This window comes from Hoylesella timonensis S9-PR14 (assembly GCF_000762405.1).
Lineage (GTDB): Bacteria > Bacteroidota > Bacteroidia > Bacteroidales > Bacteroidaceae > Prevotella > Prevotella timonensis_A.
Map to the genome: position 1 here is coordinate 1 of NZ_JRPQ01000062.1, position 42,368 is coordinate 42,368.

45 protein-coding genes are annotated in these 42,368 nt (G+C 44.0%); 15 read left to right on the forward strand and 30 right to left on the reverse strand.

Features of this window, described 5'->3' with window-relative positions:
• The 5 genes from traN to HMPREF9304_RS02930 form a co-directional block, all read left to right on the forward strand.
• A partial coding sequence (traN, locus tag HMPREF9304_RS02910) for a conjugative transposon protein TraN (protein WP_052045866.1) occupies window positions 1-629 on the forward strand: 629 nt, incomplete at its 5' end.
• A 2-nt stretch (window positions 630-631) separates the two neighbouring features.
• Window positions 632-1,207, forward strand: a complete 576-nt coding sequence (locus tag HMPREF9304_RS02915; protein ID WP_004371731.1) for a conjugal transfer protein TraO — start codon at window positions 632-634, stop codon at window positions 1,205-1,207.
• 7 nt (window positions 1,208-1,214) lie between these two features.
• Complete coding sequence (locus tag HMPREF9304_RS02920) at window positions 1,215-2,117, forward strand: DUF8464 domain-containing protein (RefSeq protein ID WP_004371733.1); 903 nt, start codon at window positions 1,215-1,217, stop codon at window positions 2,115-2,117.
• A complete protein-coding gene (locus tag HMPREF9304_RS02925) occupies window positions 2,114-2,617 on the forward strand; it encodes a DUF3872 domain-containing protein (RefSeq protein WP_004371735.1) in 504 nt (167 codons plus the stop codon). The genes HMPREF9304_RS02920 and HMPREF9304_RS02925 overlap by 4 nt, the downstream gene beginning before the upstream one ends.
• Window positions 2,614-3,141 (forward strand): glycoside hydrolase family protein, encoded by a 528-nt coding sequence (locus HMPREF9304_RS02930; RefSeq protein ID WP_004371737.1) that lies wholly within the window; start codon window positions 2,614-2,616, stop codon window positions 3,139-3,141. The genes HMPREF9304_RS02925 and HMPREF9304_RS02930 overlap by 4 nt, the downstream gene beginning before the upstream one ends.
• Before the next feature lie 51 nt (window positions 3,142-3,192).
• On the opposite strand, the gene HMPREF9304_RS02935 is transcribed toward HMPREF9304_RS02930, so the two are convergent.
• The 13 genes from HMPREF9304_RS02935 to HMPREF9304_RS02995 all read right to left on the reverse strand — a co-directional run bounded on the left by HMPREF9304_RS02935 (window position 3,193) and on the right by HMPREF9304_RS02995 (window position 12,293).
• Window positions 3,193-3,414: a DUF7688 family protein gene (locus HMPREF9304_RS02935; RefSeq protein ID WP_004371739.1), complete on the reverse strand. Its 222-nt coding sequence runs from the start codon at window positions 3,412-3,414 to the stop codon at window positions 3,193-3,195.
• 117 nt (window positions 3,415-3,531) lie between these two features.
• Window positions 3,532-3,840: a hypothetical protein gene (locus tag HMPREF9304_RS02940; protein WP_004371741.1), complete on the reverse strand. Its 309-nt coding sequence runs from the start codon at window positions 3,838-3,840 to the stop codon at window positions 3,532-3,534.
• A gap of 54 nt (window positions 3,841-3,894) precedes the next feature.
• Window positions 3,895-4,140, reverse strand: a complete 246-nt coding sequence (locus HMPREF9304_RS02945; protein ID WP_008126028.1) for a DUF6956 domain-containing protein — start codon at window positions 4,138-4,140, stop codon at window positions 3,895-3,897.
• Window positions 4,137-4,367, reverse strand: a complete 231-nt coding sequence (locus HMPREF9304_RS02950) for a DUF3873 domain-containing protein (RefSeq protein ID WP_004293898.1) — start codon at window positions 4,365-4,367, stop codon at window positions 4,137-4,139. Before HMPREF9304_RS02950 ends, HMPREF9304_RS02945 begins: the two co-directional genes overlap by 4 nt.
• Window positions 4,368-4,386: 19 nt before the next feature.
• Window positions 4,387-4,644, reverse strand: coding sequence for a DUF8466 domain-containing protein (locus HMPREF9304_RS02955; protein WP_004371745.1), 258 nt, complete (start codon window positions 4,642-4,644; stop codon window positions 4,387-4,389).
• A gap of 24 nt (window positions 4,645-4,668) precedes the next feature.
• Entirely contained in the window at window positions 4,669-6,000 is a 1,332-nt protein-coding gene (locus HMPREF9304_RS02960; protein WP_028900990.1) for a PcfJ domain-containing protein, read from the reverse strand.
• Window positions 5,997-6,413 carry a PcfK-like family protein gene (locus HMPREF9304_RS02965; RefSeq protein WP_004371748.1) on the reverse strand — a complete coding sequence of 139 codons (417 nt, stop codon included), beginning with the start codon at window positions 6,411-6,413 and terminating at the stop codon, window positions 5,997-5,999. The genes HMPREF9304_RS02960 and HMPREF9304_RS02965 overlap by 4 nt, the downstream gene beginning before the upstream one ends.
• A gap of 13 nt (window positions 6,414-6,426) precedes the next feature.
• Complete coding sequence (locus HMPREF9304_RS02970) at window positions 6,427-6,648, reverse strand: hypothetical protein (protein ID WP_004371749.1); 222 nt, start codon at window positions 6,646-6,648, stop codon at window positions 6,427-6,429.
• Between the two features lie 11 nt (window positions 6,649-6,659).
• Window positions 6,660-6,875, reverse strand: a complete 216-nt coding sequence (locus HMPREF9304_RS13945; protein WP_008126037.1) for a hypothetical protein — start codon at window positions 6,873-6,875, stop codon at window positions 6,660-6,662.
• A 1,020-nt stretch (window positions 6,876-7,895) separates the two neighbouring features.
• A complete protein-coding gene (locus tag HMPREF9304_RS02980) occupies window positions 7,896-8,678 on the reverse strand; it encodes a prephenate dehydrogenase/arogenate dehydrogenase family protein (protein ID WP_008123073.1) in 783 nt (260 codons plus the stop codon).
• Between the two features lie 154 nt (window positions 8,679-8,832).
• Window positions 8,833-9,897: a bifunctional 3-deoxy-7-phosphoheptulonate synthase/chorismate mutase type II gene (locus HMPREF9304_RS02985; protein ID WP_036926308.1), complete on the reverse strand. Its 1,065-nt coding sequence runs from the start codon at window positions 9,895-9,897 to the stop codon at window positions 8,833-8,835.
• Window positions 9,898-10,029: 132 nt separating this feature from the next.
• A complete protein-coding gene (locus HMPREF9304_RS02990) occupies window positions 10,030-11,199 on the reverse strand; it encodes a pyridoxal phosphate-dependent aminotransferase (RefSeq protein ID WP_036926309.1) in 1,170 nt (389 codons plus the stop codon).
• Window positions 11,200-11,702: 503 nt separating this feature from the next.
• Window positions 11,703-12,293 (reverse strand): hypothetical protein, encoded by a 591-nt coding sequence (locus tag HMPREF9304_RS02995; RefSeq protein ID WP_036926354.1) that lies wholly within the window; start codon window positions 12,291-12,293, stop codon window positions 11,703-11,705.
• A gap of 132 nt (window positions 12,294-12,425) precedes the next feature.
• Between HMPREF9304_RS02995 and HMPREF9304_RS03000 the strand changes: the two genes are divergently transcribed.
• Window positions 12,426-13,157 (forward strand): hypothetical protein, encoded by a 732-nt coding sequence (locus tag HMPREF9304_RS03000; RefSeq protein ID WP_036926310.1) that lies wholly within the window; start codon window positions 12,426-12,428, stop codon window positions 13,155-13,157.
• A 23-nt stretch (window positions 13,158-13,180) separates the two neighbouring features.
• Here HMPREF9304_RS03000 and HMPREF9304_RS03005 read toward each other — a convergent pair whose 3' ends face one another.
• From HMPREF9304_RS03005 to HMPREF9304_RS03040, 8 genes are all read right to left on the reverse strand, one after another.
• Window positions 13,181-15,106, reverse strand: coding sequence for a heavy metal translocating P-type ATPase (locus HMPREF9304_RS03005; protein ID WP_036926311.1), 1,926 nt, complete (start codon window positions 15,104-15,106; stop codon window positions 13,181-13,183).
• A gap of 73 nt (window positions 15,107-15,179) precedes the next feature.
• Window positions 15,180-15,389 carry a heavy-metal-associated domain-containing protein gene (locus HMPREF9304_RS03010; protein WP_036926312.1) on the reverse strand — a complete coding sequence of 70 codons (210 nt, stop codon included), beginning with the start codon at window positions 15,387-15,389 and terminating at the stop codon, window positions 15,180-15,182.
• 186 nt (window positions 15,390-15,575) lie between these two features.
• Window positions 15,576-16,946 carry an MATE family efflux transporter gene (locus tag HMPREF9304_RS03015; RefSeq protein ID WP_036926314.1) on the reverse strand — a complete coding sequence of 457 codons (1,371 nt, stop codon included), beginning with the start codon at window positions 16,944-16,946 and terminating at the stop codon, window positions 15,576-15,578.
• 129 nt (window positions 16,947-17,075) lie between these two features.
• Window positions 17,076-17,855 (reverse strand): SDR family oxidoreductase, encoded by a 780-nt coding sequence (locus tag HMPREF9304_RS03020; protein ID WP_374187977.1) that lies wholly within the window; start codon window positions 17,853-17,855, stop codon window positions 17,076-17,078.
• A 71-nt stretch (window positions 17,856-17,926) separates the two neighbouring features.
• Window positions 17,927-19,018, reverse strand: coding sequence for a non-hydrolyzing UDP-N-acetylglucosamine 2-epimerase (gene wecB, locus HMPREF9304_RS03025; protein ID WP_036926316.1), 1,092 nt, complete (start codon window positions 19,016-19,018; stop codon window positions 17,927-17,929).
• A 679-nt stretch (window positions 19,019-19,697) separates the two neighbouring features.
• Complete coding sequence (locus HMPREF9304_RS03030) at window positions 19,698-20,648, reverse strand: SPFH domain-containing protein (protein ID WP_025071628.1); 951 nt, start codon at window positions 20,646-20,648, stop codon at window positions 19,698-19,700.
• Between the two features lie 32 nt (window positions 20,649-20,680).
• Window positions 20,681-21,133 carry an NfeD family protein gene (locus HMPREF9304_RS03035; RefSeq protein WP_036926317.1) on the reverse strand — a complete coding sequence of 151 codons (453 nt, stop codon included), beginning with the start codon at window positions 21,131-21,133 and terminating at the stop codon, window positions 20,681-20,683.
• 423 nt (window positions 21,134-21,556) lie between these two features.
• Window positions 21,557-22,477, reverse strand: coding sequence for a M48 family metallopeptidase (locus tag HMPREF9304_RS03040; protein WP_036926319.1), 921 nt, complete (start codon window positions 22,475-22,477; stop codon window positions 21,557-21,559).
• A gap of 469 nt (window positions 22,478-22,946) precedes the next feature.
• On the opposite strand from HMPREF9304_RS03040, the gene HMPREF9304_RS14330 reads away from it, so the two are divergent.
• From HMPREF9304_RS14330 to HMPREF9304_RS03055, 3 genes are all read left to right on the forward strand, one after another.
• Entirely contained in the window at window positions 22,947-23,096 is a 150-nt protein-coding gene (locus HMPREF9304_RS14330; RefSeq protein WP_156104750.1) for a hypothetical protein, read from the forward strand.
• Between the two features lie 224 nt (window positions 23,097-23,320).
• Window positions 23,321-23,947 (forward strand): hypothetical protein, encoded by a 627-nt coding sequence (locus tag HMPREF9304_RS03050; protein ID WP_008123098.1) that lies wholly within the window; start codon window positions 23,321-23,323, stop codon window positions 23,945-23,947.
• Window positions 23,944-24,231, forward strand: coding sequence for a winged helix-turn-helix domain-containing protein (locus HMPREF9304_RS03055; RefSeq protein WP_036926323.1), 288 nt, complete (start codon window positions 23,944-23,946; stop codon window positions 24,229-24,231). Before HMPREF9304_RS03050 ends, HMPREF9304_RS03055 begins: the two co-directional genes overlap by 4 nt.
• 143 nt (window positions 24,232-24,374) lie before the next feature.
• Here HMPREF9304_RS03055 and HMPREF9304_RS03060 read toward each other — a convergent pair whose 3' ends face one another.
• From HMPREF9304_RS03060 to holA, 5 genes are all read right to left on the reverse strand, one after another.
• Complete coding sequence (locus HMPREF9304_RS03060; protein ID WP_036926326.1) at window positions 24,375-24,701, reverse strand: hypothetical protein; 327 nt, start codon at window positions 24,699-24,701, stop codon at window positions 24,375-24,377.
• 65 nt (window positions 24,702-24,766) lie between these two features.
• Window positions 24,767-25,678 (reverse strand): dihydroorotate dehydrogenase, encoded by a 912-nt coding sequence (locus HMPREF9304_RS03065; RefSeq protein ID WP_008123102.1) that lies wholly within the window; start codon window positions 25,676-25,678, stop codon window positions 24,767-24,769.
• Entirely contained in the window at window positions 25,666-26,442 is a 777-nt protein-coding gene (locus HMPREF9304_RS03070) for a dihydroorotate dehydrogenase electron transfer subunit (protein WP_036926329.1), read from the reverse strand. Before HMPREF9304_RS03070 ends, HMPREF9304_RS03065 begins: the two co-directional genes overlap by 13 nt.
• 261 nt (window positions 26,443-26,703) lie before the next feature.
• A complete protein-coding gene (locus HMPREF9304_RS03075) occupies window positions 26,704-27,171 on the reverse strand; it encodes a helix-turn-helix domain-containing protein (protein WP_036926355.1) in 468 nt (155 codons plus the stop codon).
• A gap of 771 nt (window positions 27,172-27,942) precedes the next feature.
• Window positions 27,943-28,971 carry a DNA polymerase III subunit delta gene (gene holA, locus HMPREF9304_RS03080; RefSeq protein WP_036926330.1) on the reverse strand — a complete coding sequence of 343 codons (1,029 nt, stop codon included), beginning with the start codon at window positions 28,969-28,971 and terminating at the stop codon, window positions 27,943-27,945.
• 149 nt (window positions 28,972-29,120) lie between these two features.
• On the opposite strand from holA, the gene HMPREF9304_RS03085 reads away from it, so the two are divergent.
• The 6 genes from HMPREF9304_RS03085 to HMPREF9304_RS03110 all read left to right on the forward strand — a co-directional run bounded on the left by HMPREF9304_RS03085 (window position 29,121) and on the right by HMPREF9304_RS03110 (window position 38,565).
• The gene (locus tag HMPREF9304_RS03085; RefSeq protein ID WP_036926356.1) at window positions 29,121-29,570 is read left to right on the forward strand and encodes a type I restriction enzyme HsdR N-terminal domain-containing protein; all 450 of its coding nucleotides are present in this window, start codon (window positions 29,121-29,123) and stop codon (window positions 29,568-29,570) included.
• Window positions 29,571-29,683: 113 nt separating this feature from the next.
• Window positions 29,684-30,922, forward strand: coding sequence for a sialidase family protein (locus tag HMPREF9304_RS03090; protein WP_052045869.1), 1,239 nt, complete (start codon window positions 29,684-29,686; stop codon window positions 30,920-30,922).
• Window positions 30,923-30,990: 68 nt separating this feature from the next.
• Window positions 30,991-31,806 carry a DnaJ domain-containing protein gene (locus tag HMPREF9304_RS03095; RefSeq protein WP_036926332.1) on the forward strand — a complete coding sequence of 272 codons (816 nt, stop codon included), beginning with the start codon at window positions 30,991-30,993 and terminating at the stop codon, window positions 31,804-31,806.
• Window positions 31,807-32,119: 313 nt separating this feature from the next.
• Complete coding sequence (locus HMPREF9304_RS03100) at window positions 32,120-35,233, forward strand: SusC/RagA family TonB-linked outer membrane protein (RefSeq protein ID WP_036926335.1); 3,114 nt, start codon at window positions 32,120-32,122, stop codon at window positions 35,231-35,233.
• Window positions 35,234-35,284: 51 nt separating this feature from the next.
• The gene (locus tag HMPREF9304_RS03105) at window positions 35,285-37,252 is read left to right on the forward strand and encodes a RagB/SusD family nutrient uptake outer membrane protein (RefSeq protein ID WP_036926338.1); all 1,968 of its coding nucleotides are present in this window, start codon (window positions 35,285-35,287) and stop codon (window positions 37,250-37,252) included.
• A 29-nt stretch (window positions 37,253-37,281) separates the two neighbouring features.
• On the forward strand, window positions 37,282-38,565 hold the full coding sequence (locus HMPREF9304_RS03110; protein ID WP_036926340.1) for a BT_3987 domain-containing protein: 1,284 nt from the start codon (window positions 37,282-37,284) through the stop codon (window positions 38,563-38,565).
• Between the two features lie 256 nt (window positions 38,566-38,821).
• Here the strand turns inward: HMPREF9304_RS03110 and HMPREF9304_RS03115 are convergent, their stop codons facing one another.
• The 4 genes from HMPREF9304_RS03115 to HMPREF9304_RS03130 form a co-directional block, all read right to left on the reverse strand.
• Window positions 38,822-39,655 (reverse strand): zinc ribbon domain-containing protein, encoded by an 834-nt coding sequence (locus HMPREF9304_RS03115; RefSeq protein WP_036926342.1) that lies wholly within the window; start codon window positions 39,653-39,655, stop codon window positions 38,822-38,824.
• An 84-nt stretch (window positions 39,656-39,739) separates the two neighbouring features.
• Window positions 39,740-40,528, reverse strand: a complete 789-nt coding sequence (locus HMPREF9304_RS03120) for a Nif3-like dinuclear metal center hexameric protein (RefSeq protein WP_036926345.1) — start codon at window positions 40,526-40,528, stop codon at window positions 39,740-39,742.
• Window positions 40,529-40,769: 241 nt separating this feature from the next.
• Complete coding sequence (locus HMPREF9304_RS03125) at window positions 40,770-41,558, reverse strand: ABC transporter permease (RefSeq protein WP_036926347.1); 789 nt, start codon at window positions 41,556-41,558, stop codon at window positions 40,770-40,772.
• 4 nt (window positions 41,559-41,562) lie between these two features.
• Window positions 41,563-42,186 carry an ATP-binding cassette domain-containing protein gene (locus HMPREF9304_RS03130; protein ID WP_036926349.1) on the reverse strand — a complete coding sequence of 208 codons (624 nt, stop codon included), beginning with the start codon at window positions 42,184-42,186 and terminating at the stop codon, window positions 41,563-41,565.
• Window positions 42,187-42,368 lie beyond the last annotated feature (182 nt).

Here is a 42,368-nt window from a genome sequence, read left to right on the forward strand (position 1 = left end):
AAACCTACCACCGAAAGGTGGTAAGGCGCCCATCGCCGAGCCTACACGTGAAGTACGCCGCCGAACCGCTGTTGCTCAATGTGGAGATGTGCGACTTCATCCATGACGGCAGCACGGTGAACCGCCCGAATAACGCACAGGAAATCTATCTGAAAGAGCTGGGCAGCGAAAGCCCGATGCTGGTGCGACTTATCATGAAGTCCATCCACAAACAGAACAAGCGCGAGGTGAAGCATATCGGCTGCAAGCGTTTCGGCATCCAGTATCTTCTCAAAGGCATCTACACGCACAACGGATTGCTCTATTTCCACACGGAGATAAAGAACCAGAGCAACGTGCCTTTCGATGTGGACTACATCACTTGGAAAATCGTGGACAAGAAGGTGGCGAAGCGTACCGCCGTGCAGGAGCAGATCATCCTGCCGCTCCGCGCGCAGAACTACGCCACCCTCGTGCCGGGCAAAAAGAGCGAGCGCACGGTCTTCACGATGGCGAAGTTCACCATCCCCGATGACAAGTGCCTCGTGGTGGAGCTGAACGAGAAGAACGGCGGCCGTCACCAGTCCTTCGTGATTGAGAACGAGGATTTGGTACGTGCGGGTACCATCAACGAACTTCAAGTGCGCTGACCATGAGAAAGTACATCGCAATAATCATCGCGTCGCTTGCCCTTTTTACAGGGCAGGCGCACGCCCAGCGGTGTCTGCCGAAGATGCAGGGCATCGAGGTGAGGGCGGACATGGCGGACGGCTTCAATCCCGGCGGCAAGGACGGCGGGTACAGTTTCGGGGCGGCTCTCTCCACTTACACGAAGAGGGGGAACAAGTGGGTGTTCGGTGGCGAATACCTCCTGAAAAACAATCCCTACAAGGATACCAAGATACCCGTGGCGCAGTTCACGGCGGAGGGCGGATATTACTTCAAGATACTGTCGGACGCCCGAAAAATCGTGTTCGTCTATGCCGGGGCTTCGGCTCTCGCCGGATATGAATCGGTGAATTGGGGGAATAAGGTGCTGCATGACGGCTCCACGCTGCACGACCGGGACGCCTTCATCTACGGCGGTGCGCTGACGCTCGATGTGGAGTGCTACGTGACAGACCGTATCGCCCTGCTTGCCAACCTGCGTGAGCGTTGCCTGTGGGGTGGCGACACGCGGAAGTTCCACACGCAGTTCGGGGTCGGCGTCAAGTTCATCATCAACTGACACGGGCATGGAACGGACGGAAATAGATGCTATCAGAAGGATGCCGCTTGCGGATTTTCTCGCACGGTTGGGGCATGAGCCTGTCAGAAGGAGCGGTAACGAGCTGTGGTATATCGCCCCGTACAGGGGCGAGCGCACCCCCTCTTTCCGTGTGAACGTGGCGAAACAGCTTTGGTACGACTTCGGTTTGGGCAAGGGCGGTGACATCTTCACGCTTGCCGGGGAGTTTCTGCAAAGCGATGACTTCATGAAGCAAGCGAAGTTCATAGCGGAAGCCGCCAATATGACGGTTGCCGGATGGGAAAAGCCCGCCTATCTCCCGAAGCCGACCGAACCTGTCTTTGAGGATGTGGAGGTCGCTCCGCTGTTTCGTTCACCGCTGACGGAGTATTTAGAGGAACGAGGCATACCAATCGGAGTAGCATCCCGCCACTGTTGCCGCCTGAACTACAGTGTGCGTGGAAAACGGTATTTCGCTGTCGGTTTCCTGAATATGGCAGGTGGATATGAAGTCCGAAGCCGATATTTCAAGGGGTGCATCCCGCCAAAAGATGTGTCTTTGGCAAGGACGAAGGAAATCCCGGCTGACGAGTGCCTCGTGTTTGAGGGCTTCATGGACTTTCTCTCCGCCGTGACGCTTGGCGTAACCGGTAACGCTGACTGCCTTGTACTGAACTCTGTCGCCAACGTGGAGAAGGCGGCGGGATTGCTGGACGGCTACGGGCGCATCGGATGCTTCCTTGACCGTGACGAAGCCGGACGGCGGACGCTTGACGCTCTTGCCAAACGGTATGGGGCGCATGTCGCCGACCGTTCCTCCCTCTATGGCGGTTGCAAGGACTTGAACGAGTATCTGCAACAGACAACGAAAAAACAGAAAAACAACCATCTAAAAATCGAAGAAAAATGAACATACTGAACAACAGAAACAAGAGAACAAATATCTTTAAGGTGGTGGCGTTATGCCTGATAGCCGCTGTGTCATTCACCATCGTGTCGTGCGATGACGACATGGACATCCAGCAGTCCTATCCCTTCACGGTGGAGGTCATGCCCGTGCCGAACAAGGTGACGAAGGGGCAGACGGTGGAAATCCGCTGTGAGCTGAAAAAGGAGGGCGACTTCGCTAACACGCTTTACACCATCCGCTATTTTCAGTTTGAGGGAGAAGGAAAGTTGAAAATGGATAACGGCATCACCTTCCTGCCTAACGACCGCTACCTGCTGGAGAACGAAAAGTTCCGCCTGTACTACACGGCGGAGGGCGAAGAGGCGCACAACTTTATTGTGGTGGTGGAGGACAACTTCGGCAACTCTTTCGAGTTGGAATTTGACTTCAACAACCGGAATGCAAAGGATGACGGTTTGACCATCGTTCCCATCGGCAACTTCAGCCCCTTGCTAAAATGATGCGTGTATTCATGACAATGCTCTGTTCGCTTCTGACGGTCTGTTTTGTGTCCGCACAGATCAGCCGCCAAGAGGGAACGGACGGGCAGGCGGCAATCTACCGGCTGTCTCTATTCGAGAGGGCGGTACGATGCACGAAGTATTTTGAGGGATGGCACTCGGAAAAGCACCACCCATACGTGGGTTGGGGTCACAAGATTTTGCCGGGCGAAAGGTACTCGGCACGAACCATGACGAAGCGGCAGGCGGACGCGCTCCTGCGGAAAGACCTGCGGAAGTTCTGCGCGATGTTCCGGCAGTTCGGGAAGGATAGTCTTTTACTTGCCACGCTTGCTTACAACGTGGGTCCATACCGGCTTTTGGGTAGCAAGACAATCCCTAAAAGCACCTTGATAAAGAAGCTGGAGGCTGGCGACAGGAACATCTACCGGGAGTATGTAGCCTTCTGCAACTACAAAGGAAAACGCCACGCCATGCTGCTCAAACGGAGAAAGGCGGAGTTTGCACTGCTGTATATCCCGTGACTGTAAATGAAAATCCGATGAAGCCGCCAACTTCATCGGATTTTCCGCTTTTCATACATTCGGGATTGTACCCGTATCTATCACGTCACCATCCCTGCAAAATTCGATGCTTCCGGGTGTAAATCCCATGCTCCCGATTGCGATGTGACGGATATAGTCCGCATACTCCCTACCTTGAAAATTCTTTCCCGTAAGGTTTTTGAAAATCATCTTTATGCTTATGCCGTCGTTGCCGTGCAAGATGATTTTTCCGTCCTGCCTGATTGTTTCCATAATAAAAACTTGTTTTTGTGAATAATATCGCAGATTGGCACAGAGGTTTCTTTGCTACTTTCTTTGTCCGCCATCATGCTCACCGAAAGAAAGTAGGGCGGCTCTCGCCGCCGCAACTCAAAAGCGTGTGTAAAGTCCCGTCACCATCGTGAATATTTCTTCCAGCATATCAAAATAGATGCCCTCGTGTACGGCAATGTACTTTTCCTTGCACTCGAAAGTCTTTTTGCTGAATGTCCTGCGGTAGAACCGCATATTGTAGAGGTCTGCCCCCGCATCATAGATGATGTCAAGGCGGTTGGCACTTGTCTTGTTCCGTGTAAGGCTCATCCGTAAGCCGTTGCCCATGTCGATGAAATCACGGCTACCCGTCATGGCGGTAAATCTTCTTCCGCCTATCTGCTGTAATATCGTCTGTGCTATCATTAACCGTTGTTTTTAGGGTTTTAAGTGTTGGCGGTGTCCGCACCGCCAACTTGTTCAAAATTCTCGCATCTCGGCAATGGGTGTCTGCCGTTGCAGCCACTCTTTCACACATTCCATATTATACTCGCTCGTGATGACTGCCGTATGGCTGTCGGTGGCGGTGAAACGTGTGCTTTCGTAATCATCTATCCACCCTTTGAGGGTGTCAGTTCCCCACGCTTGGGCATCGTCAAAGATACCGTCCAATGCCGTGATAGGTTCGCTGAATTTGACTATCAGCGTTTGATAGGTCGTGTTCATCGGTTGCCCTCCTTTCCCTGCTTTGCGTTCAGCCACTTGTCCCTTGCGGTTCGGCACTCGTCCAATGTGGTTTTTACACAAGCGAACAATTCTCCGTCCGTGTGGCGGTAGTCGTATTGCACAAGTGTCCGCCTGCGTCTGCCGATACCCGATTGGAAACGCTCGTATTTCTCCGTACCTGCTTCCGTGCAGGTACTTACTCCGTTGATGGTCATTCGTGTTGCCATAATGTTGCTTTTTAGATGGTTAAAAATGTACTGACAGAACTCTGTTCTTCATCACCATTTCGGGGTTGCTCGTGTAGCGTTGGTGCAGGTAGAAATGGTGTGAGCCGAAGCCGTAAAGGAAGAACTTGTCAAGTTCGTGCTTCTCGGCAAACTCCTTTACGCTCTTTCTCAATTCCCCCTCACTCGTTGTGAGAGTGAGGAGGTTTACAAATTCAAGGAACAATGCAGGGATTTTATCGTCCCACACACAAATCATGCTTTCAATTCTTACTTCCATATCAATGTTGTTTTAGGGTTGATGCTATGCCACTTTCATCCGCTCACGGATAAGGTTGGCGTTCTTATTCACAAGGTCTATGATGCGCTCGTGGTATTCGGTGTCTTGGTTGTACTTGCCGTGGCACTGCACCACCTTGAGTGTCCGCAAATCCACCTCTACGGTTTCAATTATCTCACCGCCAATCCTTGCCGAGAGTATGAGGGTGTCGGCTTTCTTGTAGTATTCACTGCCGAACACGCAGATGTTCTGTGCCTTGCCCTCGCTGTAATACTCGTCTATACTTTCAAGCACCTTGATGATTATTTCCTCGTCCGTGATTACCAATCCGAAGAATTTGGATTTGTTGGCGATGAAATCCTCCGCATCTTTTTCCCTTTGCAGTTGCCGCTGTTGCTCACGCTCACGCCTTTCAATCTCCCAGCGGCGGCGTTGCTCGGCTCGTTCCTTCTCGTGTATGGTTTCAATCTTTCGGGTTGCGTTGTCGTGTGCCGCCATGAAATCTTCGGGGCAGATGTTCTTCGGGTTGCGGAGGTCTTGACCGAGTTTGTTGAGCATACGCAGATAGTCGCACCACATGGAGAAGTTGTCTATCAGATACTTGTGACGCTTGGCAATCAGATATGATGCCCAGCATTCATCGGCAGTACGGGCATTGAAAAGAAAGTGTTTCATAACCTCAATCTCACCGCCTTTCATAAGGGTTTCAATTCTTGGGTCTGAAAGCAAGGCTTTGAAAAGACGCACGGGGGAAATGCCGTGGAAATCGCCCTTGAAGCCGTTGCGTCTGAGTTGGGGTAATACCCTCATTTTGGGATATGCACAGCTTCTTGCCACAACATCATCGTATAGGCTGTTGTGCGGTCTTATCTCCATCGCGCTGCACAATGCCCATACATCGCAGTAACAGAATGTGAAGCCACGGAGCAACGCCATGTCCGTAACCTTACCGTCGGGTGAAATCCAACGCTGCACAACCTCGTGGCAATAGAAGTGCATCGGCTCGCCTTTCCTGCTCTCGCATCTGACCTGCGCCACACGGATTACCTGATAGCCTTTGCAGGTGGTTATCACGCTGAAATACTGCGTTTCCTTGTAGATACGTTTGCGTGTGTCCTGCACTTTGAGTTCGGCATGGCATTTGGGGCAGGTGCAACCTTCAAGGGTGTCGCACAGTACGCTGTCGCTGTGCCACTCGTGACCGCAGTCGGAGCAGGTGATGTTCCCTTTCTTGGTGCGGTAGCCTATATGTTCAATGCAGTGGCGGTATGCCCATTCAATTTGTGTCGTTGATATGGGGCGGAGGTTGGCTGAAAGTCTTGCCACCTCTTTCTGTATCTTGGTCTTCGGTTTCATAAGCCTAAATCAAATAATGAGGGTTGGGGGTGGGTTTCTTTTCTCGCTGACGGTCTGTTGCGGTTCTGCAACTTGCGGAGTTCCTCCTCTTGGTATCTGCGGACTGCATTCTGACGTGCCTCCGCCTTTTCCTCTTCCGTGAGTTCCACAACATGGTTCACCACCACTTGGCAGTTCATAGGTTTGCCCACCTCTATCTCGTTTTCCTCATAGTAGTGGATGACTTGCCCGAATATCTCTCCGTCCGTGAAGCCGCTGCAACCGCTTTTCTGCACATAGTTCAGAATGTGGGTCACACACTCGTCTATGTTTTTGGCAGGGTTGCGGTACTTCTTCGCAAAGAGCGTATCTTCCTCCGCCCGCTGTTCCAGATACATTTGTATCGTTCTTTTGAAATGGTCTGTTCCTTTCATATCGCTGTCGTTTTTAGATTGTCTGTTTAAGTATCTCTCTCCAATAGGTCGGCTCTACCTCGCTGAGAAGGAAGTCCATGAAGTCCCTCCGTGCGTCCTTGTTCAGTTCGTGGTACAATCTTCGGAAAGTGCTAAAATTGCCGTTGATGTACGTTTCCACCATATACACGAAGATGTTGTCCACCTCGTAATATTTGCACTGCTGCGCTACCGTCTTGCAGTTTCTCTTTGCCATGTCGGTAAGGGTTAAAGGGTGAATAACCAAAGGATGAAGCCGAAGAAGGCAATGGTGAAAAGGATAGCCACGATTACACCTATCGCCACTCGGAACACTCCGTTTACAATCTCTCTGATGATGCCCCAAAGGATGCCGAACACCCCGAAGGCGGTGCGCATCATCAAGCCGCATATCGCCAACCCGATGTATTGCGCCACTTGTCTGAAATTTGCCGTTGCTGTCATATCTTCGCTGTTTTTGATTTTTTTGTTTTTTATGCGGATTCAAGAGCTGAGGGAGTTGAGTTTCAAACTATCTTATCTGCCTCTCGTTTATCCGACATTTTTTTTTATGCGTCTTTCTGTCGCATCGGTCGTTTTCGTTTCGGGTGCTTGAAAAGGTAGGGATTAGGGAATGCAAGGTTTTTCGGTCAAAATACTACCCGCAGGGCTGGAGATTTTTACCGAAAACAGGAGGCTTGACCTTGCTTTCCCGTCCAATCCCGGAATTACCTTTGCGCCCAGAACGGAAATGACTGCCTGATGCGGCTCACTGAAAGGCGCAAAAATGGAGGTAAACGAAAACAGAGGCTGATTGGGTAGAAAAAACTTCAGGGAAAAATCCGTAAAAAAGGAATCACCAAAAGGAAAAAGACATCACCGGAAGCGTGAAAAGGGCAAACCACTACAAAGGAAGTATGATTGTTTTCCGATCCGACAGGACTTGTCCAGCCGGGCGACAACAATCATTCTTCCCGGATTGCCCGCTGTGTGTGGCTACCTGTTTCATTCATGGGGCAGGCGGACACACTCTGCATTCACTTTCCGCTTCCGGCAAAAGGGACAGCGAAAAAAAAAATCATCTGAAAACCCGTAAAAGCACCTCTTGGCATAGGCGCAAAAGAAAGGGGCATTGCTTCATCTGTCTAAACATCGTTTAGGCGTGAGGCAATGCCCTTTTCTCCGGCTATGCGGTAGTTGGCACACGTTTGTTCCAAACTCGTTTTGGGCAATGGTGTGCCGACGGATAATACCGCTTTTACGGAAAAATCTTATGAATGAGGGGATAAAAATCTGGGAGTTTATATCAAAATCTCGGATTAAATAGCTACTTTTGCATACGAAGAGTTCTTTGAAGGTTACGCAACGCGCAGAAGGATAATGCAGTAGATAACTAACTAAATCGTAACCTATTACTATCAAGAGCGATTAACCAACGCTCATTTCCAATAAATTACACTCTTTTCGTAACTTCGTTCTACAAAGCTACAAATCTTCTCTCATATTTTGCCTTATTTTAGTAAGATATTTTTTCATACCTTCAGCATCTTTGTCATCAATCACCTGCAAAAGTTCTTTTAATTCCTCTCGTATCTGCGACACTTGGTCGTGTGTATAGGGGTTGAAAAGTATTTCTTGTAACAAGTAATCATCTTCGTTCAAAACCCCACGAGCTATCTGCATATGTCGCTTAAAGGTTGTCCCTGGCGCATCTTGATGCTTCATCACGGCAGCAAAGACAAAGGTGCTAACAAACGGAATGCTTAACGAATAAGCCACCGTTTGATCGTGTTCGTCAAAGGTATATTCGTAGATATTTAATCCTAATCCACGGTATAGCTCCTTAAAGAAGATGCGTCCCATATAGTCACCCTCACTAATAACAATCGCATTTTCTTGACTTAACTGGTGTAAATTGGCAAATGTGGGGCCAAACATAGGGTGAGTAGACACGTAAGGATGGGGAGTTGAGTCGTAAAATGCTTTTAATCCTGTCTTCACCGAACTAATATCACTCAAGATACATCCTGTTGGCAAATACGGCATCACCTCTTGGAAAGCAGCAATCGTGTACTTCACCGTAACGGCATTGATAACTAATTCGGGTTCAAAATCACGAATCTCCGCTAAAGAAGTAAACCGCTGACAGTTGTAAGTGAACCGCATACGCTGGGCATCTTTTTCATATACTGCTACTTGGTGGTCGAAACTCAGCAGGTCAATGAAGAAACTTCCCATCTTACCTGCACCCATTACTAATATTCGCATAGCTTGTTTTAATTCATAATTCTTAATTCATAATATAGTTGACAAGTTGACGAGTTTACAAGTTCACCAGTTGATAGTCTTATAAGCAATAAGTCTATTTACTTGTCTCCTCGTCAACTCGTCAACTCGTCAACTTGTCAACTTGTCAACTATATTATGAATTAATGATTTTCAGTTGTTGCCTCACGCTCTCTTGGTGTATCTCTTCAAAGATATTTGCCACACTCTCTGCCGACAGTCCATATTGTACACCTTGCTTTCCACGCTTTTCTAAGATTTCACTGTATCTATTTGATTGCAAAACAGTTAAATTATGTTCCTTCTTATACTGCCCTATTTCACGACAAATGCGAAGTCGTTTACTCAGCAAATTCATCAGTTGGTCGTCTAACTGGTCTATTTCTGCGCGCAAATTTTGCAAATCATCAGTTGTTGTATATTCATCTCGCACCACCAGCTTAGACAAGATGGCATCTAACTCCTCTGGAAGAACCTGCTGCTTTGCATCACTCCAAGCAGAATGAGGGTTGCAATGCGACTCAACAATCAGTCCTTCGAATCCCAAATCCATAGCTTGTTGGCAAAGTGGAGCTATCAGTTCACGCTTTCCACCCATATGACTGGGGTCGCAAATGATAGGAAGCTGCGGGATACGACGATGCAACTCAATGGGAATTTGCCACATAGGGAGATTGCGATACATAGATTTTTCATAACTTGAAAAACCACGATGTATGGCTGCTATTCGCTGAACGCCTGCCCTATTGAGACGTTCCATGGCTCCCATCCATAACTCCAAATCTGGATTTACAGGGTTTTTAACAAACACAGGGATATCTACTCCTTGCAGTGCATCAGCCAAAGCCTGCATAGCAAAGGGGTTAGTTGTCGTGCGAGCCCCTACCCACAGAAAATCTAATTCATATTTCAAGCATAATTCTACATGCTGTGGCGTAGCCACCTCGGTAGACACCAGCATGCCTGTCTCCTGCCTTACACGCCTCAACCATGACAAGGCTTCCTCTCCTTTTCCTTCGAAACAACCGGGTTTGGTGCGGGGTTTCCACACACCAGCCCTAAAATTATGGCATCCTTTCCTTTTCAATTGCCATGCTGTCTCCATGACCTGTTGCTCCGTTTCGGCACTACAAGGTCCCGCAATGACAAAAGGACGCTTTACATCGCTTTGTAAATTGAGTGGTAATAAGTCTAATTCCATTTCATTTTTCTATTTTCTATCACCTTTGACACAATGGCAAAGGTAAATATTTTATCCATATAAATATTTCTAATTGCTCGTTTTGTTCAAATTCTCCTATTGATTTTGAAGACTTTGTTACATCATAAACGTTTACCATGCCATTGCCTGAAGTCGCATCAAAGCTTCGTTCATCTTTGTTTCTTTGGCACAAAGTGATATTCGGATATAACGTTTTCCGTTGCTACCAAATATAAATCCTGGGGTGATAAAAACGTTCGACTTATGCAATACACGTTCGGTGAGTTGCTCGGCATCCTCATATTTGGCAGGAATACGCCCCCATAAAAACATCCCTACCTGTGCATGATCGTATCTACAGCCCAAGACTTGCATTATCTTCTCGGCTATCTTGCGACGCTCTTTGTACACCTTCACATTATTTATATAATGCCACATTTCGTCATTGGTGTTGTATGCCTCAGCTGCAGCCAACTGAATACCGCGAAAGGTGCCACTGTCTATGTTGCTTTTTATCTTGAGAATCCACGAAATATATGTTGCATTCGATGCGCACAAGCCCACTCTCCACCCTGGCATATTAAAGCTTTTCGACATAGAGTTGAACTCTATGCAGCAATTTTTGGCTCCCTCTACTTGCATGATTGACAATGGACGGTCGTTGAGTATGAACGAATAAGGATTGTCATTGACAATCACAATATTGTGTTTTTGCGCAAATGTCACTAATTTCTCATACGTCTCCAATTGCGCATTGCCGCCCGTAGGCATGTGAGGATAATTGGTCCACATCAGTCGAACCTTTGTCAAATCCATTTGTTCTAACTCATCAAAGTCGGGCTGCCATGCGTTCTCCTCTCGCAAGTCATAATTGAGTACCTGTACTCCCAACAATTTACTCAGCGAAGTATAAGTAGGATATCCTGGATTGGGAACCAATACGGCATCACCCGGATTACAAAAAGCCAGCGTGACGTGCAAGATACCTTCCTTACTACCAATAAGCGGCTGTATTTCGGTTTGTGGGTTGAGCCTCACCCCATACCACTTTTCGTAAAATCGTGCCATGGCTTGGCGCAATTCTGGCGTACCACAGGTGGGTTGATAGCCATGTGTAGAAACGTCGTTGGCTACTTCGCAGAGCTTTTGAACCGTTTGATGAGATGGCGGCATATCAGGACTACCTATGGCAAGTGAGATAATATCGTTTCCCGAGGCTTGTAGCTGTGCCACTTCTTTCAGTTTCTTACTGAAATAATATTCTTGTATTTGGTTCACACGCTGTGCAGGTTGAATGTTCATTTTGTTGTTGATTTTATAGTTAGACCACGAACTTATCGTTCAAACTTCATCATCTTTGCCCTTTCAACCTCATGGTGACAGGAAGAATTGTGTTGTTTTCTCTTCATCTCCTTATCTGTTCTATGAGGCATTACAAGCGAAAGCCCCGCTTTCACATATCGTGAAGCGGGGCTTTCATGGGATTATTTTTTTGAATTGACTATGGCACACAAACTTCCGCTTCACAAGTATTTGTAAAGTAAAGATAGAAGTAATAGAAAGATGCGTACACGTAGTTCAACATATTTTGTTCTCTTTTTAATTGCTTGCAAATGTATAATATTATTTTGTAACTCACAAACATTTTGCTCGAAAAATAAGAAAACAACAGACAAAAAGATGCTTTTAGTGCATTCGCACTATCAAATATCAAAACTTCGTAACCTTAGTTGGCGTCTTCTTGACAATATTCTTCTGTGCTTTTTGATTGACTTCCGAGTAGTGAGCGAAAGATATTGATACCTTTATAACTTTAATAGTTGCTGATAGACGGATGTTGTTAGGACATCTGTACGTTCCCATTTTGGCCATTCAGCAACCGAGCGTACAAAGTCGTGTCCCACCTTTTTAGATTGACCATAAGTAAACTTGGCATTGATATATCCTTCATCGCCATCACGAGCAATAACGAAACAGTGCAAAGTCTTTCGATAGCCCACTATTTCATCGTCCTTCTCTATCTTTTCTAAAGTCCAATCTTTCTGTGGAATAGCAACGGACAGGATGTTTGCCTTGGGATATTTTTGTCGAAACAGTTTGGTACACTGCGTGCGAAACTCCAATGCCGAATCGCCTTTATACATATCGGTGCTGTACAAGGGCATATAGTAAGAACCATTTACCCGCAGCAAATCTGCCTTACTGTACAGACGATCATCGAACCCGATAGCATCGCCGAGTTCATGACCTGCTTGTTCCAACTCTTTTTTGGTTTGTTTCACGAACTTGGAGACCTTTTCTTCAAAGGTCTTTTTCTTTTTATTTGGTTGCTGTGCAGACATATTCAAAGTGGCTCCTAACAACAAGAAAGCCAAAAAAATGGTTGTTTTTTTCATTGTCATCTCTTCTTTTTTATGCTGACAAAAATAGTACAAAACAGCAAAGAAGCAAAAAAATAATTGATAATTAAAATAAAATTACCCTTAAAAGTTTTGTTGTATAGGCACAATCATCTATCTTTGCTCACCATGAAGAAGTGGTATATTCTCCCCTTGATAGTGCTATTTTGCATGCCTATAGGTGCGCAAGAAAACAAGAAGCAGTTACTGTCGAAAACCGAAAAGACCGACACTGTAACCTTTGTCCAACCACATACTGCTGGCGCATCAGCCCAACCGCTGATGAATGGCTATCTGCCAGCATTGCCAGCCACAGACAGCGACTCACTTCATTTGCCAACACTCAACCTACAAGGGCAGGTGATGGCCAGCTATTGGTATCCCTATTACGGTACTGGCTGGTATGGTTGGGACTTGCATCAAGGGCTAAACGTGAATTTAGGGGTTTCTGTTTTCGGGTTTATTGGTAAGAATACACCGAGCGGAGCAGGCTTTACACAAAATGTATCGGCAATGTATGCCATGCCGTTGAACAAGAATTTATCACTGGCAGTGGGTGGCTATCTCAATCGTCTCAGGTGGAGTCACCAATCATATCATGATGCAGGACTCTCTGCCGTGTTGGGTTATCGCTTCAACGAACGGTGGGAAGCCTATCTCTATGGTCAAAAGTCACTGTATCAAAACATGCCCATATTCCGCCCTCTCTACGACATGACGTCAATGGGCGACCGCTTGGGAGCGGCTGTGAAATATCATTTCAATCCTTCGTTCAGCATACAATTGTCGGTAGAACGTGGATGGATGCCCAACAATCGTCATACATACTTTGACCAATATAATTATCCTGTGCCAAAATAATTCGCAAAAGCTTAAAAATACTTCTACTTCTTGTACTTTAATCGTAAGCTATTCAGCACCACACTTACACTTGAAAATGCCATTAAAACACTTGCCCACATGGGGGTAATCTGAAAGTTAATGCCAAAGATGTACAACACTCCTGCCGCTAACGGAATGCAACTCAGGTTATAAACAAACGCCCAAAACAAGTTCTGCCATATCATCTGTACCGTTTGTTTGCTCAAACGTATGGCTTGCGGTATGCGCCTAAGATCATCACTCATCAAGGTCACTTGTGCTACATCCATTGCCACATCGGTTCCTTTACCCATTGCGATACTCACATCTGCCAATGCCAAAGCTTGCGTGTCATTGATGCCATCGCCCACCATGGCTACCTTTTTGCCCTCATTCTGCAACTGGCGCACCAAATTCTCTTTATCTTGGGGTAGCACTTTACTATAAAAATGCGATATACCTGCACGCTCTGCCCAATATTTTACAGTATCGTGACGGTCGCCACTCATCATATATACTGCTATATTCTCTTGCTTTTGCAATATTTCCATGGCTTCACGAGCATGCGGTTTCAAGGTCTCTCGTGCCTCGAAAGATAAATCATCTGCCTCTGTAAAGTCTATTTGCTGGTTGGGAATAGTGAGTGTACCTGTCTTATCCACAACCATGGCATCTACCCTTCGCAAGGCTTCTAAGGCTGTAGCATCCTTGATGAGCACATTCATTTGTGCTGCCTTGCCCATTCCCACCATCAGTGCGGTAGGTGTTGCCAAGCCCATAGCACAGGGACAAGCAATGACTAATACCGAAATGGCAGACAGTATAGCATGCGGCAACAATGCGTTGCCACCTACAACCCACCACAAAACAAACGTAAGCAAAGCCAACAACAGCACTACAGGAACAAACACCAGTGCCACCTTGTCTACAATACGCTGCACGGGGGCTTTGCTTGCCTGAGCCTGTTGCACCATTTGTATGATTTGTGCCAATGCTGTATGCTCACCCACCTGACGAGCTTTGAACTGAAACTTGCCTTGCGAGACCACTGTTCCTGCCAAGACGTCTCCGCCTTCACACTTCAATACTGGCGTTGGTTCGCCTGTTATCATACTTTCATCCACATATACACCAGTGCTGTGCATGAAACTTGTTGCCGATGTTACAATGCCATCTACTGGTATCTTCTCTCCTGCACGCACTTCTACCGTATCACCTATTTTAATGGTGGCAAGTGGAACCTCTTGTATGCTGTCTCCCTGAACCAAATGTGCCGTCTTTGGAGAGAGTCCCATCAGCTGCCGTATACTGCTTGCAGCACTGTTTCGAGCCTTTTCCTCCAACAATCTTCCTGTCAAAACAAAGGTGATAATCATCACCGAAGCATCAAAATAGGTGTGGCATTCGATGCCTCGACTGCCCCAAACCTGCTCGCCGACAAAAGTATTGAACACACTAAACAAGAATGCAATGCCCGTAGAAAGTGCCACCAACGTATCCATATTGGCAGAACGATGTACCAACTGTCGCCATGCGTTGATGAAAAAGGCTCGTCCACAACATAAGAAATTGGCAAGAGCCAAGAGCAACGCCACTTGATTAACGATATTTTTCGCCCCTAAATCAATCCACCTCATCGATACAGCCATGCACAACACGGCAAAAACCCAAGAGAGAATGACCTTTCGCCTCAACAGACTGTATTCATTCTGCTCTATTGCTTCCACAGATTGTTCTTCGTCTATCACGAGATCATAACCTATGTTATTGATGGCACGTTTCATCTCTTCGGGCGAAATCACATGCTCATCATAGTCTACCAAGGCACTTCTACCGGGCAAACTCACTGCTGCCGAGTGTACACCTTGCAAGGAATTGAGCGTTCGCTCCACATGCGCAGAACAAGCTGCACATGCCATTCCCACTACTGGAATTGTTTTCTTCACCATGTTGTGTTAAATAGTTGACGAGTTACTGAATTAAAGAGTTGACAAGTTGGCAAGCTAAATGTGTAAAGAGTTATTACACTTGGAAGTCGTAGCCTGCCTCATCTACTGCCTTCTTCATCTCCTTTGGACTTATTAACTCCTCATCATAAGCCACCTCGGCAGTGTGATGCGCCAAATCAACCTTTGCTGACTCAACTCCTATTAAACACGACAAACGCTTTTCTACCATAGACTTGCAATGCTCGCAAGCCATTCCGTTGATTGTAAATGTTTTCTTTTCCATTATTCTCTATTGTATTATCAATAAATATCATTAACGCCCAAACCCACAAAATAGGTGGTATTGTGGTGCAAAACAGACTGTATTGTACTCCAAAATAGACTGTTTTACAATGAAAAACAGACTGTTTTGCTCACACGGGGACTTATTCTTTTACCACAAACATCATGCCATACCCATGCAATGTTGTCAAGCTGTCTGATGGTTAGCATCGTTCTTCTGCGCCTGCGCCAACTCCCTAAACGTAGCATACAGCAATGGCAATGTAATGAGTAGCGAGCAAATATCGCTACAAGCCTGACTCATCATCACGCCCTGCAAACCTAAAAATTGAGGTAATATTACTACCAAAGGAATGAAGAAAAGACCACTGCGCGAGGCAGCCAGCAGGTTGGCACGGAACGTCTTACGAATGGTTTGCATCAACATATTGGACATAAGGAAAAACGCCATGGCGGGCAACGACACCAATTGCCAGCGTAAGGCTTTCGTCCCAATATTGATGACTTCAGCATCGTTCCTAAACAGCTCCACAATACCATCGGAAAACACCCATCCTAACACACTACAAGCCAACAAGAAACAGGTTCCAACCTGCACACTGAACCAAAAACCACGTCGAACACGGCTATATAGGTGTGCTCCATAGTTGAATCCGCAAAACGGTTGGAACCCATGTCCTAATCCAATGACTGATGCCATGACAATCATGGTAAATCGATTGGCAATAGACATGGCTGCAACAGCTGCATCGCCATATTGGGCAGCAGCTACGTTTAACAAGATACTGGCAACACTGGTGAGCCCTTGACGCGACAAAGAAGGTGTACCACCCGCTAAAATTTCCTTGACATAAACCCAAGAGAACGAAAAGTAACGAAAGCTGATGCGCATACTACCGCCATAACGAGTCATGTACAGCAATACCAAGAAACTGACCAACTGTCCCAGCACCGTTGCCAAAGCTGCCCCCGTGATACCCCAATCAAACAGAAAAATAAAGATAGGGTTCAGTCCTACATTGATAATAGCCCCCGAAACGATACCCCACATGGCAAACGATGCATTGCCTTGAAAGCGCATTTGATTGTTAAGACACAACGAACCTGTCATCAAAGGGGCACCTAACAAGATGATGCCTAAGTATCGTTTGGTATAAGGAAGGATAGTAGGAGTACTGCCCAGCCACACCGACAGCGGCTCTAAGAATAGCAAGCCTACCACCATGATGACCAAGCCCGAAGCAATGGCATAGGCAAAAGCAGTTGACGCCATGATTTGGGCATGATGCCGTCGTTGCGCTCCCAACTCGCGAGCCATGTAATTGCCAGACCCATTGCCAAAAAAGAAGCTGAATGCCTGGATAACGAACATCACAGAGAACACAATGCCCACAGCTGCAACCGCCTGTGTGTTAATCTTTCCTACAAAATAGGTATCGGCAACGTTGTACAAACTCGTCACCAACATGCTGGCAATGGTAGGTACTGCCATGGTAAGAATGACACGTCGAATGGATCCTTGCGTCAGGAAAGTATAATTGTCTCTACGCTGTAGCATACGATATTCACAAATTTTGGTGAGCAGTGGACGATGAAAAAGACACGTCCCTGCTCCTACTTTGTCACCCCAGCATCATGCTTTGGTAACACAGACACGGTTGCGATAGGGACACAACCACCCCCATGGTTAGGATAAGGATTCTTTTCGGTCGGGATTGCGACTGATAGTGAATCCATTAGCTTGGTGAGTAGCCAGTACCAACACTTCGGCTATCTGCACATGTTGAGGAGCTTGAGCGGCATAAAGTACCACATCAGCAATATCCTCACCAGTGAGTGGCTGGATGCCCTCATACACATGATGTGCTCGGTCTTGATTACCATGAAAGCGAGTAACGCTGAAATTGGTTTGTACCAATCCCGGTTTGACGGTTGTCACCCTCACAGCAGTATTTACAAGATCCACTCTCAGTCCATCGCTTAAAGCCTTGACAGCGGCTTTGGTGGCACAATACACATTGCCGTTGGCATAAGCAACATCTCCAGCCACAGAACCTATGTTGATAACATGCCCACGATTGCGAGCCACCATACCTGGCACAATCAATCTGGTCATCGTGAGTAATCCCTTAATATTAGTGTCTATCATCGTGTCCCAATCATCAAAACTCCCCTCATATTCGGGTTCCAATCCTAATGCCAACCCAGCATTATTGACCAAGACATCAATGTTACGCCACTTTTCGTCAAGCGATTCTACGGCTTTGGAAGCCTCCTCGCGATGACGAACATCAAAACAAAGACATAAAACTTGAATAGGGAAGGCTGCTAACTCTTGTTTGAGCGCGTCTAAACGCTCTTGTTTGCGACCTGTTAGAATGAGATGATAACCACTCTTAGCAAATGCGAAGGCACAAGCCTGACCGATACCGCTGGTAGCTCCTGTAATAAATGCAATCATAGAAATAGATTTTGAAAAGCCCTCCCCTGTTGAGCGAAATGAATTGCGAACAGAGTAGGGCTTGTAAGTTGTAAGATTTATTTGTGTTCTAATAAGATTTGTACGATACGTTCGGCACTCCGTCCATCCCATCTATCAGGTATGGAACTCTTTTTCCAATCTCCTGCCACCATCTGGTCCATGGCTTTCGACAAGAGCGCAGTATCCTCGCCCACCAAGACATTAGAACCTTCCTTCACGGTCTCAATATGCTCGGTGTACCGATTGAGCGTGATGCAGGGCACACCATGAAACGTTGCCTCTTCTGCCACATTACCACTGTCGGTAATAATGCCGCAAGCATGGGCTGTGAGATAGCCAAATTGTAAATATGTAAGGGGTTCTATCAATTGAAAGGCTGGGTAATCGTCACCAATAAGTCGCCTAACGACCTGCGCTGCACGACCACGTAAGGGAGCTATAATCTTTCTGCCACCACTTCTATCGCCTATCACTCGGAGTAATGAGCGTAGCAATTTTTCATTGGACAGCAATGCCTTTCTATTCAATGTAAAAACGAGATACGAACCATCTTCGATATTTAACTGACTAAGGATTGTAGGGCGTTGTAAACGATTGCGGTTGTAACGAAGGGTATCCATAAGGATATTACCCACTAAATAAATCTTCGATTGCTCCGCTCCTTCACGAGTGGCGGTACTGTTGCTCTTCATTCCAGCGGTAAACAGCAAATCACTAAGCCCGTCAATGACCAACCTATTGATTTCCTTCGGCATGTTGATGTCAAAACTTCGGGTGCCTGCCACCAAGTGAGCCAATGTAATACCCTGCTTTTTGGTAACGATGGCAGCTGCTAATGTCGAGGCTAAATCGTCCACAACAATAACAACATCGGTGGGATGACTTTGCAAATAATGCTCGAAACCTGCCATGACGCATCCTGTAAGCTCGTTGAGATTGTCACAATCTACACCTAAATAAGTATCAGGACGTGGCATTTGCAAATCGTCGAAGAGTGAGTTTTCCAGTGTAGGGTCGTCCTCCCTACCCGCATAAACCAATTGGTAAGTAATATCCCTACCCTCATTAGCTGCTTTGTTGATAGCCCTTATAATAGGTGCCACTTTGATGAAATTGGGGCGTGCCCCTGTTACGATACAGATATTCATTGCAATATTTTTCTACAAAGTTAGACTTTAATTTGCTCACTTGCAACGGATAACACAAAAAAAACTTGAAATTTGCCTTTGAAAATATGAACAATACCGCCATTGCTAACTCACATTTTCCTTGCCACAGCTGTAAGTTTCAATGCTTTGTTCTCCCTATTTTTTCACAAATTCCCATGGCTACGTCATTACATCACCCCTTGGCAGCATCAAATACAGGCTCATCAAAATCAATGAACCTATATTTCTTAATGAGCAACGGCAAGACTTTCCCTGTTTGTCTTTCACCACTTAAAATAATTGAGGTAAACCAAAGACTTCTTTACTTCCCTATGGATATGCTCTTGGCTGTTTAGATGTTGGAGCAAAGCGAACTACTCTGCCGAGATGTGCGTAGTGCAGAAATCAACATTATAGATGATGTACCCGTATTATTGCCAAGAGCAATGCGCAACATCATCTGTTTCAAGCTTTCCCACCTATATTCGCTATGCGGACGAATCATTATTAAAAAGATGTGGCAGAGTGACGAACGATGAGCCTATCATCTGTATCACTCTGCCAAATTATCTTATTCTCAATGTTACAAAGACACGATATTCGCTGTATGGAAGAAGCTACTGGGTTTGCTTATTTTCGCTTTATCCCACATTGATTTATCGGAAACAACATTGAATCTCTATTCTGTCTTGAACAAATCCTTAATGCCTCCTATGCTTCCGAGCAAGTTGGTAGCCTCGTAAGGCAAGTAGACTGTCTTGGATTGGTTACCAGACGCCAACTCTTGCATCATGGCAATGTACTTCTGTGCCAAGAGGTAATTAGCAGGATTGGTACTCTGCCCCACTGCCTCAGTAATCTTCTGAATGGCAATCGCTTCTGCCTCTGCCTTACGAATGCGTGCTGTTGCCTCACCTTCGGCATAAAGAATCGCCTGCTGTTTGGTAGCCTCGGCACGGTTGATAGTGCTGGTCTTCTCACCTTCGGATTGCAGAATGGCAGCTTGCTTCTCGCCCTCGCTGGTCAGAATGGTAGCTCGTTTGTTACGCTCTGCCTGCATCTGTTTCTCCATCGCCTGCAACACACTCTCGGGAGGTGTGATGTCTTGCAATTCAACACGGTTCACCTTGATACCCCATTTATTAGTGGCATCATCGAGAACGGCACGAAGTTTGGTGTTAATTGTGTCGCGCGAGGTAAGCGTTTGGTCCAATTCAAGTTCACCAATAATGTTACGCAAGGTTGTTTGCGTCAGCTTTTCTATGGCGTTGGGCAGGTTGTTGATTTCGTAAACTGCTTTGAATGGGTCGACAATTTGGAAATACAGCAATGCATTGATTTGCATTTGGATGTTGTCTTTGGTAATCACATTCTGCTTGTCAAAATCATATACCTGCTCACGAAGGTCGATACTGGTACTATAAATGTATCTTCCTCGAGTCATGGTGACTATCGTTTTGGCACGATCGATAAAGGGGATGATGACATTAATGCCTGGACTTAGGGTGGCATAATACTTTCCGAGACGTTCCACAATTTTGGTTTCAGACTGTGGAATGATGATAATTGCTTGCTTGACAAAGATTAACGCCAAGACTACAATTGCTACTAATACGTAAGTTGCTATCATAATTTATTGCTTTGATTAATATTGTACGATTTTTACAGGCAAGGTTCCACTGTAACAATGATGCTATCCATCTTGATGACACGGACACGTTCTCCTGGTTCAATTTGTGACAAATCACTGCTGACGGCTTTCCACACATCACCGTCTATTTGGACATATCCGCTGCCATTGGCATGGATAGTCTCGACAACTGTCCCCTTCCTGCCAATGAGTGCCTCGGCATTGCTGACTCGAGTCTCACCCGAAGCATGTAAAGCATGTAACAATGGAGGACGAATGAAAACGATGCTGAGAACAGAACCGACAGCAAAAATAATGACCTGAAGCCATATCGGCAAGTCAACCAGTGCGCTAATCATGGCGACAAGAGCCCCCAAAGCAAAACAAGTGACAAAGAAATCGCCCGATCCCAGTTCGATAATCAAGCACAGCATGGTAATGATAATCCAGACCAGCCATAAATGTTGCGACAAATATTCAAACATTGGTTTAAGGATTTGAAATACTATAAAAATTGAAGAGATAAGTCATACCTTGAGTAAGTAAAAACTTCCAACATGAGGAAATGATTGCTCTCTTGACAAAGATAATTATTTTGATTGGACAGTGCAAGAAATTTTTCCATTTTTTACGATATCTTTCTTACAAAAAATCGCTAAAACTTCGGGGGAAGTGCTATTCGTTGGCTGTATCTTTTCTAAAAGAGAACGCTTAAATTTTGAAATAACATGACAAAAAGTGCACTTTTTGAGTTGACTGTGGGTAAATAATTAGAAATGTGTGAAAGGTTCATGAAACTAAAAAACTATGGCAGATGATGAAGTCTACCATAGTTAAATATAACGGTTACGCATGGAACGTTGATTCAAGACTCGCCACCTTGCGAATCCATGAAATATAGATGCGTATTATTGAGCATTCTTATACAAGTCGGAAACAGAAACAGACTTCACGTTCGAGTTAGACTGTGATTTAAATCTTTGTTTTGTACTTTTTTTTAAGACAGGTGCAGCGGTCTTGCCATGACCATGATAATAAGTCAAGGCTGTAGGCATCTCACGCTCTAAAGCTGCAATACGCTTACTGTCAGAGGGGTGCGAACTGAACATGTCACTATGTGCTTGCTGTCCTGAAGACATCCGTTTCCAAAATGGAATGGCTTCACGAGGATCATAACCCGCCATAGCTGCAAAGATAATTCCCATCTTGTCGGCTTCCATTTCATGCGCACGAGAATATTTCAAGCTTCTGAATTGCAAGCCCTGTTGTGCTACTATTTGAGCCAATTGCGTGGTGGTAGAACCTACTCCCATTGCTCCTAAAGCACCACCTAACACCTGAACGCCCACATTGTTACGAATTTGTACACTCATCTGCTCTGCACTGTGGCGCGCAACAGCATGTGCTATCTCGTGACCAAGCACCACGGCAAGAGCCGCCTCGTTTTGAGTATAGGGCAACAAGCCTTCATATACGACAATCTTTCCACCGGGCATACAAAAGGCATTGACTTGCTTGTCAGCCACTAAATTGAACTCCCAACTATAATGGCTCAACTCATTGGACAAGCCATTTGTACGGAAAAAGGTTTCTACCGCATTCGCTAACTTATGGCCAACACGCTTCACCATTGCTGTCTGGTTGGCATTTGAAGAGAGTTTTGCAGACGCAATAAACTTACGATACTCCTGATTACTTAAACTAAGTACCTGCTCATCAGACACCATCAAACTTTGATGACGCCCTGTGATAGGCACAGTACGCGTAGTTCCACAGGCTACAAGAAGCGTTGTAACAAGCGAGAACAACAAAATCTTTATTTTATTCATAACTTCAGATTTAATTCTGTCGATATTGCAAACTTACAAAAAAAATGATACATGCGGACAATAGTTCATTAAAATTTGAGATAAAGCTGGGAAAGTGACAGGTTGTACTGAACCTAATTGATGCACTAAGCCCGGCTGAGGTTGAAATTCGTTCTGTAGACCTGCTCGCAATGGGTTCCGTAACATTCCATCTGAGTGACATTTATTTTTCTTTGTATCACCGTGAACGATAAAAGTTTTGCCAAGAGTAGACTCTCGAAAGTTTTGCCTAATTTTGCAGATGAGCTTTTAATGGCATTCTTGCAGATTTCCGTATATTGGTTGATTGGTTCTGATGTCATATTACTTTAAGCTTAGTACACTACAAAGTATACTGACAATCAGCTACTTAACCAGATTTTATTAGGTATACAACGTTAATTAATTCTCTCATTTTCAAACGATTACATTAGAATTAACGGAGTATTGATTGCATAATAAAGACGAAAAGAAAGCCTTGCAGCTCTATGAAGAGCTGCAAAGACGCAAAGCCATGTTCTATCTGCCAGGAGAAACGGAAATGGCACTAAGCATTGCCGAGCAAATAGCAAAAGCACAGCCGGTTGTAAACAAAAGTTAAATGTCGAATATTTTATTGCAAATCATTTGGTTTATAAAATAAACTTATCTAAATTTGCAACTGTAATCATCAGTGTTCGAAGAGAATAATGCTAGCTAAAGCAAGTGAGAGTCGACCTCCTTGCTTCTCTTTTTCCAAAGATGGTTTATAAAATAAACTAAATGTTTAACCAGACACATTGCGCTAGATATATGCAATAAGTGTGTCGCAATAACGTAACGAAAATGGAAGAGAAGAAGATTTCGGAGCAAGAGAGCCTTGAGCTTATCACGCGAATGATAAATCAGACAAAGAAGGATTTATCTGTAGGTAATGGTGACAGTTTCCTTATATGGGGCTACCTTAGTGCTGCAATATCGTTGGCAGTAATTGTCATGCTGCGCGCAACCGACGACCCAAAATGTGGTTGGCTTTACTTGGCCATACCGATAGCAGGATTCGCAGTCTCAAGTATAAAGACCTACATGGCAAAGCGCAAGAGTCATGTGGCAAGCACTTATGCAAGCAACACTATAAATAAGGTGTGGGCTATTATTAGTGCAGTGTTTGCAGTCTACGCCCTTGATTGCCTTTTACATTTCGGAGAAGTAAGGAGTTGGAACGGAATGTTTTTGTTGGGTATGTTGTTGCCGGGTATAGGCACATACACCACTGGCGTAATACTTAAGGAGAAGTCGATACAGATATGCGGACTTCTTGGTGTAGTGATTGGCACTGGATGGCTTCGCAACTTTGCTTCTGGTGAACAAGTTATAAGTATTATGCAGATGGGACTAATGGTCCTGTCCTTTGTCATTACCCTTGTCATCCCCGGACATATCCTTAACTTCAAAGCAAAAAAGCAACAATAATGAAAGAGTTGGATCCATTACTCCATAGCCAGTTGCGTCTTGCAGTAATGTCGATTCTGCTGAATGTAGAGAAAGCAGACTTCAACTATATCAAAGAAAAGACAGAATCGACGGCAGGCAACCTTAGTGTACAGTTGGATAAACTGGTCACAGCAGGCTATATATCAAAAACTACAGATGGCTCGGGCGTAAAACCCCGAACTATCTGCAAGATGACAGACACGGGGCGTAATGCCATGATGAAATATGTGGAGGCATTGAAGACGTATTTTGCAGGATTGTAATAAGCGGCTGTAGAATGTACTTATATGATATTCGTATTTGACATGTAAAATCTGTGAAAATCCGCAATACAAACAAATGAACGATGGTATGACTAATTAGGGTCTGCTCAATAATGCCAACCCATGATTGTTGTACCATCAGTTTATTCAGTTGTGTCTTTATCCATAACAACAATAACTTTCGTAGAACGATCGACTTTAATTGTCTGACTATGATCTATAAATCCTTTTTTGGAAAAACTAAATTTTGTGTCTATACCTCGGCTTGTTGTAGGTAGCATTATCATATACCTAAATCTTCCTAACGAATCTGTACGCATACGAAAATTCATCAGATCGTCTGAAATTAAAACACTATCTAAAGGAACATTATTACTATCTGTTACAAGACCTTCTAAACTTTTTACACTCTCACATGAGCATAAAAAAGAAGCAAAGACTATGGTGATCAATGTATCATGTATTTTCATAGAAAATGTTTTTTAGAGCCTATGTGGATTCAGCAGATTAACGAGATGTGCAACATTAAGCTGGGTCAATCGTCCAATGCGCCAATAATTTCGGTTACAGAAGCACAACCATGCTGCTCCAGCCATTGGTTAATACCATCACGGACCTGAAGGGTTATGGTGGGATCAACAAAATTAGCTGTGCCTATCTGTATGGCTGTTGCGCCCGCCATCATAAATGCAATGGCATCTTCTGCTGATGAAATACCTCCCAGTCCAATGACAGGAATCTTGACTGCTTTTGCCACTTGCCATACCATTCGCAAAGCTACTGGCTTCACAGCAGGACCGCTAAGTCCTCCTGTCGCAATACTAAGAACTGGTTTGCGACGCTCAATATCAATCGCCATACCCATGAGGGTATTGATTAAGGAAACGCTATCGGCTCCTTCAGCCTCACAAGCCATTGCAATATCCGCAATATTGGTAACATTGGGCGACAACTTAACAATGAGTGTCTTGTGGTAAGCCTGTCGAACAGCCTTTACAACACTGGCGGCACCAGCACATGTCACACCAAAAGCCATTCCTCCAGCCTTTACATTGGGACAGGAAATGTTCAGCTCGATGGCAGGAATCTTATCCAACTCGTCAATGCGAGCAGCACAGGCAGCATAATCATCGGGTGTGTTTCCACTCACATTGACCAACATGTGGGTATCAATGTCCTTTATCTTTGGATAGATTTCACGGCAAAAATAATCCACTCCCTTATTCTGAAGCCCCACACAATTCAACATGCCAAAAGGTGTCTCTGCCATTCGTGGGTAGGGATTTCCCTCCCGATGATGAAGCGTTGTACCTTTCACAATGATGCCACCAAGCTGTTCTAAAGGCACCAGATCAGCATACTCTAATCCATATCCGAATGTACCCGAAGCGGTAAGAATAGGATTTTTGAAGTCAATATCATTTATTTTTACATTTAGAGTGGCCATAACAACTTCTTTATATTTAACACAGGACCTTTTTTACACACACAAATATGCCCTTCTGTAGTGTTCTCCACACAGCATAGACAGGCACCTAATCCACAAGCCATATCATTTTCAAGGGATACTTCACACGTTATATTTTCTCTTTTGGCATAACGAGCAACAGAGAGCATCATGGGCTTGGGACCACAAGTCGCAATACGGTCAAAACGTTTTTGACGAAGAATAGAGTGTCCAGTAACGAAGCCAGACTCGCCTTCCGAGCCATCTTCGGTAGTGAGATACAACTCGCCATACTTTCTAAACATGTCTTTCTCGAGGAGTTCGCTTGATGTTCTTGCCCCTAAGAGGAAGGTTGGCTGCGCTCCCATTTCAGCTATTCGCCTACCTAAGAAGAGAAGAGGAGCAGTACCAACACCGCCACCAATTAACAGACAGTTTTCTTTGGGACTGGAAGGCATGGTAAAGCCATTGCCCAATGGGTACAAGCAGTTAACTCGTTCACCGGGTTGTAAGCGCACTAACTGTCGAGTTCCCTCACCAACCGCCGCAATTAGCAGCAATAGCTCATTCTTTTCGTAATCTACCATATTGATTGAAATGGGACGCCGCAAATAGGTAGAGGGGGAATGGTCCACTTTTACCTGTACAAACTGCCCTGGCACCATCTCTGGAAGCTGCGAAGATGACCGTAGGCGCATTAACCAATGTCTGCTACTTAATTGCTCGAGAGAATGAACAAGCAAGTCCTCACAAATTTTCTTCATCAAATAAAGCTTTATTTGTATATATAAATATGTGTACAAGCATCACCAAAGTTTCAAAGCAGATTGGCACTAAAAGAAGTATTCATTCGTTACGCCTTTCAAACCTTAAGTGCTGCACTTCTTAAATCGATACAAAGGTAACATAATTTACGAGGTTTGGCAAACGAAGAAACTAAAATAATGCCCCCGTCAATGAAGAGATTGCAACGTAAGAACCATTAAATAAGGAAGCATAACAGTTGAGAAAAAAAATTGCACACTTTACTTTTTAGGTACAAAAGTCTCCCAAGTTTGGTCATCATAAAATATTCTGATTTCAGTAATCTTTCGTTCTTTTTTGTCAAGAAAATTCAAATTTATTTGTTGAGATGAAGAAGCAGGATTTGTACTCATAGGAGGTACTGATGCAACTTGTCTCGTAGAAGGGTGGGTATCTATAGAAGAAGTGTCATCAAAATCTAAAGTTGGTTGTAATTGAGTAGTGACATTTGAGTTCTTTAGCTCATCATGAGAATCGCCATCTAGAAACATTGAACCTTTTCCATACATCAACCAATCCAAATTTATAGAAGGAAATTTACTTTTAATGGCATCAATATGATTAAGTGTTGGTTTGGTTCGATCATTAAAAATACTACTTAATGAGGCAGGGGATATATCTAACACCTCAGCAAAACTTTGTTGATTCATGTGCTGAGCCAACATTAATTGCCTAATTCTATCCTTCATTTCGTCCATAAGCTTGCTTTTAGAGGTTAATTCACTAATTTTCGTTGATTTTACAAAGGTAAACATTAAATTGGACATATAATTCATTTTCGTAAATTATTTTCAAACAACAAATTCATTTATATAAATATAAATTGTTTGTGTTTGTAAATCAAAAAGCCCCGCTAGTATTTGAAGTTTTAATTTATAAACATAAACCGCTCTTTTCGCAATATAACTTTGTATAGCGTAAAAATGCTAATAACTGATTACATTTCACTTACGTGTTACTTTTCATTGTTTCTTACAGAGTTTCTAATGTATTTTATCAATTTATGTACCTATTCACCGTAAAAGGCTTGATATAATACATGTAAGTTATTGGTTGTCATAGTAAAATGTGTAATTGTATTGTACGTATAATTATGAATATATGAAACTAAATCTATATATTTACATATTCGAATTTATACAATAAACTACTTTTTATTTAGAATATAGAAACATAAATCAACAAAACGATAAAATAAAATATACGTTTTTATAATTTAGAATACAAAAATACAGAAACGAAAACTATAATAAACGTTAATAAGAAATCGTGAGCATAAAATTAGTGCTTATTTTCTCATAACTCTCATATTCTGGACCATCCCTTAAGTTGCTCTTAAATTTGCGAATTTTGAGCATACTAAAAACACTTAAAGTCTTATTACATCGGGCTTTAAGGGCAAAAATAGCGAAAAAGAAAAGTTTGATTATAGAGAAAAAGTAACGAAAAAAGTATGTTTATCAGTGCAAAATGAAGAAAATAAGCTCTTTCATCAGGTCTCCCGTTGACGTATTTGGGTTGTTGATACCCTTAGATTTGGCATCAATCTCTCTAAACTTAGAAATAATCTGCATGGTTTTCTTACCTGAGTAATTTCTCATTCCACTCATATAATCACGAGCAGCCCATCCCCCTCTCAACTCTAAATATTGAGCCACGGCATTATCTGTTTTAGACGGAGCATAATAAGCAATCATCAGATTTTGGAAATAATTAAAAAGTAAAGGAAGAAAGGAATAGATAGATCCTGCCTTTGGATTATTGTCAAAATATTTGATAATTTGATTTGCCTTAAAAATATCACGATTTATCAAAGCAGCTCTCAATTCAAAAGCATTAAAATCTTTGCTCACTCCTATTTGCTTTTCAATTAAAGTAGGATCAATCTCTCGAACATTTTCAGGAAGAGATATAAGAACTTTTTCTAAAACAGAAATGAGACGATTTAAGTCAGCGCCCACATGATCTGCTATCATAACACTCGACTTAAAGTCAATAGCAATATTTTTATTCTTTAGATAAGAGAGTATAAAGTTGGGGAGATCACTCTCACGCATCTTTTTACTTTCAAAAACGATTCCTAAGGCATCTGCTTTTTTTATAAGTCGCTTACGACTATCAATAGTACCATTTTTATGACATAGCACCAAGATAGTAGAACGAACAGGATTTTCGAGATATTTAGCAATCAGCTCCGTATCTTTTAAATTCTGTGCCTCTTTCACAATGACTACACGATAATCAGCCATCATGGGGTAACCTTTTGAAAGATCTATAATTTGTGCAGCGTTGACATCTGCTCCAAATATAATATTTTGATTAAAATCTCTCTGTTCTGGTTGTAGAACATGCTCAGCAATGTAGTTCGCAATTTTATCAATATAATATGACTCATCACCCATTAATATATATATAGGTGAAAAATGACGAGCTTTTAATTCTCGCATTATTGACTCGTATGTGACTCCAGCTTTTGGCATGTCATTCATAAAAGAATGAAAAAGAGATACAAGTTCAGCAGAATTTATTTTTGAAAACGTCTCAAGTAATCACCTGAAAAATGTTCACAAAGTTCTTACTAATCTCTTTTACCTTCTTCTTTTTTATTAACTTTGTATTTGAATGCAAAATTACTAAAATGTTTCGATTAAACCTACCCCAATACCAAATAAAATTAGGGGGTACAAAGGACAAGCCCACTATTTTTGATATTCTTCGAAGAAGATATGTAGCACTCACTCCAGAGGAATGGGTTAGGCAGCATTTTATTCATTATCTCATCGAACACAAAAATTATCCAATGTCGCTTTTAGCAAATGAGATTTCGTTAAAGATATCTGATAAGACCTTGCGCGTTGACAGCATCTTATACGATCTTACATTAAAACCCAGAATGATTATTGAATATAAAGCGCCCCATATCCCCATTACACAGAAAGTTTTTGACCAAATCTCAACCTATAATTTCTTACTTCATGTCGATTATTTAATTGTTAGCAATGGTATTGAAAGCTATTGCTGCAAGATGAATTATGAAGATAAAAATTATATGTATTTGGATAGCATCCCTAACTATCAAGATCTTTAATAATAATCACAGATGCTCAGCTTTTTTTTTACGTACATTTGTAAACAAGAAGTAAAACTCTTATAGACAACTCAATACATGATTTTATTATATAACAAAAAACACCAATACTTATGAAAATTTTTAGATTGATATCTTTTTTATGGTTACTTTCAACTGGTCTTGTTGTGCAAGCCTCAAACAACCTGCATCACCAACAATTGCTATTTGAAACTGATTCAGTCAATAAAATCCCATATCGCATTCCTGCCATTGCACAATGCAGAAATGGAAACTTGATTGCTGTTTCTGATTTCCGCTATTGTGGTTCTGATATTGGTTATGGTGCAGTAGACTTAGTGTACCGCATCAGTAAAGATAATGGCAATACTTGGTCACCTATTTCCAAACTTGCCGACGGACACGGCAATGAAAATCGCATTCAGTGGGATTACGCTTTTGGCGATTGTGGTTTGGTAGCCAACCGCACCAACAGCGAGGTATTGGCTGTTTGCGTAGCAGGCAAAACGGTTTACTTTCAGGGCAAGCGTGATAATCCTAACAGAGTGGCAGTGTTTCGCAGTAATGACAATGGAAAGACTTGGGACAAAGGACACGAGATTACAGAGCAGATTTATCGACTATTTGATGGTCGCAAGCAAGGTCCAATTCAATCTTTGTTCTTTACCTCAGGCAGAATCCATCAAAGCAGATACGTCAAAGTAGGCAAATATTATCGCTTGTACTCAGGTCTTTGCACGCTCTCGGGCAATTTCATCGTTTATAGCGATGACTTTGGACATCAGTGGAAAGTTCTTGGTAATATCGACGAATCTCCCTGCAAAGATGGTGATGAAGTGAAATGTGAAGAGCTTCCCGATGGTAGTCTTATTCTAAGCTCACGCGCAGAAGGCAGAATGTTCAACATCTTTACCTTTACCAATATCAAAAAAGGAGAAGGTCATTGGGACAGCCGACAAACGACACCCGATATGGCTCATATCAAGAACCAATGCAACGGGGAAATATTGGTTTTACCAGTCGTACGTAAATCAGATGGTCAGGAAACATATTTAGCTCTTCAATCAGTACCTTTTGGACCACAACGCACGAATGTGGGTATCTTTTACAAAGAAATTGGAAAGAAACACCTATCAGCTCTCGAGTTTGCATCCCATTGGAAAAGAGGGATGTTGGTTCATCATGGACCTTCATCTTATTCCACTATGATAGCTCAAAAGGACGGACGAATAGGATTCTTGTGTGAAGTTGGACAAAAAAACAATCACATTTCCTATCAATCGCTTGACGTGGAAGAGATCACCAATAACGAATTTGTGCTTTCTAAGAAACGCTTCAAGAAGGGCTACTAACTCATATAGCTGAATGAAATACATTCAGCTATGAAGACAAAACTAAAAACACATTATACAATAGATATATGGCAGCAGGAAAATGGATTGGCGGACTATTTGGATTTTTACAAGGTGGTGCTCTCGGAGCTTTGGCAGGGTTCGCTTTAGGATGGCTTTTTGACAATGAAATAGATGCCGTTAACGAACCTTATCAAAATCGTGAGCATGGACAAACACAGTCTCACGCCAACCAACGAGGTAGCCAATGGCAGCGCGTGCAAGCAGAACGCCAACGCAATTCTTTCCTCTTTTCGTTTTTAGCACTCGCCTCCTATATCATTCGGGCTGACGGAAAGGTGATGCACTCGGAAATGGAATTGCTACGAAACTTCCTACGTCAAAACTTTGGAGCTATCGCTGTAAAGCAAGGAGAGGAAATTATTCTGAAACTTTTTGAACAACAAAAGCAAATGGGGTGGCAACGATTCCAATCCACTATCCAACAGGCATGCTTCGAAATACGTAGCCAAATGGCTTACCCAGAGCGTCTACAACTGCTCAATTTCTTGGTCATCATGGCACAAGTGGACGGGCATGTTGTGACCGAAGAAATCAATGTGCTCAAGGAAGTTGCCATCAATTTGGAACTTTCTGCCACCGATGTAGACTCAATGCTCAACCTCAAAGACAGTTCTTCCAGTCTGGAAGCTGCTTACCGCGTGTTGGGTGTTTCTCCTTCTGCGTCCAACGAGGAGGTAAAGAATGCGTATCGACAAATGGCTCTGAAGCATCATCCCGACAAGGTGTCTACTTTAGGGGACGATGTTCGCAAGGCTGCGCAAAAGAAATTTCAAGAAATTAACAATGCAAAAGACCTCATCTACAAAGCCCGCGGCATATAGCCAAACATCCCCTTAGCACATCAACGGCATCCGCAGCAGCTTCGTGACCTGACATGGTAAGGGCAGAAGCGGTAGAAACAGGAGCGATAAAACCTACTGCGTTTATTTATTTTTAGTGAATATTTTATAATTCATGTTAATTTTTGAGGGGGGGGGTAAGATTGCGTCATCTAAGTTCATTATCTTTGTCATCGTTAAAATCAGGGTGGGTTTTATAAATTACCACCCCATGACATTCAATTAATGAAGGGTTACGCCCTGTTAAACCTTAACAAGGCTAATTTATAGGATCCGCCTAAAATTTAATATCGACATGAGAGCAACCTTTCTGAAGTTTTCTTTAATGGCTCTGGCGCTATCAATGTCCGTGCCACAAACAGCCATGGCAACTCAGCGTCTGCAAGCTACTCAACAGGTACGCACGGTGCGAGGCACCGTAATCGATGCGGCAGACAATCAGCCTGTCATTGGTGCGAGTATCGTGTTAAGTGGCACGTCCATCGGAACGATCACCGATGTAGATGGAAAGTTCACCATCAAGACCGTAGGCAAGAATCCCAAGCTGGTTATTTCCTACATTGGGAAAAAGACAGTAGAAATAACTGTACCCGAATCGGGAGAAATAAGCGTCAAGCTTGAGAATATGGACGACCTACTCGACGAGGTGGTGGTAGTAGGTGCTGGTACGCAGAAAAAAGTGAGCGTAACAGGTGCCATCACCAGCATTAAAGGCAGTCAGTTAGCCGTTCCTTCCAGTAGTTTGTCGACAGCCTTTGCCGGTAGGATTGCCGGTGTGGTGGCACGCCAAAACACTGGAGAGCCAGGAGCAGGCGCCGAGTTTTACATCCGTGGCATCGGAACCTTTGGTGGCCGCACCACTCCACTCATTCTGCTGGACGATGTGGAGGTATCGGCAGCCGATCTGAACTATGTGCCAGCCGAGAACATAGAGAGCTTCTCCATCCTGAAAGACGCTTCGGCAACAGCCATCTATGGCGCACGGGGTGCCAATGGCGTGATGATTGTAACCACCAAGGGAGGCGATTATAACTCAAAGACCAAGCTCAACATGAGGGTAGAGAACTCGTTCAACTACATTGACCAGTTTCCCAAGTTTGTCGATGGTGCCAGGTATATGGAGATGTACAACGAGGCAGCACGCGGAAGTGGACAGGCGGAACGATATTCGGCACAAGAGATTGAGCGTACACGCACGGGCTACAACCCACTGGTTTACCCTGACGTGAACTGGAAGGACGTAATGTTCAAGAACATGAGCATGCGCCAGGCGGTGAATGTAAACGTGAGCGGTGGCGGTTCTAAGATGAAATACTACATGAGCCTGAACGTGTCTCATGATGCTGGATTAATCAATACCAAAAAAGCCTATTCGTGGGACAACAACATCAACATCGTGAATTATACGTTCCAAAACAACCTGTCGTATAAACTCACGCCCACCACCACCATCCAGATGAACATGAATGCGCAGATACGCAACCGCAAAAGTCCAAACGTTGCCAGCAAAGATTTGTTCAATCTCATCCTCACTACTACCTCCATTTTGTTCCCACCTACCTATCCTGCAATTCCTGATAATCCGATGTACGACCACATACTGTACGGAAACAATTATATCACCGGCAACGTGATGTACACCAACCCCTATGAGCGCATGATGACCACATTCAAGGAACAGAACGAAAACATTCTCAACACCGTCATCAAGATAGACCAAGATTTAAGTTTTATCACTCGAGGATTGAATTTCAATGCTTGGGTAAATTTCAAAAACTGGTCAAGTTCAAGTTACAATCGGTCCATCATAGGACATAATTACCGCATCAAGGCAGGTAGCTTTAACGCAGAGAATCCCGAATCTCCCTACGAGCTGGAACTGTTGAATACAGATGGAACCAACTTTATCTCACAGTCGGATATCAGCAAGGCAAGTGATCAGACCATAGAGATGCAAGCCAATCTGAACTGGAACCGCCGTTTTGGCAAGCACACCATAGGAGCCATGGCACTGTACCGACAGCGCGAGTATCGAAACGCTGTGCTGCCCAACCGCAACCAAGGTCTCTCCGCACGCCTTACCTACGATTATGATACGCGCTATCTGCTTGAGTTCAACGCAGGTTACAACGGTACCGAGCGACTGTCCAAAGAAGATCGCTTTGGATTCTTCCCCGCAGTATCGGCAGGTTGGGTGATGAGCAACGAGACATTCTTCAAACCTCTCAAAAAGATAGTCACACACCTCAAGCTGCGTGGTTCGTATGGTATTGTCGGCAGCGACGACTTGGCTAAGCCATCGGGCAGCTACTACCTGTTTATCGACAAAATAGCCGACAACGATCTGGCAAAACTAAAATGGCAATTTGGACAAGACGGCGAGATTCAGGGCGGCGGTCCCATGCTGACTTACTATGCAATGAGAGGCCTGGGATGGGAAAAAGTGAAGAAGTTAGACCTTGGTCTGGATCTGCATTTGTTCGACGGTCTGGAACTGACGTTCGATTACTTTCTCGACAAGCGTTACGATATCTTCATGCACCGTGAGGCATGGCCACAGTCACTGGCATACCATGAGGCAAAGCCATGGAGCAACATTGGCAAAATGAACAATGAGGGATTTGAGGTGAGCCTACGGTACAGCCGCAGGTTCAACAAAGACTTCTCAGCCTCGGCACAGGCCAACCTTACATACAACCAAAACAAGGTAATCTACATGGATGAGCCTGTCTATCCCACTGTTTGGAAAACTGCCATCAACAAGCCCTATGGCAACATCATGGGCTATGTGGCAGAAGGACTGTTTAGAAGCCAAGAGGAAATAGACAACAGCCCGAAACAGAACCTTGGCTCGGTGGTTCGCGTGGGTGACATCAAGTACCGTGACATCAACGGTGACGGTAAAATCACCGATGACGACCAAATGATGATTTCACAATACAACGGAACACCACGCCTGCAGTATGGATTTGGCGGAACCTTTGAGTACAAGAAATTCGATTTCGGCATCTTCTTCACAGGTTCAGCCCTGCGCAAGATTATGACTAATGGTATGGATCCGTTCCAGGAAGGTATTGGTGTAGGTAACAGAAACGTTATACAATACATCGCTGACGACTATTGGTCAGAAGAGAAACAAAACTGGGATGCCGCCTATCCGCGCCTTGGACTGAAGACAACTGACATTGCCAACAACACAAAACCCAGCACTTACTGGCTGCGAGACGGCTCGTTCATGCGCCTAAAGAATGTTGAATTGGGGTGGAGCTTCAAGTATGGTCGCGTATACATCAGCGGTGTCAACCTGCTCACCTTCTCGTCATTCAAACTATGGGATCCCGAACTGAGTGGGTGGAACGCCTATCCGATGCAGAAAACCGTCAATGTAGGTCTTCAGCTACACATCTAATTCATGTCTTACCTTATTATAATAAATATCATTATGACAAACCTATCTAAAATGAAAATACTATCAGATTCCAAGATTGTGAGCAAGATTGTGAGCATGGCCCTGCTGTTTTCAGCGGCAACGTTGACAACCTCATGTGACTTTCTCGACGTGGTTCCTCCAGAGCAGGCTTCCTTATCTGACGCCACAAAGAGCCACGACCGTGCCATGGGGTTTCTTTTTAGCTGCTATGGTGGGATAGGCGTAGACAACCCTTGTAATTATTTGGGCGAGGTAGCATCGTCCACTGACGAATACACATTACCTTACTCATGGTCGGGAGACGGAATGTGGGACGATTATGCCTGCAACACGGCATCAGCCACTAACCAAAATTGGTTGTGGGGAACCACCTACCAGTATATCGGCCAGTGCCTGTTGTTCCAAAAAGAACTGGAAAAGATGAAAGGAAACTTTGTTTCCGAGGCAGAGAAAAAGGAATGGTTAGCCGAAAGCAAGTTCCTCATTGCCTATTATCACTTTGCCACACTTCGCCGATATGGACCCATCCCCATCACCGACAGCTATATAGCAATGGACACACCTACCGAGCAGTATAACGGAAGGTTCCACTTTGACTATTGCGTGGACTGGATTGCCAAGATGTTGGACGAGGCCGCCGAGGGTCTTCCTGCCGTGCGTACCAAGAGCGAGGAATGGGGACGCGCCACGTCAACCATGTGCAAGGCAGTGAAAGCCCGTATGCTGCTCTATGCCGCATCACCCCTGTGGAACGGAAAATTCCCATTCCCAACATGGGAGAACAAGAACTTTGAAACACCGGGCTATGGGAAGAAACTGGTGAGTACCACCTACGACAAGGGCAAGTGGGAACGTGCTCTACAAGCCAACCTCGAGGCATTCAGGCTGGCTACAGGCGAGGGCGACCGCAAACTCTACGATGACTTAGACTTTTACAAGCGCAACGATCTGAAGCTGCCCTATGCCCCGGGTATCAGTGACGGAGACTACCCTACTGAGGAAGACAAAGCCAAGCAAGAAGACTTTCTTAAACGCGTGATGTTGATGCGTTATGCTGTTTCTACCCGAGAGAGCGAAGGCAACAAAGAATACATCTGGGCCTCATGGAAGATGGGATTTGACATAGCCAGCCGCATGCCACACCATATCATCAAACTGAACAACGGCAACTGGCAAAATGGCTGGAGTGGCGTCTCTCCAACGCTCTACACCATTGAACACTTCTACACCAAGGATGGAAAACTGCCAGGGAAAGATAATCATTTTTCACCGCAAGCAGAATGGTTTACCTCTGCAAACATCGCAGGACGAAAAGATATCATCAAGCTCAACGCCAATCGCGAACCACGCTTTTATGCATGGATGGCTTTCGACGGTGGTGACTATGGGTCTGTGTTCCGTGCAGGACAACCGCTAAAACTGCAGATGCGTAACCCAGAAGAACAAGGCTTTAGTACTCAATTCAATCGAGACAACAGCGTGACGGGATATCTCACACAAAAATATGTTGACCCCAAATACGAATACGGCAACGCAGGTTCTGTAAATGGTGGAACATCGGCTCCTACCATCCTCTTCAGACTGGCGGAGCTATATCTCAACATTGCCGAATGTTATGCGGCGTTGGACGATGTAGACAACGCTCTCAAATACCTCAACCCTATCCGTGAGCGTGCAGGCATTCCTGATCTAACTAAAGCAGATGTTACTGCCGACATGACCATCACTGACTGGGTTCGCAACGAGCGGTTCATAGAGTTGTGGAACGAAGGACAACGATTCTTTGACGTCAGACGGTGGTGTGAAGGTGAGAAATACTTCTCGGCAGGCAAACGCTTGGGACTCAATGCCGAGGTAACCAAGCCGACGTTCGAGGAATTCAATGTTCCCACCAAGCCCAAGCATCCGTTTGTCTGGAGCAACAGAATGTATCTCAACCCGGTATTCTATAATGAGGTCTATAAAAACCCACAGATGGTTCAAGCACCTGGATATTAATGATTATATAATATATAATAAATAAAAATATGAAAAAAATAATTTTAGCAGGACTTTGTGGCATGATGCTTTTATTTGGATCATGTGAAAGCTATGACAACATCGTGCCAGAGAAGTACAATAAGATTATCTCACTGCAAAACGCAGGCGAGCAGTCCTTGGATCTTTATCGCACAGGCGAGAATACCATCTATACCATCACCGCAATGAAAGGCGGATATACACCAAACGTTGCGGCAAAAGCAACCGTGAGCGTGATGAATGAGAACGAGTTTGCAGAATACAAGAAAATCAGTGGACAGGACTACAAGATTCTTCCGGCAGAGTGTTATACCCTGAACAATGCAGAACTTGACTTTACTTCAGCCGACCGATGGAAGAAAGCTGAGCTGGCAGTGAATCCAAACATCGTAGAAAAATACGTAAAAGATGGCACAGAGGGCTATGTCATTCCACTGATTGCCAAGAGCGCTACCGACTCTATTCTGGCTTCTGCTAACATGATTATTCTAAAACCAAAAGCAGTAATTGACCCAACAGTTTCATTCAAAAATCTCACTGGGAATACTTTTACTACCGAAATGGAATCCGGGGGTGGAACCATAGAACTACCCATGGCCATGCAAGTGGACAACTTGTGGGACTTTACGATCAAAGTTGAAGTAGACCCTGCAACAACAACCGTGCCAAAGGAGAACTTCGAACTGGACAATGAGGGAAAAGTTGTCTTTGAAAAAGGAAAAAATGGCAAGTTGACCATCAAGGTTAAAAAGCTGGAAACCATTGTCAACAACAAAATAGGACTGAAAGTAAGTGGTATCGAGGGAAAATCGTTTGCCTATCCGAAGGATGCAGTCTGCGTGAATATTCTGGGACCGAAATTCCCACTCAAGGCAGACATGCTTTCTTCTAATGCCATAGAACCGTCTGAGGGCTCACTGGCAAACCTGCTGGACGACAACGTCTCGACCTACTTCCATTCAGCATGGAGTGTCTCTATTAGTGGGAAACATTGGTTACAGGTTAACCTACCAGAGAGTACCAACTATTTCCAGTTCAATTACACGAACCGACAAAACAATGGTAATGCCGCCCTGAAAGACTTTGACGTGTTGGTAGGCCCAGACGACTCGCATCTCACCCTGCTGCGCAACTTTACGCTCAACGATGGCTTACCAACAGGAGGTGCCGGTACATTTGTCTCGCCAGAGCTAAAGACGGAGCAACCCATCAAGGTGATTCGCTTTATTTGCAACCAAAGTTTCGGAGGCAAGTTCTGGGTATGGAGCGAACTAAGCATTAGGCATCTATAGCGGTACGATGTTCAACAGCATACCGCACATATAATTGCGATGACGCCCACACACATTATTGTGTGTGGGCGACTTTTATAGACGATTGCTCAACTTGCATGTTGTTCACAACCAATACTTCCCCATTCATAATCAATGGCGAGCGTAACCAAAATAAGCCAAAGTAAGACTGCTACCTTACTTTGGCTTATTTTATATATTTCCGCCGGATGTTCAAGGGACGTCACCCTTTTTCATCATGCCGGTTTGAAGCAAGCTATTTATCTTCCTCGTCTTTCTTTGCAGTTTTGCGAACGGTGCGCTTACGCTTCGGCTTTTCTTCAACCGCTGTTTTTTCTACCTCAACACCAGCCAATTCGGGGTCAATCATAATACGGCCACAGTACTCACACACAATCACTTTCTTGTGCATCTTGATATCCAACTGCCGCTGAGGTGGTATTTTATTAAAGCAGCCACCACAAGCATCTCGCTGTACATAGACAATTCCCAATCCGTTGCGTGCATTTTTACGAATACGCTTAAAGCTGGAAAGCAAACGAGGCTCTATCGTCACTTCTAAACCTTTGGCTTTTTCCTTCAGTTCCTCTTCCTCATCACGAGTTTCTTGCATGATTTCATCCAGCTCGCCTTTCTTCTCTTTCAGCGCAACCTTTCTATCACTAAGCAGTGCTTCGGCTTCTTTTAAGTCAGCTTCTTTTTCCTCTATCTTTATGAGTGCTTCCTTAATTTTCTTGTTACAGAGTTCTATTTCAAGACTCTGAAACTCTATTTCCTTGGTCAGTGTGTCGTACTCACGGTTATTCTTCACCTCATCAAGTTGTTTTTTGTAGCGCTCTACACTTGATTCCGCATTGGCAATATCAGCCTTTTTTTGAGATATAGCCTTCTTAAATTCATCTATTTCAGTCTGAATTTTTTCCATACGAGTAGTCAAACCTTCTGTCTCGTCCTCTAAGTCTTGGACTTCTAAAGGCAACTCACCACGCAAAGCACGCTTCTCATCAATAGACGAGAGGGTTGTTTGCAATTCATAGAGAGTTTTCAACTTCTCTTCTACCGATAAATCTGTAGGATCTTTTTTTGCCATGTTTTATTGTTGTTATTGAATAATTGATACTATGTAATTCAAAATATACCACTACATTTCTTTTCCCCCAATGACGTTTTGGGCTTAGAAATAGATAATGGGATTCGTGTTGATACTGGATATACAGCAATGTGCTTCTGGAAACTCTTTTTGAATAATCTCCTTAAAAATCTCACTCGTGAACTGTTCACTTTGATAATGACCAATTACCGCTAATTGAATGCGCTGTTCCATGTCAAAAAAGTCGTGATAACTCATTTCGCCTGTTACAAACGCATCAGCTCCTGCTTGTAGAGCATCACTCAACAAAAACGCACCAGAGCCTCCACAAAGCGCAACACGCTTGATGGGGCGACGCAACAGTTGGTTGGCTTGTACACATTCGACCTCAAAGACACGTTTCAGTAGGGAGATGAAATCATCGGCTGCCAGTCCTTCAGCAAAGGTTCCAACAATCCCCTCACCTCCTGTAACACCGTCAACAATTTGCTCTTTGCCTATAAAAGACAAATTTTGCAACCCCAACTTCTCGGCTATTTTATAGTTTACGCCACCCTTAGCACTATCCATATTGGTATGCATCGCCACTATTGTGATGTGGTTCTGTATTGCCTTCATGACAGTACGCTGCACATAGTTTTGGTTGGAGATGCACGACAGTTTTCTGAATATCAACGGATGGTGTGCTACAATTAAATTACAGCCAAGCCTAATTGCTTCATCAACAATCGGTTCGGTCACGTCTAAACACAATAAAGCCCCTGATAGTTCCGCCTCTGTCAATCCAACTTGCAACCCAGCGTTATCATAATCTGCTTGCAAGGGCAAAGGCGCGAATCGTTCAAGGGCACTCACCACTTCTTTTATCTTCACGCTATTATTCGATTAGATGCTGCAAAGATACTGCTTTTAGCTCAATTATGCAACTCCCAAGGCATTGTTTAACTTTATTTTCTATTCTGTCATTTATCTCTTTTGTAATTTTATCAATGTCTTTTTGGCTCTATTTTTTTCTTTGAACCAATTCTCTACGAAGAGACAATGATTGATAACGTAGGACAGTCATAGACAAGGAACTATCACAAAAACTACACGCATCTTTAAACAAAACAGTTCATTCTGCTTGTTGATGTGGCTTATCGCCCTTCAATTGATGATAATCATCCAACAAATATCTGCGTGATACCACCATCGTGACAATGACAGAAATCATCGAAGCACTGAACATGGCTACCAGCAACACCAACTGTACAGCCAAGGCAGTAAAGACGCCTGCGCCTGCTAACATCATACTCCACAAAATAATAGGAGACACGCCTATTAACATCCGCCCCATAGTGGAGATGTTAGGAAGCGCTGCTCGCTCTATGGTGCGTCGAAACAAATAGCCAAGAGCCTGAGAATGTTTCATGCCATTCCCTAATAGATAATGGTAGAGCTGGCTGTGATGACGCAATCCCATGAAATAAATGTGCAATGCCTGACTGTTCACTTGTATCAGATGTCCCGTTAACAAACCGACAACAGGAATAAGGAAACGAACTTCCAATGGATTTCTTACACCCACAACAAGCCACAAAACATAAAGCCCAACTACCAAGACGCCTGTGAGCGTACCAGCCATTACGGGTACAAACAACTGCCGAATAGGTAATTTAGCACGTCTCACCGTGAGTATCGCACCTATCGCCATCATGAGCAAAGCGAACAAAAGGGTTATGCCCCACTGGTTCAGTGCCATTACTTCATACAGCAGAAATCCTAAGACAAGGAGTAGCCCCATCATCCCTACGGTGGCTCTCACTGTCTTTGTGAGTAAGGTAGAATGATATAGGTACAACACATAACATGGGATAAGCAACAGCAAAAATCCCCACACATATTGCATGAACGTGATTTCCATTTCTTTACATTGTTAATTTTACTATTACATCAGCCACTTGAGCCACCTCCTCGTCCATGGTTGTGAAACATACAACGCTATCTTCTGACCTCAAACTTTTTATATATGAGGTAACAACCATTTGACTTTCCTCTGTTTGATACAAAGTTGGCTGATTCATAAGAATTATTTTTCGGTCTAACATTCCTGCCACCGATAGTACGATGCGTTGTTGAACATCAGTCGGGAGAGACTCCCATACGGCATCATAACAAGTTTTCTCAATGGCTAAAGCTTCCCATTCTTTCCAAAGCGCTTTCTTCTGCTCTTTCATCACTGACAGAGAATTACCCATGAGCGTGCGTAGGAGTTCGAATACCTGCATGTTTCCAAAGGCGAAATTTACAGGTACGTACGCTATCTTCTGCCTGAAAAAGGGTGCGGAGAGTGGCATTATTTCTTCACCGTCGATGGATACATACCCCTTATTCAAAGGAAGAAAGCCCAAAAAGGCGTGTACCAAGGCAGTCAATGCCTCACTGTTACAACCCAAGATAGCTGTTATCTGTCCTTTATGTGCAATAAAAGAACAATCCTCGAGCAACGTCTTCCCTGCTATGGTGATGGTGGCATCTTTGATTTCTATCATACATTGGCAAATTTACACAAAAAAAACAAACTGATAGTCAACTAACTTACAAAAACGATATGAATGTTTCTTTTCTGTGTGAATATCGGTGTGCATAATTGGAGGTTCGCTGTTTGGAAGGAAATTAAATGCTGAATTTTCTTTACAAAGTGCCTCTCATAACTCGCGTGAAAACAACCAAC

Bases quoted from the DNA above. Each gene is read 5' to 3' on its own strand.
- HMPREF9304_RS02995 (WP_036926354.1), bottom strand. From the start codon at position 12,293: ATGAAAAAAACAACCATTTTTTTGGCTTTCTTGTTGTTAGGAGCCACT.
- holA (WP_036926330.1), bottom strand. From the start codon at position 28,971: ATGAATGACATGCCAAAAGCTGGAGTCACATACGAGTCAATAATGCGA.
- HMPREF9304_RS03090 (WP_052045869.1), top strand. From the start codon at position 29,684: ATGAAAATTTTTAGATTGATATCTTTTTTATGGTTACTTTCAACTGGT.
- HMPREF9304_RS02980 (WP_008123073.1), bottom strand. From the start codon at position 8,678: ATGCGAATATTAGTAATGGGTGCAGGTAAGATGGGAAGTTTCTTCATT.
- HMPREF9304_RS03060 (WP_036926326.1), bottom strand. From the start codon at position 24,701: ATGAAAATACATGATACATTGATCACCATAGTCTTTGCTTCTTTTTTA.
- HMPREF9304_RS03000 (WP_036926310.1), top strand. From the start codon at position 12,426: ATGAAGAAGTGGTATATTCTCCCCTTGATAGTGCTATTTTGCATGCCT.
- HMPREF9304_RS03115 (WP_036926342.1), bottom strand. From the start codon at position 39,655: ATGGCAAAAAAAGATCCTACAGATTTATCGGTAGAAGAGAAGTTGAAA.
- HMPREF9304_RS03010 (WP_036926312.1), bottom strand. From the start codon at position 15,389: ATGGAAAAGAAAACATTTACAATCAACGGAATGGCTTGCGAGCATTGC.
- HMPREF9304_RS02930 (WP_004371737.1), top strand. From the start codon at position 2,614: ATGATGCGTGTATTCATGACAATGCTCTGTTCGCTTCTGACGGTCTGT.
- HMPREF9304_RS03130 (WP_036926349.1), bottom strand. From the start codon at position 42,186: ATGATAGAAATCAAAGATGCCACCATCACCATAGCAGGGAAGACGTTG.
- HMPREF9304_RS03015 (WP_036926314.1), bottom strand. From the start codon at position 16,946: ATGCTACAGCGTAGAGACAATTATACTTTCCTGACGCAAGGATCCATT.
- HMPREF9304_RS13945 (WP_008126037.1), bottom strand. From the start codon at position 6,875: ATGACAGCAACGGCAAATTTCAGACAAGTGGCGCAATACATCGGGTTG.
- HMPREF9304_RS03075 (WP_036926355.1), bottom strand. From the start codon at position 27,171: ATGAAGGATAGAATTAGGCAATTAATGTTGGCTCAGCACATGAATCAA.
- HMPREF9304_RS03035 (WP_036926317.1), bottom strand. From the start codon at position 21,133: ATGTTTGAATATTTGTCGCAACATTTATGGCTGGTCTGGATTATCATT.
- HMPREF9304_RS03030 (WP_025071628.1), bottom strand. From the start codon at position 20,648: ATGATAGCAACTTACGTATTAGTAGCAATTGTAGTCTTGGCGTTAATC.
- HMPREF9304_RS03110 (WP_036926340.1), top strand. From the start codon at position 37,282: ATGAAAAAAATAATTTTAGCAGGACTTTGTGGCATGATGCTTTTATTT.
- HMPREF9304_RS03065 (WP_008123102.1), bottom strand. From the start codon at position 25,678: ATGGCCACTCTAAATGTAAAAATAAATGATATTGACTTCAAAAATCCT.
- HMPREF9304_RS03005 (WP_036926311.1), bottom strand. From the start codon at position 15,106: ATGGTGAAGAAAACAATTCCAGTAGTGGGAATGGCATGTGCAGCTTGT.
- HMPREF9304_RS02990 (WP_036926309.1), bottom strand. From the start codon at position 11,199: ATGAACATTCAACCTGCACAGCGTGTGAACCAAATACAAGAATATTAT.
- HMPREF9304_RS03095 (WP_036926332.1), top strand. From the start codon at position 30,991: ATGGCAGCAGGAAAATGGATTGGCGGACTATTTGGATTTTTACAAGGT.
- HMPREF9304_RS03100 (WP_036926335.1), top strand. From the start codon at position 32,120: ATGAGAGCAACCTTTCTGAAGTTTTCTTTAATGGCTCTGGCGCTATCA.
- HMPREF9304_RS03085 (WP_036926356.1), top strand. From the start codon at position 29,121: ATGTTTCGATTAAACCTACCCCAATACCAAATAAAATTAGGGGGTACA.
- HMPREF9304_RS03050 (WP_008123098.1), top strand. From the start codon at position 23,321: ATGGAAGAGAAGAAGATTTCGGAGCAAGAGAGCCTTGAGCTTATCACG.
- wecB (WP_036926316.1), bottom strand. From the start codon at position 19,018: ATGAATATCTGTATCGTAACAGGGGCACGCCCCAATTTCATCAAAGTG.
- HMPREF9304_RS02960 (WP_028900990.1), bottom strand. From the start codon at position 6,000: ATGAAACCGAAGACCAAGATACAGAAAGAGGTGGCAAGACTTTCAGCC.
- HMPREF9304_RS02915 (WP_004371731.1), top strand. From the start codon at position 632: ATGAGAAAGTACATCGCAATAATCATCGCGTCGCTTGCCCTTTTTACA.
- HMPREF9304_RS02940 (WP_004371741.1), bottom strand. From the start codon at position 3,840: ATGATAGCACAGACGATATTACAGCAGATAGGCGGAAGAAGATTTACC.
- HMPREF9304_RS02920 (WP_004371733.1), top strand. From the start codon at position 1,215: ATGGAACGGACGGAAATAGATGCTATCAGAAGGATGCCGCTTGCGGAT.
- HMPREF9304_RS03070 (WP_036926329.1), bottom strand. From the start codon at position 26,442: ATGAAGAAAATTTGTGAGGACTTGCTTGTTCATTCTCTCGAGCAATTA.
- HMPREF9304_RS03040 (WP_036926319.1), bottom strand. From the start codon at position 22,477: ATGAATAAAATAAAGATTTTGTTGTTCTCGCTTGTTACAACGCTTCTT.
- HMPREF9304_RS02955 (WP_004371745.1), bottom strand. From the start codon at position 4,644: ATGGAAGTAAGAATTGAAAGCATGATTTGTGTGTGGGACGATAAAATC.
- HMPREF9304_RS02925 (WP_004371735.1), top strand. From the start codon at position 2,114: ATGAACATACTGAACAACAGAAACAAGAGAACAAATATCTTTAAGGTG.
- HMPREF9304_RS02965 (WP_004371748.1), bottom strand. From the start codon at position 6,413: ATGAAAGGAACAGACCATTTCAAAAGAACGATACAAATGTATCTGGAA.
- HMPREF9304_RS03125 (WP_036926347.1), bottom strand. From the start codon at position 41,558: ATGGAAATCACGTTCATGCAATATGTGTGGGGATTTTTGCTGTTGCTT.
- HMPREF9304_RS02945 (WP_008126028.1), bottom strand. From the start codon at position 4,140: ATGAACACGACCTATCAAACGCTGATAGTCAAATTCAGCGAACCTATC.
- HMPREF9304_RS02970 (WP_004371749.1), bottom strand. From the start codon at position 6,648: ATGGCAAAGAGAAACTGCAAGACGGTAGCGCAGCAGTGCAAATATTAC.
- HMPREF9304_RS02950 (WP_004293898.1), bottom strand. From the start codon at position 4,367: ATGGCAACACGAATGACCATCAACGGAGTAAGTACCTGCACGGAAGCA.
- HMPREF9304_RS03105 (WP_036926338.1), top strand. From the start codon at position 35,285: ATGAAAATACTATCAGATTCCAAGATTGTGAGCAAGATTGTGAGCATG.
- HMPREF9304_RS02935 (WP_004371739.1), bottom strand. From the start codon at position 3,414: ATGGAAACAATCAGGCAGGACGGAAAAATCATCTTGCACGGCAACGAC.
- HMPREF9304_RS02985 (WP_036926308.1), bottom strand. From the start codon at position 9,897: ATGGAATTAGACTTATTACCACTCAATTTACAAAGCGATGTAAAGCGT.